Genomic DNA, 47,962 nt, shown 5'->3' on the forward strand with positions numbered 1-47,962 from the left:
CGAATAGAGCGCCGGCTCGCAGTAAGGCCGAAAAACGAGCTTACAGATGGGAAATGGGCGCGTGAAGCGAGCATTTCAAGGAGTTAAGGCTGTTTTTCGGCCCTAAAGCCGTCCGAAAAGGCCGCCCGCTCGCAGTAAGGCCGAAAAACGAGCTTACAGACGGGAAATGGCCCAGCGAAGAGGGCCTTGCAAGGATTTAGGGCTGTTTCGCGGCCCTAACTCCGCCCGAATAGGCCATCCGCTCGCTGTAAGGCCGAAAAACGAGCCTACAGATCGGCAATGGGCTCGTGAAGCGAGCATTTCAAGCACTTAAGGCTGTTTTTCGGCCTTAAAGCCGTCCGAATAGAGCGCCCGCTCGCAGTAAGGCCGAAAAACGAGCTTACAGATGGGCAATGGGCGCGTGAAGCGAGCATTTCAAGGAGTTAAGGCTGTTTTTCGGCCTTAAAGCTGTCCGAATAGAGCGCCCGCTCGCTAGCCCATACATGTGCGCCAAATTTATTTCTAAGTGTTATAGCAATATTAATTATATAATTTATCAATTTCGACATTTAAATACAAATATTGTCAATATTCGCTGTTGCAAAAAACTTGTAAAATAGTATTATTATTTATGTAAACTATTACATTTATTAACATTAATAGGAAAGGAGAGTAAATTCAACTAGAGCAATGCAATCTATTATTCGAACCAAACATGCTAGTCATTTAATTAAGAGAAGGAGAGAAATATAATGACAATGAGAAAAAAAGGATCTATTTCACTGCTTACCTCCATGCTGCTCGCAATGATAATCGTACCTACAGGCACAGCGCTGGGCAATCCAACTAATCCAACCAATCCACCTCAATTGAAGACGGTCCTGACAACAGGATGGGGTCATTCGTTATTTTTGAAGGCAGATGATACTTTATGGGCCTGGGGTGATGCAAACTTCGGACAATTCGGTACCGGTCCAGGTCAGAACAGCAGCGCTGTTGCCGTTCAAAATACACTTGTTCAAAATATTATTGATGTTTCGGCAGGAAATGAACACCACAATTTGGCATTACGTAGCGATGGCATCGTATTCGCGTGGGGAACTAACGGTGCTGGTCAACTGGGAGATGGCACGACATATATAAATCGTAACGACCCAGTTCAAGTGAATAATTTAACAGGTGTAATCGATGTCGAAGCTGGTTTCTACCATAGTTTAGCTTTAAAATCCGATGGAACGGTATGGGCTTGGGGGAGTAACAATTACGGTGAATTGGGAGATGGAACAACTACAAATCGGTCAACGCCTGTGCAGGTATCAGGACTCAGCAATATCGTGTCCATCTCAACGAAAAGCTATCATAGTTTTGCCATAAAGTCGGATGGAACCCTATGGGCTTGGGGTCATAACACGGATGGTCAACTGGGAGACGGAACAACAACAAATCGGTCAACTCCGGTGCAGGTGTCTGGTTTGAGTAATGTATCCTCCGTGTCGGCCGGCGACACTCACAGTCTTGCCATAAAGTCGGATGGAACGGTGTGGGCTTGGGGCAATAATACAAAGGGCCAATTCGGAGACGGCACTACGACGAGTCATACGACTCCGGTTCAGATTCCAGGTCTGAGCAACGTAAAAGTAGTCGAAGCGGATTATCAACATAGCTTGGCGATTAAAAATGACGGAACGCTATGGGCATGGGGTTACAACGATTTTGGCCAACTGGGAGACGGATCGACGGGTTCGACATATTTAAGCCCTGTTCAGGTAGCAGGCATAAGCGGGGTAACGGCCGTGTCTTCGAGTGCAGTTTTCACTGTGGCACAAAAATCAGACGGAACGGTATGGGCTTGGGGTCATAACTATTGGCGCGAACTTGGAGACGGCACAAGGATTAATCGTTATACGCCGGTTCAAGTCACAGGTCTGTAAATCTCAAGTTGCAAGGAACAGATGTTCCACGAGTTCTAAATGATAGGATCCCCTCATGGTTGACAACGATAAAAGGTCATCTGCCAAGATGAAAGTGACGTTGTTGTGCGGAGGGGATTTTTCTGTTTGCAACTTATTTTGCCCGCAATAAGGAGGTCAAAGAAGACGTAGCGCAAAAGAACGGCTATAATAAAGAAGATGACTTACACATAGGAGTTACTGATATGTATCAAAATTTAGAAGAATGCCTGATTGATTTGGAGAAACATGGTCATTTAGTTCGGATTGGGGAAGAAGTGGACCCTTATCTCGAGATGGCGGCTATCCATATGAAAGTGTATGAAGCAGGTGGTCCAGCCCTATTATTTGAAAATGTAAAAGGTTCGAAATTCAGGGCTGTTTCCAACTTGTTCGGGACTTTAGAGCGTAGTCAATTTATTTTCCGCAAAAACTGGGACGATGTCCAGAACGTTATTGCCCTCAGGCAAGACCCGATCAAGGCGTTAAAAAAACCGTTTGCCCATATTCGTAACGGATTAACGGCTTTCAAGGCGCTGCCTTTGAAGACATCTTCGAGTTTACCTGTGAGCGCGCGGGAAATTAATATTTCGGATTTGCCGCTCATCCAGCATTGGCTGAATGACGGAGGCGCATTTGTCACACTGCCTCAGGTCTATAGTGAAGATCCGGAAAATGCGGGAATTATGAACGCTAATCTGGGCATGTATCGGATTCAATTGAATGGCAATGACTATGAGTTGAATAAGGAAATTGGCGTCCATTACCAAATTCACCGCGGAATTGGCGTCCACCAAGACAAAGCGACGAAGAAAGGCGAGCCTTTGAAAGTTAGTATTTTCATTGGAGGACCGCCTGCTCACACGCTATCTGCTGTTATGCCGCTGCCGGAAGGATTAAGCGAACTTACTTTTGCTGGTATGCTGGCGGGGCGACGTTTTCGTTATAGCTATATAGATGGGTATTGTATTAGCAATGATGCTGATTTTGTAATTACAGGTGACATTTATCCCGGTGAAACCAAGCCAGAGGGGCCTTTCGGCGACCATTTGGGTTACTATAGCTTGACACATGAGTTTCCGTTAATGCGGGTGCACAAGGTTTATGCAAGGGACAACGCCATTTGGCCATTTACAGTGGTCGGGCGTCCTCCTCAAGAAGACACGTCATTCGGTGCTTTGATTCACGAGTTAACCGGAGATGCCATCAAGCAGGAGATTCCCGGTGTCAAAGAAGTGCATGCTGTAGACGCGGCTGGCGTGCATCCGCTGCTTTTTGCGATTGGCAGCGAGCGATATACGCCTTACCAGCAAGTCAAACGACCTGCGGAATTGTTGACCATCGCGAATCGCATTCTAGGAACCGGGCAACTTAGTTTGGCCAAGTATTTATTTATTACTGCTGAGGACAAGCAACCTTTGGATAGCCATAAGGAGTCTGAGTTTTTAGCTTATATGTTAGAGAGATTGGATCTGCATAGGGATATTCATTTTCAAACGCATACAACCATCGATACGCTGGATTATTCGGGCACTGGCTTGAACCAAGGGAGCAAAGTGGTTTTTGCTGCGAGCGGCGAGAAAATAAGAGACTTGTGCGCAGAAGTTCCCGAACAGCTGAAAGAATTGCCAACCTTCACGAATCCCCGTTTCATTATGCCAGGGATCGTTGCGATGCAAGGATCATCATTTTCAACGTACGACAATGCGCAGAAGGAAGCTCAGGAACTAAGCGCAAACCTGCAGCTGAAAGGTTCCATGCCATCCTGTCCGATGATTATCCTCTGTGATGACAGTGATTTCGTAAGTGAAACGATCAATAACTTCCTATGGGTGACATTCACGCGAAGCAATCCCTCCCATGATATTCATGGGGTAAACAGTTATTACGACAATAAGCATTGGGGCTGTGACAATCTGATCATCGATGCCCGTATCAAACCGCACCATGCACCGCCGCTTATTGCTGATCCTACGGTTGAAGCCAACATTCAACGTTTGTTTGTAAAAGGTGGCAGTTTAGCGGAAGTGAAGGTTAAATAAAACAAAGAAGAGGCTGCTTGCGGGTTTTTAACCTGCTGTGACAGCCTCTTCTTTCATAATCATGCATTAACGCAAAAAAAATGCATGAATATGAAAGAAATATGTATACGGATGCAAATATTTTATGCGCTGATATCTAGCTGACTTCAGGATAAGATAAGATTATGTAAATTTCCAATAAAATGAAAATAAGGAGGGAATTCAGTATGAAACACGAGCATTTTGAATGTATGTTTGATTCGGTGTTAACGGATGTTGTTAAACAAACCTATAGCAATCTTTCTTTGCCCTCTTCCGAACAAATTAAGCAGTCGATGAAGAAGATGATGGATATCATTGAAGCAGATGCCCGTTCAATATCCCCAAGCGAGAATTAATGAAGCCACTCGCGGGAAGGCGGGTGTACCTATACATGAGCAAACCGTGAATTTTCCGTCTGGGAAATAGGCGGTTTTTTTTATTGCGCCTGTCCGCTATAATAATTGTAAACGCTATCATGAAATGAGTGAAGGGAATGAAGTTTCGTTTGTTGGCAGTTGGTGCTGCCGTTTCGCTGCTGCTAACCGCCTGTCAAACGCAGCCAATGACATCTGTTCCGAAGAAACAGCCAAAGGAACAAACGCTGACGTGGATCCATCATTTTGACGAAGAGGGCGCACGCAAATGGCTGGAGGCTGGCACGCAGCTATTTACCCAGCGTCATCCGTCCTATACATTCACGTTGACAGGTGTAGATGGAGGGAACTATATGAGCTTGCTGCGTACGCGGGCAATCTCCAATAATATGCCGGACATGTATATGATAGATAATTTGGAATCCGCTCAGGACTTGATTCGGACGGGATATGCGCTCGATTTAACGAACCAGTCCTTTCTTGCCCAGATCGACGAGCGCTTTCTGAACGGCGTGCGGACAGCCAATGGGCATATTTGGGCGCTGCCTATTGATGTGAATGGGGCTGGGGTCATCTATAGCAAAGAGGCATTCGCCAAGGCTGGTATCCATAGTCCCCCTTCGACATGGGAGCAATTCTTAGCAGCATGCAAGGCGCTGCAAAATGTCGGGATCATTCCGATCGCCGCAGGCTATAAAGATAGCTGGACGGTTGTTTGGGACATCGCGGCCGACTTGTTGGCTAATCAACATGCGGAGAATCGTAATTGGATTGCCGAAATCGAAGCTGGAAGGACATCTTTTGCGGAAGATCAAATTCATTTCAAAGACATTTTAACACGATTTGGCGAACGTTTAAGCTATGTCAATATAAAGCCTTTTGAAACGGATTGGAACCAAGCCCAGTTGCTTCTTGCCGAAGGGAAAGCAGGTATGATTATTAACGGAACATGGACGGTGGATGGGGTGAAATCCAAAAATCCTGCGAGCAATCTGGGAATGTTCGCGTTCCCCTATTCCAACGATCCGCACGATGCCAAGTTTGGCTTGAAATCGACTGGTGGCATTGTGATCAACCCCCATTCACCCAATAAGGAAGCTGCACTTCAAACGTTAGCGCTGTTTGCTTCCAAGGAAATGGGCACTATTTTCCAAACGAATAAGAAAGCTTTATCTGTCATCAAGGGGTTGCCGAGTGATTTCGATCCTACGTATGTGGAGCTGGATGAAACGTATATTCAAACGGGCAGAACGTACGATTGGTCCAGCTTGCCGACTGATTTCGTAAACCAAGATCTTCAAAAGGTGTTCGTCAATGCGCTTACGAGATTCATTCTTGACCGCAATCACAATGTAGAGCAATGCATCCAAGAGCTGGATCAAGGGTTCGACCGGATTCGCAAGTCATCCAAATGACAGTCGGCAAGGAGCGTAGAGCAATGGCAGCTAATCCGTGGTATCGAAGCAGAATCAAAGATTTTCGCTTCCGCACCAAAATATTTTTATCTAATATGATTCTCATTCTGTTTATTTCAACAGCGATAGGCGGCGTTGCGATCTATGCCTCTACGAAGTTTATAGAATCGAACACAAGAGACCTCTCCATGCAAGTCATTCATCAGGTAGCGGATAATATTGAGAACAGAGCCAAAGAAGCGTTCACCTCATCGGTTTATGTGCTCAGTGACAGCAGCATCAGACAGATCGTTGCCGAACAAGGGGAGCAGGTGACGACTGAGAACTACCCAGCTTTCCGCAGTCGGATGGAATTTTTGCTTGCCCAGTATGGGAACGGCAATCCTTACATGAATGCCATTATGATCAAGACGGGAAGAGGGCAGTTGTATTGGTGGGAAAATAAGAAGGGGCTCGATCATACACTCAATCAGGAAGATGTCGCCGAAATGACCAAGGGCGCTGCTTCCTATTTAACGAACCATGGACGAACGATGGCATGGTCGCCTTCTTTGCGCAAGCGAAATGAGGTGTTTCTTGTGCGGGATTTCGTTGATGTGAGTCAAATTGATCAAAGTCTAGGCACGATTGTATTCAGCATGGATGCTGATTATTTTCTTTCTCTAGGGAGCGGAAGCTCGATTATTAAGCAAAATAATGTCGCCATTCTGAATGCTTTCAATGAATTGTTGGCTGGTGGCGGGAATTCGGATGCTGATAATTTGATCAAGAACAGCTCCAGTTATGTGCTAAATGAGCAGGATGCCTCGATGGCGACGGTCGAGCATTCAGCAGCGGGCGATCATTTATTCGTCCAAGAAAGAACCTCCACACTCGGCTGGCGCGTATTATGCTTCATTCCGATGTCATCGCTGCTCTCCGATACGCGGGTGCTGGTGCTGGTCATCGTGCTGGTTTCTCTGATCGCGGTGCTGATCTCAACGGGAATTGCTGTACTGCTTTCCAAATCTTCGACCCGTAATATCAAAATATTGGAGCAGACGATGCGGCGTGTGGAAGATGGCAATTTGGATGTGCGCATTGTACCGTTAGGCAAAGATGAAATCGGCAGTTTGTCAGTGCGGTTCAACTTCATGCTAGCTCGGATTAACGAGCTTATCAACACCGTATACAAAGAGCAAATCGCCAAGCAGCAGGCGGAATTCACGGTTCTGATGAGCCAAATTAATCCGCACTTTTTGTATAACACGTTAGGCACTGTCAAATGGTACGCTCGTATGAACCAACAATCCGAAATAGAGCGAATGGTCAGTTCAGTGATCGATTTGTTGAAGTCATCCGTGCGGCGGGTTGGCGAATTTCATAGTCTCGAGCAAGAAATAGCGCAATTGAACAACTATATTTATATCCAAAAGATCGGTTACGGAGAAGCGTTTCAGGTGGAATATAAGGTGGATGAGCAGTGGCTGGAAAGCGAAGTGCCGTATTTCATTCTGCAGCCGCTGGTCGAAAATGCGATTCTTCACGGTATCGAAATGTCTAAGGGAAGTGGTCGCATTGTTGTATCCGCGAGGGTAACGGGCAAAGAGCTTTTCGTTATAGTAGAGGACAACGGCGTTGGCATGGAAGAGGTGAAAGCGGCTAATCTATTGCATACAGCCACTAAGAAAGAAGCGGTCCCAGGCGTTACCAGCATCGGCATTCATAATGTAAATGAACGTATTCAATTGTATTATGGGCAAAATTATGGCCTTAGCTTTGAAAGCACGCCAGGGGCTGGTACGAAAGCGATTGTGCGTATTCCATATAGAACGCATCGCCAAAGGAGGAATGAGCATGCTGAACGCCATGATCGTTGAGGATAATGCGATCTACCGATATGCGATTAAATCAATCATTCGCTGGGAGGATTACGGCTTTCAAATTGTGAGCGAAGCGCTCAATGGTGTGCATGCGCTTGATTTGTTGCAGCATCAGCATGTGGATCTGATTGTAACGGACATCTCGATGCCGGAAATGAATGGCATTGATTTGATCCAGCAGGTCAAACAGCAGGATGCGTCAATTAAAATTGTTGCCCTCAGCTCTTTTGATGATTTCCGCTTCGTCAAGGAAGCCTTAAAGCTGGGGGCTGAAGACTATTTATTAAAGCATGATCTGGAGCCAGACACCTTGCAGCAGCTGCTGCAGCAGATGAACGTGAAGATCTTGCAAGATCATGAGCAAAGGAAGCAAGCGAATATTCGTGAAGCCAACTTGCAGGAGATGCGGTGCATATTGGGACGCAAGCTTCTGCTTGGCGAATTGAAGACGGCTCAGGAGATCGAGGATCAAGCCAGTGCTGTCCGTTTTCCAAAAGCAAGCGGGCCTACTGTCGTTATGATCATTGACGGTCTGTTTAATCCCATAGCGCCCATTCCGTCCTCGGAAATGCCGAACGAGCAAATAACGGTCACCATCCCGATATCGAATCAGAGAACGGTGATGGTGACTGCATTTCCGCATGAAAAGAGCGAGCGGAAATGCAGTGAGGAAGCATTCAGGCAGGTATCTGCTATGGTTAACCGATTTAAGGAAGAGGGCAGTCTAACCGTGGGAATCAGCTTGCTTGGCTATGGGCTGAAAGACTGGCCAACGTTGTATAAGCAGGCTGAAAGGGCATTGGAGCAGTCGATTTATGAAGGACTGGGGCAAATCTACACCTATGCGGCCAAGAATGCCCAAGGGGCAGAACCAGAGCGAGACAGCCTCTCGATTCAGAAATTGGCGGCCGCAATGCGAAGCGGATTCGTGGCGGATGCAGAAGCTCAAACGGAGCTGTTTTTTCAAAGTCTGAATCAAGGAAAACCGCCTCTGGCAGAATTAAAGCGACTTTTCGTGGAGCTGACAGGACTTATCACGACGATAGCACGGGAGAGAGGCACGCTTTCTGAGAAAGTTGAGCTTGCTTGCAGGCAGATCAATCACATGATCGAGACGCTTCCTTCGCTGCCTCTTATCAAACAAAAAATACTGGCCTTGAACAAGGAAGTGGTCAGCAGTCCTGTAGAAAATCCAATGCTGCGGAAGGAAATTCAAGCAGCGATTGCTTATATCGAACAACACTATGCCGAAGATATCACAGTAGCCCAATTGGCGGATGTGCTTCATCTTAGCAGCAATTACCTTTCCAATTTATTTAAAATGGAAACGGGCATGCGGTTCGTGGAATATGTGAATCGGTGCCGCATCCGCAAGGCGAAGCTCTTGCTTAGGGACGTTTCCTTGAAAGTATATGAGGTTGCAGAGAAAACGGGTTTTCAAGAAACGTCGTATTTCTGCAAGGTATTTAAAGAACTGGAAGGGAAGACCGTCAAAGAATATAGAAGCGACTGCTGATTATAGGGCTGCTGCCACCAATAGTTCTGTGAATACTATAAGAAATCAGTGAAATATAGAAGGAAAGAAGCTGTGAATTCGGATAGAATTCATGGCTTCTTTCTGTTTATAAGAGCGTTGATCTTCGTAGTTTTCTTATATATTTTGAAGTTTCATTCAATGTAAGCGCTTTTAATAAATCCTATACTTACAACAAAGGAACAATAGCTTGCCTAAGAAGCGAATGAAACGGGTTTCATAAAGAAAACAATGCCATTGATTAAAGGAGGTTAACCCTTGCATCCATCCAAAAACAAAGAAACAGTCATCCAATTATCGCCTGAAGGGTTGCGAATAAATGGGAATTCAGAAATCATTCTCTGCGCTTCTTTATTTTACTTTCGACTGCCACGGGGGCTATGGAAAGATCGGTTGCATAAAGTAAAAGCTTTTGGTTATAACGCGATTGATGTGTATTTTCCATGGAATCACCATGAAATGCAAGAGGGCGTATGGGATTTTCATGGAGAAAAAGACGCGGCACAGTTCTTGCAGGATGCTGCGGATGCTGGCTTATGGGTTATTGCGAGGCCAGGGCCTTACATTTGCTCCGAGTGGGATGGGGGAGCGCTGCCAGCTTACTTGTTCGTCAAAGACAATCTCCAGCTGAGGCAAAATGATCCGCTTTTCTTGCAGTATGTGTCCAAATGGTATGCTCAAATTCTTCCGATCATCAGGAAGTTTGAACAAGGACGAGGCGGCACAGTGATCGCTGTGCAGCTGGATAATGAGCTGGATTTCTATCCTTGCGCTGATCCCAAAGGCTACATCTCCGCATTGAGGGATCTGGCTGCCCAGCAAGGAATAACCGTGCCAATGATTGCCTGTGCCGGTCAAGGGGGATTATATGAAGCCTCTGGGTTCTCCGAAGACGTTGTGCCAACTTGCAATTTCTATCCGAATGACCGGGATCCGGTGTTTGAAGAGAAAGTGCTTTATTACAGGGAAGAATTAGCTCGTCGCGGCTATCCCTTGCTTGTGACCGAAACGAATCGCTCCCACTTTCTGCTGCGAAGACTGCTCTCGGCAGGGGCAAAGCTGCTGGGCCCTTACTTGCAAGCATCAGGGACGAATTATGGCTTTACGAATGCGGCCAATAATTGGGGCAACCCTCTCTCGTTCCTCACGTCCGATTATGATTTCCACGGCATGATTACACCGGAAGGACATATTCGGGAGGAAGCCTACGAAGGCAGATTGCTGCAACAAGTGATACAAACCTACGGTCGTTCATTAGCGGAAGCGTGTCCGCTGCAATGCCAATCAGGTCCGTATCGCTTATCGCTAAAGCAGGGCGGCGAGCTCGTATTCGTAGGCAATACCAACGAAAAAAATGAAGACGTTTACATAGCCGTACGTGATGAGACGGTCCCATGTTATTCCACCCTTGTTGCAGAAGCTGGATATTGTCCCATACTGCCGATACAGGTTCCCTTGCAGCTGTGGGGCATAAGCGATTCGGGACTGCTTGATTACTCGACCGCTGAATTGCTGCGAATAAAGCGGCTCCCCGGTCAAACACTGCTTGTGTTCCACACCGAAGGCGTTGGCGAGATCCGCTTCTCCTTTGGCGCGGAATTTCAGTTGGCAGCCAGTGGCATGCAAGTACCGGAAGAGACGGAGCGCCGTCTTACACTGGTTTATTCATCTGCTGAGGCTGAAGTCCGTGCTTCGATACAGCTCTCCGATGGTCATCTCATCGAGGTTATCGGGATGAGCCGCTCTCGTGCGCTGCTACTCGACGACATCGATGAGGCTGGCATGCTGCATGTGGGGGCAGCGCCGGAACGATCCACAGCAAGCCGTGATGTGAACATAACGTGGACACAAAGCAGGGTGAATCCAGTCATTCCGTTGGCTAATGCAGCAATCTCCATTGGGAATCGTGCGGATTATTTGGAAAAACACGCTACCTATCGAGGTTTCGCGTGGTATGCCGCACAGTTGCCGTCAGCAGATCAGAATAATCCTTATCAAGGCGTGATCGTGCAGCAGGCAAGTGATGTTGTTTCGGTCTATTCGGGTACAACCTATCTGGGGACCGCAACACCAGGCGGAGCAAGCCATTATTTGCCGATTTCCGCGGAAAAGTCTGTTGATTCTGCGCTTACTGCACGAGTAGAGATATGGGGACATACGAATTTCCATGATACGAATCTGCCAGGGCTGCATTTGAACAGTTTGAAAGGATTAACGGGTATGATAGGCGTTACTTCAACAACGGACTTGAACCCAAATTGGCGATTTAGGCTTATGCAGGCTGGCGAAAATAAAGATGATTTTGCGTTAACAGAAGTGGATGATCACTTGTGGCCTATCTTGAGCATAGGCGGTTGGTTGTCAGCAGAGCAGCCTGCTCATCAATGTTACCGCAAGCAGGTGAAGCTGACGGATCAAGCGGATACTTGGCTGCTGCATGTGTCTGGCAGCTTTACCTATGCCTACGCGTACGTGAATGGGCATGCCCTTGGACTGATCAATCCTTTGGACTCATTCCTCGATCTTACGCCCTATGTAAAAGCGGGGGAAACAGCAGCACTAACGCTGTATTTGGATAAAACGTATGGCTCACTAAGCGGGCAGCTCACGCTGTATGAAGGGATGTCATCTGCTGATTGGACACTGGCAGCTAGTGAGGAACAAGGCTTGCTGGAGCAGGCCGAGGCGTTGAAGTCGGCGGAGCAAGCTGCCGAAGGGCCGATATCGTTGGCAGCGGGGGCACTTTCTTGGCTTTACGGTCAGCTCCCTGACGATAATCATGGGTTAGGTTGGCGGGTTTATGTCCAAGGCAGCGATATGAAGCTGACCGTGTTTTTTAACGGGCACTTGGTAGGAAGGCTTTGGACGCAAGGCGGTGCGAACAGGCCGATCTTCCGGGGCGGGAGCGATGACTCCTTTTATTTGCCGGGCCCTTGGTTCCGTGATCAAGAAGCAGGCAATGATCTTGTGATTTTGTTGGAAAGTGTAGCCCGGGATGAGGCAGCTTTACTGGAGCCGCTCCGTTTCGTCCCTGTAGCTGCGATCTAATTGGAAAGGAGCGTACGCATGAAAACTGCCACCTCGTCAAGCAGCCTTGAGGCCACGCCGCTTGTTGTTACAAAGCGTGCATCTTCGCTGCGCCGATTCTGGACACATCGCACCTTGCTGCTCATGTGTGTGCCTGCCATTTTATTTTTCCTCATCATGTCTTATCTCCCGATGCCGGGGCTTTATCTCGCTTTTATCAACTATAACTATTCAGCCGGCATTTTCGGCAGCCAATTCGTTGGCTTTGACAATTTCAAGTTTCTAGTCACCTCAGGTGCGCTGTGGAAGCTAACTTTTAATACGATAGCTTACAATCTTGCTTTTATCATCATCGGAAATACGCTGCAGATCAGTATCGCGGTTTTGCTTAATGAGCTCCGCAAAAAGTGGTTCAAGAAAATCTCACAATCTTTGATGTTTCTGCCTTTTTTCATCTCCTTCGTGTTGGTAGGTTTGATTGCCTATAACATTCTTAGCTATGACTACGGTTTGATGAACGGAATTCTCAAATCCATCGGATGGGAGCCGGTGAAGACCTACTCCAATCCCGCAATATGGCCGTTCATCATTGTGCTTACGTATTTGTGGCAATCGACAGGCTACGGGTCTATCGTCTACTTCGCCGCAATTATGGGGCTGGATTCGGAGATTGTGGAGGCCGCAGAAATTGATGGTGCCAACGCTCTGCAGCGTATTCGCTACATTGTGCTGCCTTGGCTGAAGCCGACTTTCATTATTTTGCTGCTGTTCTCCTTGGGCGGCATCCTTCGAGGAAACTTCGGCTTGTTTTATAACTTAGTCGGGGCTAACAATACCGCATTATTTGATGCGACAGATATTATTGAGACGTTCGTCTTCCGTTCCTTGATGAACAACTTTAATTTCTCTTTAGGAAGTGCTGTCAGCTTGTATCAATCTGTGTTTGGTTTTTTCATTGTTATCACTGCAAATTGGCTGGTCAAAAAGGTCTCGCCTGAAAATACGCTGTTCTAAGTCAGAAGCGGCATATTTATCATGACAGATCGCTTAGGAGGGACATATTGTGGAGCAAGTCATCGCACGTCAAAGGGGAACTGATATATCCTCAGTGGCCATCCGGGCTTTTGGCTACTTATTTATCGGTCTATTCGCCTTATGCTGTTTATTGCCTTTTCTTCTTGTGCTAGGGACATCATTTACGGCTGAAAAGTCAATCACGCTGCACGGTTATAATTTGTGGCCCAAAGAGTTCAGCACGTTTGCTTACAAAATTGTGTTTGAAAATCCAGGCATCATCATTGGCTCTTATGGGGTAACACTCGGAATTACGTTGGTCGGAACAACGGTTGGGCTATTTATCGTGGCGATGACGGGGTATTCCTTGCAGCGTCCGGATTTCCCTTATCGGAATCGCATCTCATTTTTCATCTACTTTACGACGTTGTTCCAAGGCGGGGTTGTTCCTTTTTACCTGATTATGACGCAGTGGATGCACCTGAAGGATAATTATTTGGCGGTGCTTTTGCCAGGACTCATGAGCCCTTTTCTCATTATTATGATGAAAAGCTTCGTGACCTCGATCCCACATGCCATTACCGAATCAGCGAAGATGGATGGGGCGGGGGATTTTAAAATCTTCACCAAGCTGATCCTCCCGATGACAACACCAGCACTGGCAACCATCGGATTGTTTATTGCACTGGGCTATTGGAATGAATGGTATAACGCGATGCTGTTCCTTTCACCGGATTTAAAATACAGACCGCTGCAATTGTTTCTGTACAATGTCGTCACTAGCGCTGATTTCATCAAAAATTCTTCCGTTTCCTCAAACGTACAGCCAAGAGATATGCCGCTGGAATCGATGAAAATGGCGACTGCTGTTGTCGCAACAGGACCGGTTATTCTCTTTTATCCGATGGTCCAGAAATATTTTATCAAAGGGATTACCGTTGGTGCTGTCAAAGGCTGACGTCAAGATGATATCCAAATGATGATGGGGAGGCAAATTCGTATGATCAAGAGAAAAAAGAAAACACTTGGTGTCGCATTGGCAGCGACGCTTGCGGTAAGTTTAACAGCCTGCACAACGCCTAGCAGCACGGGCACAAGCTCGACAGACAAGGCTACAACGACAGCGGCTGCCACAACAGCAGTTGGGACTCCATCTTCCAACAAGATTGATACCTCGGAGTTTCAAACGATTTCGTACGTCATGCTTGGCGATAAACCGAAAAATGGTCAATTTGAGAAAGTCATGGAAAAGCTGAACGCCATCTTGAAGCAAAAAGTGAATGCCAAATTGGAAATTAAATGGGTCGAGTGGGCGGATTGGCAAACTAAGTACAACTTGCTGCTAGCCTCAGGGGAGCCGGTAGATTTGATCACCGTTGCGACGGATTGGCTGGATACTTGGCAAAATGCGCAAAAGGGCGCTTTCCAATCTTTAGATAAGCTTCTTCCTATCTATGCTCCGCTAACTTGGAAGGAAGTACCGCCTGAGAACTGGGCTGAGACCAAATATAAAAACCAGATTATGCTCATCCCTGAAGATCATTATACGCAATGGGTCAATCACGGCTTCCTCTACCGGGGCGATTGGGCGAAGGAATTCGGCATCACGGCGCCGATTAAAGATTGGGAAACGCTTGGCAAGTACTTCCAAGGTGTCAAAGACAAGAAACCGGGCGTCATGCCGTGGGATCCGAACGGTACCAGCGGCGACATTGCCGGCGGCTATATTAATTCGCATACAGATGCCATCGAGCTTCCGGTCAGCACAGGCATGTTCGGCTTAATTTACGGCAAATCCTATGATGCGAAGTATACGGCATATAGTCCCGTATTTGACGATACCTTCGTTAATTTCGCCAAGCAAATGAAAGAATGGGGCGACAAAGGCTTCTGGCGTGAGGATGTGCTGAACTATAAAGGAGATAACCGTTCCGAGCTGGAAGCCGGCAAATCTGCGGTTGATCAGCATCACACACAAACGTTCCTAGGCGAGCGGACCAAAATGGATAAACTGCAGCCGGGCTCAGATTTGCAATTCTTCCCTTTCTCATCGACGCGCAATAATCTCGTCTCGATGTCGATTACACATGGCGGAACTTCCATTGGTGCAAAAAGCAAACATCCAGAACGTGCTCTGATGGTGTATGAGCTGATTCGCCAAGACCCTGAAGTATACCGTTTGATGAACTACGGCCTTGAAGGCGTACAATATGTCGTAAAAGATGGCAAGCGCTATCGTCCAGACGGCTATGATGTGCAAAGAGACGACTTCTACACCGATTTCTGGGGTGGACGGGTAGACAAAAATGAGATTCCCGATGGCAACGATTGGGTAGGGAAAGGGGATTTGTATGCTTCCTATGACAAAATCAAGAAAGCATATCCATACGGCCGTTTTGTATTTGACAAATCCCCTGTAACGAATGAACTGACAGCGGTTACACAGATTGTTGGTCAAATGGGACCTGCCATCCTGTACGGAAAAGCTGGCGACCCGGTGAAAGCCGTGAATGACTTCCGCGCGAAGCTGAAAGCAGCTGGATTCGATAAGCTCCAAGCAGAGGTTCAGAAGCAATTGGACGCTTTTAAAACGACGATAGAAAGCAGTAAATAGAGGTAGGATATCGAAGGTCTGTTAGGGAACAGGTCTTCGATCTTTCGTTTTCCAATTCGACGTATCGGAGAGTGTGTGTTTCTGGAATCCATTACGGTCTACGATATTGCTAGGGAAGCGAATGTTTCCGTCGCGACGGTTTCCCGTGTCCTGAATGATACAGCACCTGTGCGAACATCCACCAGGCTTAAGATTATGGCTATCATTGAGAAGCATAAGTTTCAGCCAAATGCGCTAGCACGCAGTCTGGTGAATAAGAAAACAGGGATGATTGGTGTTTTATTTCCAGATAGCACCAACATGTTTTTCCCAGAGGTGTTCGGAGGGGCAGAGAGAGCTGCGCAAAAGCTGGGGTATACCTTGTTTCTGTGTAATACGTTCAGCAATTGCAGCAGAGAATCCGAATATTTAAATTCACTTTGTGAAAGGCAGGTGGAAGGACTTATTTTCATGGGCGGCCGAATTAATGCCCGGCATTGCCCGGATGCGCTAGTGCAGGAAGTCGTTGATATTCAGAAGAAAATTCCGATTGTGCTGATCAATGGCTCACTGCCGGGGCACCCGTGTTACCGTGTAAAAACGGACGAATACTTGGGTACCCAGCTCATCATGCAGCATTTGATTGATCGCGGACATCGCAGCATCGGCTTCTTGGGTGGAACCGCCGAAACGACAACAACACTTGAAAAGCTGCAAGCCTACAAACGAACATTAGGTGCGAATAATCTCTCTTATCGCAAGGAATGGGTGCGTTTGGGTGATTTCTCCATGTCTTGCGGCAGCACGTTGATGCAGCAGCTTCTAACTTTGCCGAATCGTCCAACGGCCGTTATATGCATCAACGACTACGTAGCCATTGGCGCTATGAAAGCAGCGATCTCGCAGGGGATGCATATTCCCGAGGATATCGCGATTGCTGGATTCGACGATACGCAGTTGGCTTCTGCGATGAACCCGGAGCTGACGACCGTTTCGCAGCATAGTGAACAGCTGGGTAGGCAGGCGGTGTCGATACTATCCAAATTGATTCAGAAAGAAAAGGTGAAGAAGCTGACGGTTCTAGAGCCTAAACTTATGGTTAGGCAAAGTACACAATGAGAAGGAGGTAATGAAATCATGAAATTCCATAGAAAAGCGAAAGCTGTCGTGACATCCATGATGCTCATCTTGTGTTTATGTGTGACGGTTTGCGTACCCCTGGCAAGCGCAGGGTCGTATACGGCAGCCGTTAACCCAAATGCTTCGTATCAGACTTGGGAAGGATGGGGCACCTCACTTGCTTGGTTTGCTAATCGAATCGGCGGTGCGCCGGATGCGGTAAGAAACAATTACGCCGATCAGTTCTTCAGCCCAAGCGGACTGAATATGAACATTGTTCGCTACAATATCGGAGGCGGAGAGAATCCCGCTTATCCGAACAATATGGAGCTCCGCGCCCGAGTTCCCGGTTTCCAGCCTACACAGGGAACCTATGATTGGACACAGGATGCGAACCAGCGCTGGTTCCTGCAGGCAGCCAAATCCAGAATTGCCTCCAGCGAGTTCCTGGCTGAGGCGTTCTCCAATTCTCCACCTTGGTGGATGACGCAAAGCGGGAGCGTGACAGGCAATTACGGCGCAGCGAACAATTTGAGAACAGATATGTACGATGCGTTTGCCGATTATTTGGTGACGGTGAATAAACATTTCAAAGACTACTGGGGCGTTACATTCCGAACGTTAACAGCACTTAATGAACCAATGGCAACTTGGTGGACGTATGGCAATCGCCAAGAGGGAAGTCATTTTGACCGACCGAATCAGGAGCAAATTATTCAAAAGGTAGCGGCAGCCCTTACTCTGCAGGGTTCTCCTACGACAGTTAGTGCTTCGGATGAAACGAGTATTGACGTTGGCCGAGATACGATTAACAGCTTCTCAGCGGCTACGAAATCCGTCGTATCCCAGTACAATGTGCACACGTACGGCGGGAATGATCGGGTTGGGTTTAATCAAGCGGCTGCCGGCAAGAAAATTTGGATGTCGGAGCATGGCGATGGAGATGCTTCCGGCATGCAGATGGCCAGATCTATTGTATATGACCTAAGATACATGAAAAATTCCGCCTGGGTGTATTGGCAGGCCGTTGACGGTGGCGGCTGGGGTATGCTCGATGTCAATGATCTGAATGATCCCAACTCCAATTTTACGGCTGTCCAAAATAAAAAATATTGGGCGATGGCGCAATGGAGCAAGTATATCCGACCGGGATATACCATCATTGATATTCAGGATGGAAATTCCATCGCCGCCTATGATCAGGTTTCCAAAAAAATCGTTATCGTCACCATTAACGACAGCAGTGCCGCTAACACGGTTACGTATGATCTTTCGGCGTTCAGCTCGATTACAGGCTCTGTAACGGGGACGCGAACGGTAACGAGCACAAGCGAGAATCTCGCTCCTATTGCCGGACTCAGCTTGAGCAATAAAACGTTCCAGCACACGCTTCCGGCAGGAGGCATTGCAACTTTCGTAATTTCGGGCGCGCAGTACACGCCAAGCACCGCACCGGCGATTGATACATCCGCTTACTACAAAATTATGGATCGCAACAGCGGGAAATTAATGGATGTGAGCGGCGCGTCTACAGCCAATGGCGGAGCTGTCATTCAATACACGGATAATGGAGGGACGAATCAGCAGTGGCAGTTCGTGGATGCAGGGGCTGGCTACTACAAGCTGAAAAATCGCAACAGCGGAAAAATATTGGACGTCACCAATGCCTCTCAAAATGATGGCATCGCAATCATTCAATATACCGACAACGGCGGAGCCAATCAACAATGGAGGCTGCTGGATGCAGGGGGCGGATATGTCAAATTCCAGAATCGGAACAGCAGCAAGCTGATGGATGTGAGTGCCGCATCTACAGCGAACGGAGCCGCTATCGTGCAGAATGCGGATAACAGCGCGACGAGCCAACAATGGCAGTTGGTTAAGCAATAAGGAAAGGACTGTCCGAGAGCAGATATGTCTGCTGGAGGGCAGTCCTTTTGAAATAAGTTCTCAGGAAAAGCAGGTATTCCCTGGTTTCTGTCGAAACCAATCGAATACTGTTGAATAAAAGGAGAATTTTGATGTTACTTGGCATTACATGGCTTAGAAAACGCTTGGTTGTTCGCATTGTTGCGGCCGTTATGATCGTTGTTTTGGCATTATCGGCGGGCTACATCCTGATGGAATTTCGAAATGCCAAACATGCTGGAGTGGAGACGATATCTAGCTATGGCATTCGATTAGCGGAAAGCTACAGCAAAGGGCTCGATATCCCTAAATTAGAGCAATTTCTTAAGGATCCGCAGGAAAATGATCTTTATTGGAACACAAGGCAGCAGTTAGATACTTATCGCACACAGATTGGTGCTCTTTATGTGTATTTAGTGCGAATTGATGAAAAACAACAACCCCTCATTATGATAGATGGACAACCCAAAGACTCAGATTCAGCATCTCCCATCAATGAGGTTACTGACATTTCAGCAGTTGCTGTGCAAAAGTTGTTACAGGGCGAATCCACGAGTTCGGATCTCATTGAAAACCCGAAATATGGAAAGTACATATCCACTTACACGCCAGTGAGAAATGCAGAGGGCAAAGTGATAGCCGTGCTTGGCATTGATACCGAGGCAGGTGTGACGGAGCGGATTTCCAAAAGCTTGATCAAAAGCAATATGGTTTTATATGCCCTCATGTTCGTCCTTACTTTACTGGGACTTGCCCTTGTGATGTTGTTTGTTTCTCGGGCTCTTCGTCCTCTGCAGTGGATCGGCGCCAGTGCGGATAGTATTGCCAAAGGGGATATCGTATTGGCACGGCAGCAATTAGAAGCGAATCCGGTCCGCTCCATTGACGAAGTAGGCACGGTGTATAAAGCGATGCTGAAGATGTCTAATGAAATTAACGATATGCTCAAAAATATTGTATCCAATGTGTCTACGACCTCTGACCAGTTCGTTCTGACAACACGGCACTTCAATAAGCAGGCTCATCATTTGCTGGATATGAATACCAAAGTGAACGCGTCGATCGAAGTGGTGGCTGAAGGGGCGAATACGGTGCAGATCAGCACGAATGACAGCGCCCGATCCATGGAGGAAATGGCTACAGCGATTCAGCGCATTTCCGAAGCTTCCTTCACCGTATCGGATGCTTCGACGACCGCGTTGAAAAGCGCGGAGTCCGGTCAAGCCATCGTTCATAATATGAATGGACAATTCCTGACGATCACTTCTGCGACAGAAGAAGCGCTCCATCGGGCGGCACTGCTGCGCGGGCACTCTCAGGAAATCGGCGTCGCTTTGTCGTCCATTTCGGAAATTGCCGAACAAACGAAACTGCTTGCCCTGAATGCTTCCATTGAAGCAGCCAGAGCCGGCGAGCATGGCGCCGGATTCGCGGTCGTAGCAGGGGAAGTGCGCAAGCTTGCCGACCATGCCGCAGGTTCAGCCAATCTGATAGCCTCCTTGCTGCAAAATATTCATAATGAGGTCCAGCGCATGGGAGATGCGATGGCCAACGGAATGAAAGAAGTGCAAACAGGGGCGACTTTATCCAAAAAAGCGGAAGCTTTCTTCACGCACATTGTGGAACAGTTCCGTTTCGTCACGGAACAGATTCAAGACATTTCCTCCGTAACGGAGCAAATGTCCGCGGGTGCTGAGGAAGTAACAGCTTCTGTCATTGATATTGCCCATATTGCCAAGACGTCCTCAGACGGCACTTCAAATATCCACAAACTGACGCATGATCAGCTTGTCATCGCCAAAGAAATTGCTGATTCTGCGGATGCGCTGAGTGGGCTTACCGATGAAATGAGAAAGTCTATTGAGCAAATCAACGTATAACAAAACGACTTCAAGCCGTCAGGTTGAAAAGTTTTCTTGACTACCTGATTAAATTCCCCTAGAATAAGGAACAATCTTATTGAATTTCCAATTTGATCCATACGAGTTGAGCAGCCATCTGTAGACACGACGCATCCGCATCGTGTCTATTTTGTTTCAATTAAGCCACTAGCCGAAGAAAGAAGGGATCATCTTGGATTTATTACAGTTGAAATATTTTCAAACCGTAGCCAGACGTGAGCATATTACGCAAGCGGCCAAAGAACTTAACATTGCTCAGCCTTCCTTAAGCCAGACCATTGCTCGCTTGGAAGAAGATCTCGGCGTAACCTTATTTTACAGGCATGGAAGGAACATTCGATTAAATGAATCCGGGAAAGTATTCCTGGAACATGTCGATCGGGTCTTTATGGAGCTGGAGAAAGGGAAGGAAGAAGCTCGCAAGCTGGCGGGAAAACAGCATGAAGTGCTCTCCATTGCGGCAATCCATCTCCCCTTCTTGCCGCAAGCGATTGCGAGCTTCGTGGCCAAACAGCCTGGTGTACATTTTCGCTTTCATCAAGGCTGCTATCTTTCTATGAAAAAATTGCTTGAGGCACGTGAAATCGACTTGTGCATTTCGGCTCCGCAAATTGATATTCCATCGGTTTCCAGCGTGGTTTTGCTGACAGAAGAAATTAGACTGCTCGTTCCCAAGGGCCATAGATTGGCGGGACGGGGCCAAGTTAGGCTGGCGGAAGTGGCAAACGAGCCGTTCATTAGTTTGAAAGAAGGTTTCGGCTTGCGAGAAGCTACGGACGAATTTTGCCAAAAAGCTGGGTTCTCGCCCAACATTATTTTCGAGGTCGAAGAACCGCGCTTGATGCAGACTTTAGTTCGCTCAGGGGTCGGCATCTCGTTCATTCCGGAATTGTTTGGCCTGCATGAAACAGATTCGGAAACTGAAAGCTTGACCATTTCAGATCCGGCATGCACGCGCACATTAAGTCTTTCTTGGCTGAATCGTACGGAGCAATCCCCAGCCTTTGAACGTTTTCGGCTATTTCTTATTCATTATTTCAACGATTTGCAGCAGCAGAAACTGGAGAAGTTGAAGTCACACAATTTGCCTAAAGTGATTCATAGGTTTAGAACGATATAAATAAGTAAGATTTTCATATTGGATATTAATCGGCTGCCCATCTATAATTTTTTTTGTACCTAATTCCTATAAAACTCATAAGAATAGTGAGAATATAGGCGGGGGCAATACAGAAATGAGAAGGAGATGTCCAGCAGATGATTAGTTCTAAGGGGTTTCAGTTTGGAAAGAGAGCAGGGTTCTTGCTTACGGTAGGCCTACTGGCGGTAAGCTTATCGGGGTGTGGCGAGAAATCCGTCGGAGCGGCAGGAGCAAGCAAAGTGCTGACCATCGGTTCGACAGGCGGATTTTATCCGTATGTGTTTCAAAATAGCGAGACGAATAAATTAGAAGGCTACGAAGTCGATGTATGGACGGAGATCGGCAAGAAAATCAAGTATGAGATTAAGTGGCAAACGTCAGAGTTCAGCGGCTTGTTTGGACTTCTGGATACTGGGAAAATTAATACGATTGCGAATTCAATCTCTGTAACGGATGAACGAAAGAAGAAATATTTATTCGATGAGCCATATGCCTATTCCGGTGCGCAATTAGTCGTTAAGAAAGGGAACGATGGCATACAATCTTTGGAAAATTTGAAAGGCAAGAAAGTAGCCATTCAATCCGGCACGAACTTTATTAATTTTGTGAAAGATTTTGATAAAAAAGGGGAAATCACTGTTGTCAATTATGAAACAGCAGAAGCCGGCTTCAATGATGTGGCTCTTAGCCGTGTCGATGCAACGTTCTCCACCAAAGCATCGGCGTTAGCGACAATTAAGAAAACGGGACTCCCTTTGCAATTGGCCGGTCAGCAGTTCAACGTTCTTCCGGCAGCTAATCCGTTTCTAACGAATGAGGAGAATAAGAAATTAATCGAGCAGGTCAATAAAGCTTTTCAAGAACTGCGCAAAGACGGCACATTAAGCAATTTGTCCAAAAAGTGGTTTACGGAAGATTTGACGAATCCATAAGGGCAGCATCCCTGAAGAGGAAGGGAGGTGAGCCGGATGCAGTTTGATTTGACGTATATGCTCTCGGCAATCCCGAGGCTGCTTCAGTACATGTATCTGACGATTAGTATTGCCGTTATTTCCATGTTTTTCGGACTTGTTTTGGGACTCATTCTTGAGCATGTGATCCGTAAAAATATCAAAGGATTGGCGCCAGCGGCCAAGGTGTATATTTCATTTTTTCGCGCTACGCCGCTGCTTGTTCAATTGTTTATTCTTTACTATGGTATCCCGCAAATTATTCCGTTGTTTAGTGCGATGAATGCATTTACGGCTACCATCATCGGCATCAGTTTAAATAGCGCCGCTTATTTGGCTGAAATTATTCGTGCGGCTGTCCGCTCCGTTGACCATGGCCAATGGGAAGCCGGTCTCTCCATCGGGATGTCCAGATGGCAGAGCATGAAGCGCATTATACTGCCGCAGGCATTTCGTATTGCGCTTCCATCCTTGGGCAATACCTTTGTCACCATACTGAAAGAAACCTCTCTCGGCTTTACGCTTGGATTAACGGAAATGCTGGCTAAAGCCAAGCTGCTGGCGGCAGATACCTACAAATTTCTGGAATGTTTTTTGGCTGCGGCTATTTTATATTGGTTGACGGCAATCATCTTCGGCTACATACAACTGCGGCTTGAGCGTAAAGTCAATCAGCCTTACGGCAGGGAAGTCGGTTTATGAATCAAATAGATTTCTGAAGGAGGAATAGCGGATGAGCGGGTTAGTTGAATACCTGGCACAGAAAAAGAAAGCATTACTTGCACGCAAAAATAGATTGGAGCAAGAGGAGCGGATTGCTTCTCAGCAACTGAAGGCGAAGGTACAGGTGGCAGGCAGAAGCGGAATACGAGAAATCCGGATTCGTGATTATCAAATCATCAGCGACAGCGGGGAGGACTTTGCCGGATTCAATCTCGGACCAGGTTCCCCAGAGCTGCAGTTGGGTGTGCTTGGCAGTTGTTTATCGCATATTACTCTCATACAAGCCGCAGAACGCGGTGTGGAGCTTCATGCGATAGAAGTGGAAGTAACCGGTGAGATGCACCCATTCGCAGGGCGGCCAGGTTACGAGCAAATCCCTGTTTATTTACATAACATTGGCTACACGCTGAAGCTTACATCACCTGCGACAAGCGAAGACATTGCAGCTCTTCACCAAGCGGTGGAGCTGGCTTGTCCAATTCTTAATTTGCTGCAGCATCCGCAGGTTGTGAATAGTCGCGTCATTCACAATAACGAGTAAGAGAGTCATGTTAGACGTGCTGAAGTGAAACAGAGAAAAGAGGTTGTCCCCCAAAGGTAAATGAACCTTGGCGGCAGCCTCTTTTCATCACAAGGGCCAGTGGAAGAACTTAACGCGCTGTGCGAGCCAGCTCACGATCTATCGCATCCAGGAATTGATGCTTGAAAGCCATTCCGCGGATGACGGTTTCGCCAATTACGAACGTGGGTGCCGAGGTGATATTGGCTTCATAGTTGGCGTGATGAAGGGCCTTGCCATGCTTTTCTTTGTAAGTCCGCAGTTCCAGAGCTTGCCGATAGGCGGCAGGATCAAGCCCAAGCTCAGCGGCTAGTTCCGTTAATACATCAATGTTGCCGATGTCCTTGCTTTCCAAGAAAAAGGCTTGATAAATTCGAGAATTGTAAGCTTTGCCTTGACCGTGCTCAATCGCAAATTGGTAGCCCTCAAAGGCTAAATGCGTGTAGGGCTGAGGCGAGAAAGGCGGCTTCACGATGGGGATTCCCAGCTCTGCGGCAATCGGAAAAACACGTTCCCGCCAGTCTTTCGTTATATAGTCACCTTCAGGACGCAAGGTCGGTGTTGGATAGGGACGAAGCTCGAAGGGCAAGTAGGCCACTTCAACCCCTCTTTCCGCCGCTGCGGCTTCAAGCTCGCCCTCGGCAAGAATACAGTAAGGACATACGTAATCGGAATAAACGTTAATGGTTAATGACATTGGTTTTCTCCTCTTCTCGAATATGATTTGTTTAGGAGCAGCCGTCCGCGCTGCAGCTTAATCCGTCAGTCCAGCGTTCCAGCCGCTCCCGCTTGGCTAATTCCGTGTCAATGAGCTCCAAGAATTGATCTTTGAAAAGAAGCCATTTGGCGACAGTATCGCCGATGACAAAGGTTGGGGCAGCTGTTATGTTGGCTTCCTGATAAGCGTGTTGAAGCGCTTGGCGGTGATGCTCTTGATAAGTCCGCTGTTCCAAAGCAGAGCGGAAGCTTGCACCATCAAGGCCCAGCTCCTCGGCCAGCTGCGTCAAAACGTCGATATCGCCGATGTCCAAGCTGTCTTGGAAAAAAGCGGTGTACATCCGCGAATTGTAAGCTTTGCCTTTGCCGTGTTCTTTGGCGAATTGAAAGCCTTCAAAGGCCAAATGGGTGTAGGGCTGGGGAGAGAAGGGCATATAGTCAATGATGACATCGCGTTCGGCAGCCGCTTGCTCTAATTGGGCTTCAGCCAAGAGACAGAAAGGACAAACATAATCAGAGTACACTTTGATCGTTAATGCCATGTTGAGGGTTCCTTTCACGGGGTATTGTGCGCTGCTCTCTGCGCTCTTTCAGGAATAGGATGAACCTATCTTTCACACGAATGCCCTGCTCCAGAACGATCGAAGTGAGGACGCCAACAATGAGTCCATTATTCAAAATAGGCTTAATGACATCAGGCGTATGAGCCAGGCTGCCAGCAGGAATAAACATACTGCCTACGCCAGCGAAGAGGGAGACACCGATAATGAGCAATTTCTTTTCTTCTTTAAGAATGGTCTCGTACTCTCGAAGCCCTGCGGTTAACAAGTGGGTAAAGGAATAAAAAATAACAGCAAAAGCAACGGGAACGGGTATAGAGGCCAAAGCGACTGTAAAGAAAGGGAAAAAGCTTGTGCCGATAATAACCAAGCAGCCTAGGATGAAAGGCAGTCGTTTGGTCATTTGTGTGGAAGCAATGAATCCCGCAGTGTGCGAATTGGACACACAACCCACGGTGGAGAAAAGACCGGATAACAGCTGGTTAATCCCCATGACAAGACCAGCACGCCGGTACACATTCTGCGCTGCTCTTCCAGCAGCTTTTTCGACGATGACGATGGCGGCGATCATATTGATGAGCAGCGGAAGGACGATGACAAGGGTCGTGAGAAGGATGCCTGAGTTATAGGTCGGCAGTCCCCAAGCGAACCAGGTTGGCAGTGTGAAGATTTGCATTTGCACAGGGGAAGCCGGTATTAAATCCAGCAATCGAAAGGCAATGTAGCCAAAAATGACCCCCAGCAAGACCGAAAAATGACGGAAAAAGGCAATCTGTAGACGTCCGCAAATAAAGGTAAAGAGGAGTGTCGCGATAGCTGGAATGGCAATTTGCGCATGAATATAGGAGTCCGAGTAGCCCACGCCCAAAATGCCTTTCACAATCGAAGAGCTGAATTGGAAGATGAGCAAGAGCAGATAAGTGCCTGTGACGACAGGTGTAAAAAGCTTCTTCACATGTCCAATGATACGGAAGGCGCTTAACAACAGCATGATGATCCCGCTGATCAGCAATCCCATCTCCATTTGCCGCAAAAGCGTAAAGGAAGCAGGCCCTTCCGTAACGCTGCTGGCTAACAAAATAAATACGCCCCACCACACGCCGGCAGGTCCTTCCAAGATGGGCAGTTTATGCCCGAATACAACTTGCAATAAGGAAGATATGCCGATGACAGTCAAGGTTCGCTGGAGAAGTCCGACCGTTTCGGGGCCTGATAAATGGAAGGCGGCGGCGACCACAATCGGTGCGACCAAACCGCCGGTTAAGATAAAGAAAGCCCACTGGACGGAAGCGAGTGCAAGGCGAATACCCGCTTTTCCGCGCTTCAGCCGACTAGTGCTCATAGGGCTGCAATCAAGTCATGTACAAGGTAATTGAGCGATTTGACGCCATCTTCATCGGTGAAAATGCCGTTATCATCAATTTGATTCGGATCAGCAGCGAATTGGCCAGGCAGCACAGTCGCAGATACCCCACGCAAAACGAGTCGCAAGTTATTTAGCGCATTAATGCCATTCTTGCCTCCGCCGGAAGCTGCTGCGATCGCCACAGGCTTGTTGTTGAAATGCTCGGAATTTAAGAAATCCAGCGCATTTTTAAGCGCACCGCTAATGCCGCTGTGGTATTCAGGTGTCACGATGAAGAAGCCGCCTGCTTCGGCTGCCAGCTGTCGCAGCTGTTGAACGGAAGGCAGCTGACTTTGGGCGGGGTCGCCATTGAAAATAGGCAGCTCATGCAAATGCAGGTCGATAAGCTGCGCATGTCCGCGTTGATCTCTGAGCAGTCTGTACACAACATTGGTTACAGCTCTGCTTCTTGAACTTGCTCGGGGGCTGCCACTGATAAAAAGAACCGTTTTACTCATGTTTGCTCACTCCATTTTTTGTATTTTGTTGAGAGAGGGAGGATGCGTCCCCAGCTATTTCTTATCATTCGTATAGGTTTCATAAGGATTATAAGTGAAGCCCCCTTTTGACTTCCAATATCAAATTCCATATAGGATTTATAGGGCACGGACTATACGTTGACAAAACCGTTTCCAATCATTAAGATGCCGTTACGAAACAGTATCCATCAATTAAATAGGGAAAGAGGGCTGTATATGACCAATATTTATGAAAGAATCACACATCAATATGTGAAAGGAGAGCGGATTTCTCCTTATTTGCAAAAGGAAGGTATTTATTATGAACGTTGGAGCGCACATCGCACTCCGGCATTTGTGCAGGAGAAGATCGCTTTTAGTGAGGAAGAGAAGGAGAAGTTATTAGCTGTGTATGAGGATGACGTTATTCGATTTGCCGAACAAAAAGGCTATACGAATTGGGATATTGCTGTGCTCTCCGTGGATACACCGGATATGCTCCAGAAGTTTGGAAGCCTGCACTATCATAGGGAAGACGAAGTCCGCGTGGTCGTTGGAGGCAAAGGTGTTTTTATTATCAAAAGCCAACAGGGTGACGGTTACTTTGAGTTGGAAGTGTCCATTGGGGATGTTGTTGTCGTACCGCAGCAGCGCTATCATGCATTCAAGCTAGCGGATGATCGCAAGTTTGCCGTAATTCGTTTGTTCACGGGCGAAGCAGGTTCCGTCACGTATCCAGCGGAGGATTTGTCATTTCATGTCAAATGATGACACTTCGATAGTCTGAGGATGATATAAACGATATTTGAACTGGTATTGGACGTGTTTTTAAAAGGCGTGGTACATTTGCAATAGTAAGTCGAGTAAATTTATATGAATACTTTGTTAAAGAAATATTTTGGTTTTTGAGAGAAGGAGGGAACTAAAAGAGCATCGTTAGTTGCCATCGGATAAGAGAAAGAGAAGGAGAGGAGTCCACCTGTATGTGCCGTATTTTTGGTTATCTTGGTTACGATTTTGTAGATGCAAAGCGGTTAAAAGCAGTATCTGATCTTCAATTCAAAGGCGGGCCTGATCAACAGTCTGTCTTATCGGAACGAAATTGGGCGATCGGCAATAATCGATTATCCATCGTTGGACTGGATGGAGGCGGCCAGCCGTATGTAGGCGGAGAGCATATCCGGATCGTATTTAACGGTGAAATTTATAACCATCATGTCCTTAGACAAAAGCTGGAGTTGAAGGGCTACAGCTTTGCTGATACGTGCGACGGCTCGATATTGCCGGCCTTATATGCGGAATACGGAACTGAGTTTGTCCGCTATTTGGATGGCATGTTCGCTATCGCCATTATTGATCTGCGCGAGACGGTAACATTAACGCTTGTCACGGACCCATCGGGAATGAAATCCCTTTATTATTATTGGGATGAGCTGAAGCAGTCCCTTTACTTCTCCTCCGAGCTTCCTTCTTTATTGGCTTTCGAACGCATTCCTAAGCAGCTTTGGCTATCTGGTGTTGATTTCTATTTAACAACGAAAGTTATCTTCGGGGAGCGGACGATGTTTGACGGTGTATATGCACTGCCACCTGCCTCGCTGCTGCATGCGCGTCTTGGAGAGCGCCCCCGGCTGCAGCGCTGGTCTACATATGTAACTTCCGATATACCAACGACGAATTTTGAAGAAACGGCTGCTCACCTGCGAAAGCAATTGGGAGAAGAGGTTAACTTTCTGCTGCTGGCGGATGTTCCTGTTAGCACAGTGAACAGCGGCGGGCTGGATTCCAGTTTGATTACAGCTTTGGCGAGCAGCAGCACGGAAGGCATTCATTCGTTTAATCTTTCTTATGTAGGTGATTGGCCGCTTGACGAGAAGGCTTATGCTCGAGAAGTTGCGCAGCGTTTCGGTACGACACACCATGAAGTGCTTATGGATCCGAGGAATTTCCAGCAGCTGCTGCCATCCGTTGTTGCCCACTTGGGGCAGCCGAACGCAGATCCGATTACACTCAGCAGTTATGCGCTTTTTGAGGCTATTCACCAAGCTGGCTTTAAAGTAACGATTTCCGGTGACGGCGCGGATGAAATGTTCGGCGGCTATGATCGTTTTGCGGAAGCCGTGCATACGTTAGGTGATTGGGTAAAGCCATACATTGGCTCGCTGGGGGTTGCCGACGCGCAGCAGCGCTGGGAGCTGTATAGCGACGATTACCGCAGCTTTGTACAGGAAAATGGGTCCATCGAAGACCATATTGAACACAGCCTCAGACAATCGAATCGTGGCCGATTGGATACGATCTTATCGTTTGAACGCGAATACCGGCTTCCTTCGTATCATCTGCGTCGGGTTGACCATCTAAGCATGGCGCATTCTGTGGAGGTCAGGGTTCCCTATTGCCAACCACGCATTCTCGATTTGGCGAATCGTCTGCCGGATAGCTGGAGAGTAGAAGGTGGCCGGGTGAAAAAGCTGCTCTACCACACTTCAGAAGGCCTTCTGCCAGCCTCTATTTTAACGCGCAAAAAACAACCCTTCACACTGCCGATTGATGCCATGATGCGCAAAGGACTGCCATTGTTCGCTGCCATCGAGCAAGCCTTAGACCGAGAAACAATCCGCAGGCAAAACGTATTTGATCCAAAAGCCATAGATAAGCTTCTCCAGCGGCAAGCGACGACGCCGAATGGCAAAACCGCATTGACCTTATGGTCCTTAGCCATCTTCCAGCTTTGGCTGGACCAATTCCAGGTTTCAATTTCGTCGTCTAAGCAATATCAATTTGAGGGGTGATGCACATGTTGACCTATTTGGCCCATGCAGAAGGCAGCGTATCTTCTTCCATCATTATCGATGGTTCCGAACTTGGTACGAATCCGATAGATGTCATTCCTGTGCTGCATCGGATTCATACTGATTTGGATGACAGTCAGCATCCGCATGGCTTGATTTCGAAGTTCGTCGTCATTCGACCTTCCACTCATCCGATGTATGATTTGAGCTACTGGTTTTTTCAGCTCGTTCCTGGCAATCCGGTTTCCTTTGACTATGAAGGAAGCTGCGGCCACTCGATTCTGGCAGCTATCCAAGTGGCTATGAAGTGGGGCTGGGTAGCTAGTGCAAGCCCTGGACTGCGGGTGCGCGTCTATATCGAAAATGTAGGAGACAGTCTCGTGTGCGAGGTTGATCATGCTGTTCGAGCGGGGATGACTTGCACCGCTCATTTTATCGAAAATCAAGGTACAAGCCTAGGCAGCTTGCTTCCTTCAGGCCAAGTGAGGAATGATTTGCAGACTTCTTTTGGTGAAATCGAAGTTTCCATTGTCTCGTCAGGGAATTCCTATGTTTTCGTGCATGCGGAGTCATTAGGTATCTACTCAGAGGAGGCGCTTTTCGAAGCGGGAGCGGATCTGCTTGCCCGGCTTCAGGAAATTCGCCAAGCGGCTGCGTTGAAGCTGGGATGGAAGCCTGATGGGGTTTTTCCCAAAATCGCAGCGGTTGCGAGCTACCAACCAGGCAGCTTATCGTTTAGAGCCATTTCAGTTCCTTCGTGGCATCCAACGATTGCCTTGACGGGTGCAGCCTGCGTGGGAGCCGCAGCTTCTATGAAAGGTTCTGTCGTATATGGAATCGTCCAAGCATCCAAGTCCTCCACGTACCGGCTTAATGTGAGAACCAAAGGGGGAAATACGATTATTTCCACTTCCACGACGGGCCCGGAGCTCGATGATTATTTGCTGTACAACAGCATTTCGGATAAAAACGTTCGATTAATCGGATCACTGCCATTAAAGAAAGGGGCGGCGCGTGAATGGGAGCTGCAGTCCAAAGTGTTCGCCTAGAATTAGCTGCGTTGCTTGAACAATTGGAACAATATGCGAGTGCGGCTGATGAGCACGGGGCGCCGCAGAAGGAGGCGCTTGCCGCACTGCGCCGATCGGGATTGCTAGGGAGCCTTGTTCCTAGCGAATATGGCGGCTTAGGCCAAAACGCTTTGTTCGCCAGTCGTTTCATAGAAGCGATTGCCGGTGTCGATCCGTCGATTGCAATCATTGCTTTTCAGCATTTATCTGTGGTTTCGCGGATTCTTGAATGGGGCAGTGCTGCACAGTGTCAGCAGTATTTGCCTAAACTAGCCGATGGCAGATGGCTTGCTGCGTCTGCTTGGTCGGAGACAGGGGCAGGAGCGAATAAGCAAAACCTATCAACCAAAGCCGTACAATTGGATGATGGGCAATGGTTGATCGAAGGAACCAAGTCATTCACGACAGGTGCGGGCTTAGCGGATTTATATTTGGTGCTCGTGCAAACAGGGACGAATGATGAACAATCCACGTATGGCAATTCTAGCCAGACCTTTTTCCTCATTGAGACGACACAAGGCATTACTGCTGATGCGGATACGAATTTGGCAGGCATGCGCGGATCATCGACCGGATTTATCCATTTGAATAAATGTCTTGTCTCATCCGAGCAGTTTATAGGCTCCCTTGGCGGCGCACCTACAGTAATTAATGGCATTCGCAGCTGCGGGTTGACGCTTGGCGCGGTTTCCCTCGGTATTAGCGAAGCCGCGTATGAGTTGGCCTTGGAGCATGTTCGCAGCAAAGGATTAAAGAACAGCCCGCTGCTGCAGTCCGCTCTTTCTGAGCTGCATTTATCGCTGGAAGCGGTTAGAGCTCTGGTTGATAAAGTTGCGTCCAAAGAAGGCGGCGAGCAGTTGGCCAAAATTGCGTATCAATCCAAAATTTTTGCTTCCGAGGCCAGTGAGAAAATATGCCGGGAGGCTCAGCAAATTATCGGTGGATCGAGTTATGTACGTGGTCGCAAGTTGGAAAGACTGCTGCGCGATGCGCGCGCCGTTTCGCTGATGGGGCCTGTGAACCGGCTAGCGAAGGAAATTATCGGAAAAGAGCTGGTATCATGAGCGGTTTATACGATCTCGTCATTTATAATGGTCGTCTTGTGTACAAGGATGCTGTCAGAGACGGAGGCATCGCCGTTCAGGATGGGAAAATAGCACTTGTTTTCGAAGCTTCGCAGCGCCCTCAAGGCAAGCAGGAATTGGATGCAGGCGGCAAATATGTCCTCCCAGGTCTCATCGACTCTCATGTGCATTTCCGTACCCCCGGGTATGAACACAAAGAGAACTGGGAATCCGCAAGCAAGGCGGCGGTCGCCGGAGGCATTACGACGGTGTTGGATATGCCTAACACAGATCCCTATACAGACACCATTGAACGAATCCGGCAAAAAGACAAGCTTATCCAAGGCCACTCATTGGTTGACTACGGTTTTCACATCGGCGTTGTGCCTGGCAAATTACATCCTTTGGATGGGCTTCAGCAGGAACATGCGGCAAGCATCAAATTGTTTCTAACCGGCCATCGCACAGCCCGGAATGTGATTGATCTTGATGCGGATCTTGAAACCATCTTCCGCATGCAGCGTCAAATCCCATTGACGCTGCATGCGGAAGATGATGCTGTCCTTCATCTGTATCGCCGGGTGCACCGAACACCAAACGATCTGGCTTCCTATGAGCTGATAGCCCCGCGAAGCGGCGCGATTGCAGCCGTGTCCCGGGTACTTCGCCTCGTACGCAAGTATGGTACCTCGATCCATGTCCTCCATGTCTCTTCGGAGGAAGAAGTGGATCTTCTGGAAACGGCTGCCCGTGCCGGTTATCCTGTGACCTTCGAGACGACGGCGCACCAATTGTGGTTTGATTTGGAAAGCGCTGCGGCTTTAGGGACTAAGACCAAGCTCAGTCCGGCCATTCGTGGAAAACGGGATCGGGCAAGGCTGTGGGATGCTGTCAGAAGCGGCGCGCTGACCTCCGTTGGGAGCGATCATGCACCGCATTCACTGAAAGAAAAAGCAGCGGACTTCGGCGAGGCTCCGCCAGGGCTGCCAGGCGTGCAAGAACTGCTGCCCGTGCTGCTGACAGGACTTGGGCGCCATCTTCCTGAGCTGAGTCGGGATGAGCAGCTTAGCAAGGTGGTAAGCCTGCTGGCGGATGGTCCGGCTAATCGGTTCCGTTTGAATCATTTGAAGGGAAGTTTACGCCCTGGACTGGATGCAGACATTGTCATAGTGGACGATGAACAAGTCTGGGAGGTTGGTGCTAAGGATTTATATTCGTTTTGCGGATGGTCGCCTTACGAGGGTTTGCCTTTAACGGGTGTTCCGCTGGTCACCATTCGAAGAGGTCAAATCGTGTTTGATCGAGGACAATTCGGTAAATTCGATGGCCGTTCACTGAGTTATGCGCCAGCCCCGTTCGCAACCTTTGAACAAGTGTCGGGAAGCCCTTTTCACTGAGATCGTTGAACTTGGAACAGGTGAAATTGTGAGTGATAACGAGTAGTTAATTGAACTTGAGCAATTAAAAATAGAGGAGGAATGGCCATGACAACAGCCGTTAAACCGCTGCAAGCTGGTGCGGTTATCAAAGTTTCGGAGCTAGTCTGGGAGGATCGCGGAACCTATCAGCTCGCCAAACCTGTTACAGAGGATCAAGGTGCCGTTCACGTTACAGGTTTAGTAGTTCGGCTGCTGCCCGGCGGTACATGGGCAAGCTGCGAAAAAGGCGCGGCGCAAGAAATTGTAGCGATTATTCATAGCGGTTCAGGAAGCGCACGTGTAGGAGCGGAAACGCAACAAGTGTCAGCAGCTTCTACCTTGTACGCACCTTCGGGCATTGATTATGCCGTATATGCGGACAAGGGAGAGACAGTAACGCTCTATATTTGGCAGAGTCCGCTGCCTGTAGGCGCTGCGAGAGCATCTCATCCCCGTTTGTTTAATCATTTGTATAACGAAGAAACGCAGCTGAAAGCTTACAAAGGGAACGATCCTTCGCAAAATGTCACAAACCCGGCGAATATGAACTTCCTCTTCTGGCCAGGAACGGGCAGTGCGCAGCTATCGCTGCATTGCGGCATTCAAGAGCCCGGGCAGAGCTTCGCTGTGCACCAGCATCCGTCCTCCAGCGAGTTGTTTATCGGCATCGAAGGAGCGGGCGAAGTTTATTTGAACGGAGAATGGAAAGCGTTCGAAGCCGGCGATCTCATCTACGTGCCGCAGGGAATCTTCCATGGTACCCGCAATTTGTACACAGGCGAAGGCGCGAAACGTTTTGTAACGTCCGGTGGACCGGTACCTTTTGATGAGAGTTTCTATCGATTTGCGGGATTATCGTCTGAGGTAAGGAATCCGGGTGCTCGGTGATTAAGCTGCTGCAACCTTTAAGTCCTAATAAATACGTGCAATTCGCTTAGCAGCGGCAGACATATACCGAAGTCATGGCTGAGACCGTCATTTAACGCGCAATGTTCATTGTTTCGCCATGCCTGTTGGCAGGCAAAACTAAAACCGAAAATTAGGAATCGAAAGTAGCAAAGCAAGACGCACAGATTGTTACGTACAGCTGTAAAAGTCTGCGAGTCGTGAAACGCTGCTGAAACCTCGAAGTACTAGACAAGCTGCTTTCGTGGTCGAAGGTGCTACCGCTCGCTTGCCGAGTATTTAAACAACAATAGCTATAGTTTATGACAGCCCTCAACATGACAGCATGGTGGGGGCTGTTTGACGCTTACACAATTAGAGTACTACAACGCTCGAACTTATTAGATCAGGAACAATCAATAACCGACAAGCAAGTCATGCGCTAATAGTGGTGGAATATCTCGTTATGAAGAAGACTTACGTTTCCCTCCTTGTGGATTTTTAAAGAATGCCTTGATAATTGATAACTTTTTTAATGTTTTTATTATGGATATTCGTCTTGATTTGATAGGTACTTACTTTGGATTTTGTTTTGATATCGTTACTTTCTTTTGGTTCAAGTGCACTTTTTCTCAATCAAATATTGCCTTTTTAATTTGTATTCCTTAAGGGAGCACCAACACTTTGACCGTTTATACGCTTAGCATTAGCGAGTCTAAATGCCACCGTCCGCTCTCATCTGACCTGTTCCTCAAACACTCTCAAGGTCTTGAATACTGAAAATATGTTAAGTTCAATTTCTACTGACAATCTTAGTTTCTCGTATTTGAGATTTATTTATTTCTAGAAGAGATCTTACAACCAATAATAAATGTAAGAATGGAAACGGAAATGCTCCCGAGAAGATAATATTCTTTAAAAATAAAGTAAGTGAAAATTTCAGACAAAAATATATAAGAGTTATCAATTTGATCAGTTTGTTCCCAAAAGTAAGAAAATGTTAGCGGAATTACTTTTTCGAAGATAATATTGATCAATATAAGATAGAGACCTAACTTATATATATTTTCATAATCATTTTTCCTGCTATTTAATTTCCATGCTATTAATCCAAATGGAACTATTGATACTAAAAATCCAATATAGAGCCCCGAAGAAACTTTATTATGATCTGGTTGCCCCCAAAACAAAAGATAAGAATAAAAGCCAAATAGAAAAACAAAAAAATATAATGATAGATAAACAAGTGAAATCTTCGCCAATAAGTTAATACGCTCCATGAAATCCTCCTATTTAAAAAAATGATAGAAAGATAAGGATAGGCATTTGCCTACCCTTATCTTTCCGAAATACAATAAACTATTTTGCATTTTCTAATTTCCAAGAGAGACCTTGTGGAACCGAGTCACTTGTTTGAATTTCCACGCTAAATATCTCAGAGTCTTCAAGATACTTAGCGATTTCAGATATTTTATCTTCACCTGAAATTTCAACAATACCAGCAAAGTTAAAGTTTTCAATGTTATCTTTTTTTATATCTTTAAAAACTTGTTCTGAAGTATCTTTTGTCCCGATTGTTATTATCTTCTCATCCTTATAACCCCTTCCAATAACTTCTTGGACATTAATTTTTTCAGTAAATTTTGAGAGCCTTTCTGCTCCAATCGGTTTTTTTAGAGTAATGATATACTTTGCACGAGCATCATTACTATTTTTATTTAAACTCAAGCTTTTTAGTTTCTCGTGTGCAGCGGTTTTAAAATTTTCTAAATCTTGCTTTGTTTTAATTCCATTATATTTTTCATTTATTTTAGATGTTGATATGGTTTGATTATTTGTTTCAGATTGTGAAGTGGTTTGATCTGAAGAGGTAGCGGCTGGGCTAAATAATCCACCGTAATAAGCGCCGCCTAGATACTCAGCAGAACCATAACCAGTATTATAATCACCGCCTGGAAATAAAGGTGCAATGCTATAGCTAGCATAAGCAACATTAGCAGGATTAACATTTGTATTTATAACATTCCAGCTAGTATTAACATTATAAAAAGTATTTGCTTGAATACTCCATTGATCTCTGGAAACGACCTCTAGTTCATCATTTTTACTGTCACTATTATCGTCTTCGTAATCGTATTTCGGGTCTGGAAGATCTGTCCAAATGTAATAACCACTATAACCAGCTTTTGATGAATCTCTGACATCAAAGGTTGGATAATAACTAATATAGCGCATCATTTCGGTTTTTTGAGTTTGGCTCCAATAAAAATTTAGATTTGCTCTAACGATGGGGTAAGTAAAATATCGCCAGTAAACACTATATTACCATTAATTCCACAATATGTATGTATATCAAATTTACCATTTATAGGATGAAACACTATAGAATACTAATGCTAATTGTAGGAAAATAGCGATTACTGATAACCTTTGTCGAACATATTGATATCAGGATGAAATTTGTTTATGAATTAAGTATATGAGTATATTCCCATTTTAATAGATTGAGATGGTGCGATTATGTATACACCTATACCAATATAGCAATAATTATTGGGTTTCTTTTAGTAGGAAACTGAACAGAAATGTCAGGCTTTTTAGCGATTTAGAGTATGATCATTTGGTTATTGTAGAAACAAATCCCTTGATAACTTCCTTTTGTGAACAACCATTACGAATCCATCAGCAAATGAATGAAGGAATTGTAGAAACGATCTTTGACATGTGGACATTGGATCGTGATGGAATAGAGACCTTTGTTGAAGTTAAGTATGCTCAAGAGCTCGATCCGCGAAATCCAAAATCCTTTCGTCAAGGGCAAGGTTAAAGAAGGTTAAAGACAAAGACTGACATAAGATCAATGTCATCTACAAGCCAAAGTAGAAGTAGAAGGGAAGTAGAAGTAGAAGTAGAAGTAGAAGTAGAAGTAGAAGTACAGGCACAAACACAAATATAAGAACAAAAAGGAGTTAGGTAGCTTTGGCTACCTAAACTCCTTCGCTATGATTTATACCTATACAAGCGCGTTGAATCACAGAATTCCTTCCGAAAGATGGAGGTATCAGCGAATTTAGCGACTGACTGTATTAGCTATAAACCTGCAATTATGCATAATCGCAGGCATTTCCTCTTTTTCATACGATTTCGTTGAAAAAACTGCATTTTTGCAGGTTTTCCACTCCATGAACGGTTCGCCTAACTCGGGGAAAGCCGTGGATCCCCAACTATGGGAATTCAGTCATACCTGTGAGACTACTCAGCCCCACAAACTATATTCAATCCCCCAACCGATGTCTAGTCACGGTGCCCAAGTCACTAAGGCGGGATCGACCGCTTTTAAATAGGAGGTTTGGATGAATTCCTTTAAGTCAGGTGTGGCTTTGATTTTTTCGTTTTTCAGCAGAAAGGTCGAGATGCTTGTTAAGGAATCAACAACTTGAGGTGTAATGTTCAGAGCATATTTGTTTAGCAGGAAGATACTTTTGATCGTTTCGATATCGGTTTCTAATGTCTTGCTAACGAAAGCTGCGGATTCGTCGGGATTGGATTTGATGAAGCTCGCCGCTTTGCGTAAAGCGCGGAGTGCGGCTTTGGTCGTTTCCGGGTTTTTGTCCAAGAAGTCTTTATGGCCGACGAGCAGGGAGTAGGAAGCGAATAAGGCTTGAGGTCCTTCAGCCCCGGGGACGTACGATTGTGTGGCGGTTAGCAGTTGAAAGCCGCCTGCTTCTTTGACGCCTTTAGCTGCAATTGGCTGCCAAATGACGAAGGCGTCGACATCTTTTTTCTGAAATGCAGGTAAAATTTCGGTCGGGCCAACTTTAAAAGATTGGATAGTGCCCAGATCAAGTCCGTATTTTTCAACAATTTTGAGGAAAAAGGCTTCTGAGGCAGTTCCTGAAACATAGGCGACTTTTTTTCCTTTTAAGTCTTCTGGTTTTTTGATTTTATCCGGATTGACGACAAGGGTCTGAACGCCGGATATATCGGAATGCTGTGCTATTGCTTGGAGAGGCAAACCTGAAGCTTTGGCAATTAGCGGGGGGATATCCCCTGTGGAACCCAATTGAATGCTTTTGGAAGCGATGGCCGAAACGACATCAGGCCCGGCCGCGAACAGTTTGATATCAACGGTTAAGCCTTCTTGTTGAAAAAATCCTTGCTCTTTGGCAATAATCAGGAGCGGAGAAAGCTGCGGATCGCGTCCGGAACCGATGGTGAGGGAAGTCGTTTCCAGCTTGGCGGCTGCCGACGGAGTGCTTGTGACAGCGGCCGCAGCCGGTTTATCTGAGGATTGAGCTGCAGAAGTTTGTGCGGCGGCTGGCGAAGCTGCAGGGGCTGACGCTTGCTGGGTTTGCCCGCATGCTGTCGCCAATAAAGCGATCAGCAAGAAGAGTGTGATGGTTAGAGTGCGAGTGGACTTAACGTTGAATACATGCATAAGGAATATGGCCTCCAGAATGAAATCGTTATTTCCAACGAATCAGATAAGTTCCTAAAGCGATCAGCAAACGGTTGATAGCTAAGCCCACAAGACCAATGGCAATCATACCGACAAATACTTGGTCTGTTTTGTATAAGGCTCTGCCCTCTTGAATGAGAAAGCCAAGTCCGGCATTAGCGGCGATAAGCTCTGAGCCAACAAGGCAAATAAAAGCCATGGAAATGCCGGACCGCATGCCGATGACAATGTTCGGAATGGCAGCACGCAACGTAACGAAGTAGAAAATATGGAAGCGACTGGCTCCCAGGGATTGCGCCGCTTTGATGTGCAAAGCTTCGGTTTGGCTGACACCGCCAATGACATTCAGCAGGAGCGGGAAGAAAGCGCCATAAACGATAATGAAGATTTTGGACATTTCACCGATGCCAAACCACAAAATAGCTAAAGGAATCATGGCAATGGGGGGGATCGGGCGAATGAGCTCGATGAGCGGATTGAGGGCATTTCGTAGAAATTCCCAAGTGCCCAAAGCAACACCAAGCGGAAGCGCGAGAATGAATGCAAGGAGAAAGCCAAGCAGTACACGTTGAAGACTCGCTTGTATATGTGTAATCAGTGATCCGTTGCGCAGCATGTTTGCTGCTGTGTCGGCAACTTCCAGAGGACTGGGAAGAAGGGCAGCCGGAAGCCACTTTAGCCAAGTGATGGCAAGCCAGATCGCGAGTACAACAACGATGCCTATGGAGCCCACCAGTGCTTTTCCGCCGTAAGTGAGCAAGGGGGATTTGGTAATTTTATCGATATGAGGCAAGGACGGGTTCCAAGATTTGGTTGCTGGGCTTGCTTTCTCCATGCGCAGGCGGCTCCTCTCTGAGTACAGAACGGATCAACTTCTGATAGCGGAAAAGACGATCATCATTCCGATCCCGGATGTGCGGCAAATCCAAAGTAAGGTCAAGGGCGACGCGGCCAGGTCTGGGCAAAAGGACAAGAATGCGATCAGCCAAATATACGGCCTCTGAGATGCTGTGTGTGATGAATAAACACGTGATTCCGCTTTTTCTTTTAATCTCCAGCAGCTCGCTCTGCATGGTTTCTCGGGTTTGTTCATCCAGTGCGGCAAAGGGTTCGTCCATCAGCAGGATGGAAGGCTCATTCGCTAGAGCTCGTGCCAGGCTGGCCCGTTGTTTCATCCCCCCGGATAAACGGTTCGGGTAATACGAGGCGAAGTTTTCCAGTCCTACCAAGCGCAAGCAGCGCTCTGTTAAAGAGGAGCGTTTGGCTTTAGGCAAACCGTTCATTTTGGGGCCTAACGCAACATTCTGCTCGACGGTAAACCAAGGGAATAAGGCATAATCCTGAAAAACAACACCCCGCTCCTTCCCAGGTTTGGTGATCCGTTGACCTTGCAGCGTGATCGTACCTTCATAGGTTTGGAAGCCGGCGATGCAGTTCAACAAGGTTGTTTTGCCGCACCCGCTTGGACCAAGCAAACAGATGAATTCTCCTTCATTGACTTGAAGGTTTAGTGGATTTAGTACGTGATGAAGCTGGCCTGGCAGCGGGCCGGGGTAGGTCACGCTCACATCTTTCAATTCCATGAATGCCTCTTCATAGGGCATTTGATCACCTCCTCCAACGATAAAACCAATAATTCCGCTGAGAATTATATGTATTGGTTTTTATTGTATCAGCCGTCCATTTTTGTATCCAATATGAAAATAGCTATGGATCTCATTGTTCAAATCCAATAAAGGGCACGTTAGCTGCGCGCTTGCAGGATCTGGATGACTTCGATAACACCAATTGATTAAGCGATATTTCAATGCTAAGCTGAATCCTTTACAATGTGATTAATTATGCATAAGGGGGCCGCTATGCCATTTTACCAACATATCCTTTCGCTGCATTGGTTTCGCAATCAACGCATTCGGTATAAAATCATTGTCATCTATTTTCCGCTTATTTTTGTCCCTCTGTTTGTATTGGGGTTCGTGTCCAATCATGTCTATACCGGTGCAATTGTCAAAAAGACGATAAAAAACGTCTCCGACAATTCCTCGTTAATTATTACGCGAATCACAGGCATGTTGACGAACGTGGAGAGCTGCGCCAATATGCTGACGATAAATCTCAACAAGGTCATTGTCGAGGACCCGCAAACACAGGGGGCTCCGGAAACAAGCTTGCAAATGTATACGCAAATTACGAACCAATTGAGCTTTGCCTTGCTCGTATTCCCGGATGTGCAGTCAGCTGCGTTCATTGATACGAGCAATCGTGTCTTTGGTTCAAACCTGCTGCTGGAGCGGAATCTGGAGCTTGTCCGCAGCAGTGAGATGTTGAAGCAGATTGACGGCTCCAGCGGCAACAATATTTGGTTCCCTATGCAGCGTCGCGACTATTTGACGCACGACTCGGAGGAAACCGTCATGACGCTGGGCAAGCGGATTGTCAATATTTATACGGGGCAGAAGCTTGGCATTCTCGTATTGAACATTAAGGAAAGCTCGCTGTCGGCGATTTATCAGAAAATCGGCTCTATCCAGGATGGCAGCTATTTTATTGTCAACGATACCGGGGTTGTTGTTTCTTCGCAGCAGCCGCAGGATGTGCTTCAAGAAGTCGCTGATCCGGCTATGAAGGAGTGGATCACGTCCGGCACGCATACGTCGGATCTGACTTCTTTCCAACATGAGAAAACGCTCGTTGTCAGCTCTGATGTTCCAAGCTTTGGTTGGAAGCTCATTTCGATGGCACCGCTGGAGTCGTTAACCGCGGATACGCGTAAGATTACACTGCTAATTGTGCTGATTGGCTTGGTTTGCTTATTTTTTGCCTTGCTGGGTGCTGGCATGCTTTCGCAATTAATCGCCAAGCCGATTATGGGGCTGACCAAGCATATGAAGAAAGTTAAGGAAGGCACATTGGATCATGAATTTCAGATTGATTCGGAAGATGAAATCGGACTATTGGCCTCGGGTTTCAATGCGATGATTCGGCGAATTCAAGAGCTGCTGACGAACATTAATTTTGAGCAAAAGAAGAAGCGGGAATATGAGCTTGCGCTCATTCAGGCGCAGATCAAGCCGCATTTTCTGTATAATACGCTGGACGTTATTTATACGTTATCCGAGATGGGTCGCGCCAGAGATGTGCAGCGAACGACCAAAGCGTTAGCTGACTTTTATCGGGTTGCCCTGAGCAAAGGGCGAGAAACGATTACGCTGGAGGAAGAGGTCCATAATGTGAAGGATTACTTATCCATTCAGCGTATCCGTTATTCCGATGTGTTTACATTTGAGTTCGACATGCACAATGAAGTGCTGGCGGGTCTTATTCCGAAATTAACCATTCAGCCGCTGGTTGAAAATGCGATTTATCATGGTCTGAAGACGAAGGGGAGTCTTGGACTGCTGAAAGTAACGGGAGAAATCGTCGAAGGGAAAATTCGGATCATCGTTAGTGATGATGGGGTCGGAATGCCGCCTGAACGGCTTGAAGCGCTGGTGTCCAAGCCGGAAACAGAGCAGGAAGCGGTCGGTTATGGGCTGCGCAATGTCAAGGATCGCATCCAGCTCTATTTTGGCGAAGAGTATGGGCTGCAAATTGAAAGTCAATTGGGGCAGGGAACCAAAGTGACCTTATGGCTCCCTTTTCAAAGTGAGGAAGGATAAGACATGCAGAAAATATTAATTGTGGACGATGAATCTATTTTTCGAGAATACTTGCGTACGGCCTTGGATTGGGAAGCTTATGGTTTTGAAATTTGCGCAGAAGCCAAAAATGGCCTTGAGGCGCTGGAGCAGGTCGAGATACATCAACCGGATATTGCTCTCGTGGACATCACGATGCCCTTTATGGACGGGCTCAGTTTGACGGAGCAGCTCAAAGAACGCTATCCCGTGACGAGTGTCGTGCTGATTACAGGTCATAACGAATTTGATTACGCACGCAAAGCGCTCAAATTAGGTGTAGAGGATTACATTCTGAAGCCATTTTCCAAAGATGAGCTTACGCTGACACTTCTCAAGCTGCAAAAGGAGCATCAGCGGGTGCAGGAAGAGAAATCTACACTGAAGGAAAACCAACAGCTCATGAAAGAGAGTTTTCTGAATCATTTGCTGAGCAGTGAATACAATCATTCCGATGAGGAAACACGTCAAAAGCTGGGACAATTCGGCGAATCCTTCGATTCCTCCTGCTTTGTCGTGGCCTGTATCGAGATTGATAATTTGGACCTCAAATGGAATAAAGTGAGTGAACGATTGCTCTGGAAATATGCGGTAACGAACATTCTCAATGAAGCATTGGAGGAAACGGAAAATCATTTAATCTTCAATGGACCAGAGGGGCGCATTATTTGCTTGGTGGAGCATCAAGGGAAGGGTGGCTTGGAAACACCGGCGTTGGGCGGATACGAGAAATTATGTTTCCTCATCAAGAAATATTTGAAATTTACGATTACGGTTGGTGTCGGTCGAAGTCAGTCCGGCTATAAAGGGATTCGTTCCTCCTATTTGGAGGCGCTTGAGGCGCTGCAAAACAAATTCGTGCTGGGACATGATCGGGTTATTGCCTATGGGTCAGGTGCGCTGGAGAGCGGTGGACAGGCGTTTTATCCGACTGAGGTGAACGAGGATTTACTCGTGCAATTACGCATGCAAAATGAGGAAAAGGTTGAAGCTAAGCTGGAAGAAATCTTTCAATCCATTCGTGAGCAGCGGCTGTCTCTGGAGTATACGTATGTCATCAGCATGGGCTTGATTTCGGTCTGCTTGTCTTATGTGACAGAAACGGGACATCCGATCGAGGACTGCTTTGGCGAAGCTTTTTTCCCATACAGTCAAATTAAGCGGTTGGCATCTATTGAAGCCACATCCGAGTGGATTAAGCAGTTGTTTCGTCAAGCCATTGTCTACACCGGCAAGCATCGGAAGACACGCTCATCGAAGATTGCCCAATCCGCCAAGGAGTATATTGAACTGCATTATGGCGACACTGAGCTGCAACTGGATCAAATTGCCCAGCAGGTATTTATTAATCCCAGCTATCTTCGGGCTGTCTTTAAGAAGGAAATCGGGATGACCGTAACGGATTATGTCACGCATGTCCGCATGCATAAAGCGAAGGATCTGCTCGGAAAAGGGAACATGCGCCTAGCGGATATCGCGGAACTAATTGGCTTTAGTGATCCTAGCTATTTCAGTAAAAGCTTTAAGAAGTTTTTTGGCTACTCTCCTAGTGAGTATGAAAATAATCGCTTGTAATGGCTATTCGCAAATGTGCGGATTTTACAAGAAGCCCGCAGTTATTCCATTATCACAAGGCTCATTTCCTTCTATACTGGGGTTGTAAAGAAGACAAATGCACATCATGCCTGGGAGGTCAACCAAATGAAAAAAATGGCAGTCACGCTTGTAAGCTTACTTGCTGCTACGAGTCTTGCCGCTTGCGGTTCCACGAATACAGCCAAAGAAGGAAGCGCCACAACGACGCCGGCGACTACGGCAGCAGCAACATCAGCAGCTGTGAAATCGGACGCCAAGCCGGTTAAGCTTAGAATTTATGCGCAGTATGCGGATGAAGATACGAAAACACCTTATGACTACGCTGTGGCGGAATTAAAGAAGGAAATGCCAAATGTAGAGCTGGAGCTTGATATTCAAGCGCAAGATGACGGTCAGAAGCTGAAAACCTATGCAGCTACAGGCAATTTGCCGGACATTTTCCAAGCAGGGCTGGACATTATTGATACATTTAAAAAATCGAACAATATTTTGGTTTTGGATGACTACGTAACGAAATTCGGTTTCAAGGATAAAATGCAGCCAAGTGCCATGAATACACTGATTACAGATGATGGACACTCGTATGCTTTCCCTTATGCTGGCAATGAAGTAGCGCTTCTTTACTACAACAAGGAATTGTTTGAGAAAAATGGCGTGAAAGTGCCAACAACCTACGATGAAATGATGGCAGCGGTCCAAACGTTCAATGGCAAAGGCATTACACCGTTATCTATTTTTGCCAAAGAAAAATGGCCGTGCGTAGCCCTTTATGACATGTTCGTTTCACGTGCAGAACCTGCAGGCGTGACGAAGCTGGATAAAGGTCTTGCCAAAGCAGAGGACGCAGCATACAAAACAGCTGCTGACAAAATCATTGAGCTCGTTAAAGCAGGGATGCTGCCTAAAGGCGCAACGAACTTGAACTACGATCAAGCGGCAGCGCTTTATCATGAAGGCAAAGCAGCTATGTTCATTAACGGACAATGGGAAATTGAAGCAGCAACCAAAGCGCTTGGAGATAAAGCCGGCTACATGTACCTTCCGGCTGCAGATGCAGCTGCCTACGAAAAAGGCAAAACAGCGTTCAGCGGCAGCGGCGGACCTGGCGGCTATGCCGTATCTGCCAACACCAAGGACAAAGAGCTTGCAGCCAAAGTCGCATCCTTCATTTCTTTGAAATACGCAGAGTACAAATACACGAACCGCGGCAACCCGATCGTAGCAACAAAAGTGGATAAGCCTATCGTGAAGCAATTCCCGCCGATGATGGAGCAGCTTTCCAAAGATATTCCGAAAATGACAAGCACGACGGCATTCTCATGGGGATTGTCCAATCCAAAATTCAAAGCAGCATTGGAAGATGCTACACAGAACCTGTTGACGGGTAATTACACGTCGGATCAATTCGTGAAAGATTTGAATAAAGCAGCTGTTACCGCGAAATAAACAAGGTTTCTATGGACAAGGAAACTCACACTGGAACGCAAGACCGGTGTGAGTTTTCTACTAAAAAAGGGAAGTGATGACATGCGCAAATTCATGGGAAATAAGGCAGCTATCATGATCTTCACACTGCCTGCACTCCTTTTGTATACAGTAATTGTGTTTTATCCGATCTTACAAACGTTTTATCGCAGCACATTCGAATGGGATGGACTAAGCGAAGGCACTTTTATTTATCTGGACAATTATATCCGCTTGTTTCAAGACAACATTTTCTATACTTCGCTTTATAATGGTCTTGTGTTTGCAGGTATCCTGGCCGTCGTTCAGATCGGAATCGGCAGCGTGCTTGCTTTTGCCGTGGCCGAAGGATTCAGAGGAAGCAAGTTTCTGCGTATTAGCTACTTTATTCCTGTGGTTCTTTCGATTACGGTTGTGTGTCAGCTTTGGCTGGCGATGTATAACAGTGAATACGGCTTGTTCAATAAATTGTTCGAGGCGCTTGGGATCTCCTACCGCCAAGATTGGTTGACAAGCAGCAAAACCGCGATTTTTGCCATTGCTTTCGTCAATGCCTGGCAGTACATGGGTTATCAATTCGCGCTCCTATTGGCAGCTGTGAAATCAGTTCCCGAGCAATATTTGGAAGCTGCGCGGATTGATGGCGCATCCAAGTGGCGAGCGCATTGGTCGATTACGATTCCGATGTTGGCTGAAACGTACAAATTTTGCTTAGTGCTGGCGATTACGGGTGGACTTAATGCTTTCGCAAACATGTTCATTATGACGGGCGGAGGCCCGGGGAATTCTACCTACACCTTGACGTACTTGATGTATCGCTCCGCTTTCCGCGTCGGTGAGTTCGGGTATGGCAGTGCTGCGGCAGCTTTCCTTGTGATTGAGTGCTTGATTGTAACATTGGCTATTAACCGTTTGATCGCTAGAGAACGAATTACCTTTTAAGGAGGATGACAGATGAACGGAATACTCAAATTGCGTAAAAAGAATCCGCTCCTGGGCATCTTCTTATGGGTGTATGCAGGGTTGTCGGTATATCCGCTGCTATGGATGGTCTTTTATTCGCTGAAAAATAACAATGAAATCTTCGTTACGAATCCATTTGGTCTCCCGACGCATCTGCGTTTCGAGAACTATGTGGATGCATGGTCCAGATTCAATGTCCCGGTATACTTCAGCAACAGCTTGCTGGTTGCCGCCGCTACTGTCGTAGGAACGATTGCCCTTGCGGTAACTTTCTCTTACGCAGTTGCGAGAATGCAATGGCGTCTGAAAGAAGCAGCCAGAATTTACGTTGTTATCGGGATGTTCATTCCCGTACAGGTTATTATGATTCCGCTAGCCATTCTCGTGCGTGACTTCCACTTGGCCAACACGTATTGGGCGCTCATTATTCCCTATATTGCCTTTAATATTTCCTTTTCGAGCATGGTTTTCTATGGTTTCTTCCGCAGCATTCCGGTTGAGCTCGAAGAATCAGCTTGTATGGACGGGGCAAGCATTTACCGGACTTTTTATGCCATTATTTTGCCTATTATTAAGCCGGCGATTGCGACAATGGTTATCTTCGTGTTCTTGTCAGCGTGGAACGAGTTCACCATGGCGCTGATCCTAATTACCAAAGAGTCGCTGAAAACACTGCCGCTTGGGCTGTTGTTCTTCCAAGGCCAGTTCACAACGAACTGGGGAGCCATGGGCGCGGCAATGACGATTGCCAGTGTGCCGACAGTACTTGTCTATGTGCTGTTCAGCGAGCAAGTCGAAAAAGCGTTAACCGTAGGATCAGCAGTAAAAGGCTGAGGTTTATTCTTGCTGTAAGCGCAGCGAAAGCAGAGAAGTGCAGAAGTGCAGAAGCACAGCGAAAGCAGAGAAGTACAGGAGCACAACGAAAGCAGAGAAGTACAGAAGCTCAGCGAAAGCAACGAAATGCAGAAGCGCAGAAGGAGCACAACGAAAGCAGAGAAGTACAGGAGCACAACGAAAGCAACGAAATGGGCTGGGCGCGCAAGGGGTGTCCTTAAGTAGGCAAGTTGATTAAGATCAGCCTCCTTGTGAACAAGCCCATCGTGCCCAATTGGCTAAATTCCTGCAAATATGCATCCTTTTTGGTCATGGAAGGGCCCGAATCAATAAATTCCTGCGATTATGCAGGCTTTTGAGGCTTTTTCTCAATAGCTTTGCATTGAAGCTTACATGTGCGAACTAGGCCCCATCCCTATCTCGAAGCAAATAGATCCAGAACCTAAAAGAGGTTGAATTGGATACTTTGCCTTGACTTCGATTATTAAA

The 47,962-nt window shown here is 46.9% G+C and carries 37 protein-coding genes; 28 read left to right on the forward strand and 9 right to left on the reverse strand.

Annotated elements, in window-relative coordinates; translation table 11 throughout:
* The first annotated feature begins 731 nt into the window (after nt 1–731).
* The 17 genes from HQN90_RS33610 (at nt 732) to HQN90_RS33690 (ending at nt 24,093) form a co-directional block, all read left to right on the forward strand.
* Nucleotides 732–1,910 (forward strand): RCC1 domain-containing protein, encoded by a 1,179-nt coding sequence (locus tag HQN90_RS33610; RefSeq protein ID WP_173227209.1) that lies wholly within the window; start codon nt 732–734, stop codon nt 1,908–1,910.
* 224 nt (nt 1,911–2,134) lie between these two features.
* Nucleotides 2,135–3,970, forward strand: a complete 1,836-nt coding sequence (locus HQN90_RS33615) for a UbiD family decarboxylase (RefSeq protein ID WP_173227211.1) — start codon at nt 2,135–2,137, stop codon at nt 3,968–3,970.
* 206 nt (nt 3,971–4,176) lie between these two features.
* On the forward strand, nt 4,177–4,347 hold the full coding sequence (locus tag HQN90_RS33620) for a hypothetical protein (RefSeq protein WP_158082038.1): 171 nt from the start codon (nt 4,177–4,179) through the stop codon (nt 4,345–4,347).
* 137 nt (nt 4,348–4,484) lie between these two features.
* Nucleotides 4,485–5,780 carry an ABC transporter substrate-binding protein gene (locus HQN90_RS33625; RefSeq protein WP_173227214.1) on the forward strand — a complete coding sequence of 432 codons (1,296 nt, stop codon included), beginning with the start codon at nt 4,485–4,487 and terminating at the stop codon, nt 5,778–5,780.
* Nucleotides 5,781–5,803: 23 nt separating this feature from the next.
* Nucleotides 5,804–7,639, forward strand: coding sequence for a sensor histidine kinase (locus HQN90_RS33630; RefSeq protein ID WP_173227216.1), 1,836 nt, complete (start codon nt 5,804–5,806; stop codon nt 7,637–7,639).
* On the forward strand, nt 7,617–9,158 hold the full coding sequence (locus HQN90_RS33635) for a response regulator transcription factor (protein ID WP_173227218.1): 1,542 nt from the start codon (nt 7,617–7,619) through the stop codon (nt 9,156–9,158). Before HQN90_RS33630 ends, HQN90_RS33635 begins: the two co-directional genes overlap by 23 nt.
* A 276-nt stretch (nt 9,159–9,434) precedes the next feature.
* Nucleotides 9,435–12,224 (forward strand): beta-galactosidase, encoded by a 2,790-nt coding sequence (locus tag HQN90_RS33640; protein WP_173227220.1) that lies wholly within the window; start codon nt 9,435–9,437, stop codon nt 12,222–12,224.
* Nucleotides 12,225–12,347: 123 nt separating this feature from the next.
* The gene (locus HQN90_RS33645) at nt 12,348–13,217 is read left to right on the forward strand and encodes an ABC transporter permease (protein ID WP_244208950.1); all 870 of its coding nucleotides are present in this window, start codon (nt 12,348–12,350) and stop codon (nt 13,215–13,217) included.
* A 49-nt stretch (nt 13,218–13,266) separates the two neighbouring features.
* Nucleotides 13,267–14,175, forward strand: a complete 909-nt coding sequence (locus HQN90_RS33650; RefSeq protein WP_079411225.1) for a carbohydrate ABC transporter permease — start codon at nt 13,267–13,269, stop codon at nt 14,173–14,175.
* A gap of 42 nt (nt 14,176–14,217) precedes the next feature.
* Nucleotides 14,218–15,831, forward strand: a complete 1,614-nt coding sequence (locus tag HQN90_RS33655; RefSeq protein WP_173227224.1) for a DUF3502 domain-containing protein — start codon at nt 14,218–14,220, stop codon at nt 15,829–15,831.
* Between the two features lie 75 nt (nt 15,832–15,906).
* A complete protein-coding gene (locus HQN90_RS33660; protein WP_338042420.1) occupies nt 15,907–16,929 on the forward strand; it encodes a LacI family DNA-binding transcriptional regulator in 1,023 nt (340 codons plus the stop codon).
* 18 nt (nt 16,930–16,947) lie between these two features.
* A complete protein-coding gene (locus HQN90_RS33665; RefSeq protein WP_173227226.1) occupies nt 16,948–18,819 on the forward strand; it encodes an RICIN domain-containing protein in 1,872 nt (623 codons plus the stop codon).
* 131 nt (nt 18,820–18,950) lie between these two features.
* A complete protein-coding gene (locus tag HQN90_RS33670; RefSeq protein ID WP_173227228.1) occupies nt 18,951–20,717 on the forward strand; it encodes a methyl-accepting chemotaxis protein in 1,767 nt (588 codons plus the stop codon).
* Nucleotides 20,718–20,910: 193 nt separating this feature from the next.
* Entirely contained in the window at nt 20,911–21,858 is a 948-nt protein-coding gene (locus HQN90_RS33675; RefSeq protein WP_173227230.1) for a LysR family transcriptional regulator, read from the forward strand.
* A gap of 137 nt (nt 21,859–21,995) precedes the next feature.
* Entirely contained in the window at nt 21,996–22,811 is an 816-nt protein-coding gene (locus HQN90_RS33680) for an amino acid ABC transporter substrate-binding protein (RefSeq protein WP_173227231.1), read from the forward strand.
* A gap of 36 nt (nt 22,812–22,847) precedes the next feature.
* A complete protein-coding gene (locus tag HQN90_RS33685; RefSeq protein WP_173227233.1) occupies nt 22,848–23,531 on the forward strand; it encodes an amino acid ABC transporter permease in 684 nt (227 codons plus the stop codon).
* Between the two features lie 31 nt (nt 23,532–23,562).
* Nucleotides 23,563–24,093 carry an OsmC family protein gene (locus HQN90_RS33690; RefSeq protein ID WP_173227235.1) on the forward strand — a complete coding sequence of 177 codons (531 nt, stop codon included), beginning with the start codon at nt 23,563–23,565 and terminating at the stop codon, nt 24,091–24,093.
* Nucleotides 24,094–24,202: 109 nt separating this feature from the next.
* Here the strand turns inward: HQN90_RS33690 and HQN90_RS33695 are convergent, their stop codons facing one another.
* The 4 genes from HQN90_RS33695 to HQN90_RS33710 are packed head-to-tail and all read right to left on the reverse strand — an operon-like array spanning nt 24,203 to nt 27,251.
* A complete protein-coding gene (locus HQN90_RS33695) occupies nt 24,203–24,808 on the reverse strand; it encodes a DsbA family oxidoreductase (protein WP_173227237.1) in 606 nt (201 codons plus the stop codon).
* Nucleotides 24,809–24,839: 31 nt separating this feature from the next.
* Nucleotides 24,840–25,370, reverse strand: coding sequence for a DsbA family oxidoreductase (locus HQN90_RS33700; RefSeq protein WP_173227239.1), 531 nt, complete (start codon nt 25,368–25,370; stop codon nt 24,840–24,842).
* Complete coding sequence (locus tag HQN90_RS33705) at nt 25,342–26,730, reverse strand: purine/pyrimidine permease (RefSeq protein ID WP_173227241.1); 1,389 nt, start codon at nt 26,728–26,730, stop codon at nt 25,342–25,344. Before HQN90_RS33705 ends, HQN90_RS33700 begins: the two co-directional genes overlap by 29 nt.
* Nucleotides 26,727–27,251, reverse strand: coding sequence for an NADPH-dependent FMN reductase (locus tag HQN90_RS33710; RefSeq protein WP_173227243.1), 525 nt, complete (start codon nt 27,249–27,251; stop codon nt 26,727–26,729). Before HQN90_RS33710 ends, HQN90_RS33705 begins: the two co-directional genes overlap by 4 nt.
* 237 nt (nt 27,252–27,488) lie before the next feature.
* Here HQN90_RS33710 and HQN90_RS33715 point away from each other — a divergent pair, with 237 nt between their 5' ends.
* The 6 genes from HQN90_RS33715 (at nt 27,489) to HQN90_RS33740 (ending at nt 34,483) form a co-directional block, all read left to right on the forward strand.
* Nucleotides 27,489–28,019, forward strand: coding sequence for a cupin domain-containing protein (locus HQN90_RS33715; RefSeq protein ID WP_173227245.1), 531 nt, complete (start codon nt 27,489–27,491; stop codon nt 28,017–28,019).
* A gap of 215 nt (nt 28,020–28,234) precedes the next feature.
* Complete coding sequence (asnB, locus tag HQN90_RS33720) at nt 28,235–30,043, forward strand: asparagine synthase (glutamine-hydrolyzing) (protein WP_173227247.1); 1,809 nt, start codon at nt 28,235–28,237, stop codon at nt 30,041–30,043.
* Between the two features lie 5 nt (nt 30,044–30,048).
* Entirely contained in the window at nt 30,049–31,092 is a 1,044-nt protein-coding gene (locus HQN90_RS33725) for a PrpF domain-containing protein (protein WP_173227249.1), read from the forward strand.
* A complete protein-coding gene (locus HQN90_RS33730; protein ID WP_173227251.1) occupies nt 31,062–32,177 on the forward strand; it encodes an acyl-CoA dehydrogenase family protein in 1,116 nt (371 codons plus the stop codon). Before HQN90_RS33725 ends, HQN90_RS33730 begins: the two co-directional genes overlap by 31 nt.
* Nucleotides 32,174–33,574: a dihydroorotase gene (locus HQN90_RS33735; RefSeq protein WP_173227253.1), complete on the forward strand. Its 1,401-nt coding sequence runs from the start codon at nt 32,174–32,176 to the stop codon at nt 33,572–33,574. Before HQN90_RS33730 ends, HQN90_RS33735 begins: the two co-directional genes overlap by 4 nt.
* 87 nt (nt 33,575–33,661) lie before the next feature.
* Nucleotides 33,662–34,483, forward strand: coding sequence for a cupin domain-containing protein (locus HQN90_RS33740; protein WP_173227255.1), 822 nt, complete (start codon nt 33,662–33,664; stop codon nt 34,481–34,483).
* Between the two features lie 830 nt (nt 34,484–35,313).
* Here HQN90_RS33740 and HQN90_RS33745 read toward each other — a convergent pair.
* The 5 genes from HQN90_RS33745 to HQN90_RS33765 all read right to left on the reverse strand — a co-directional run bounded on the left by HQN90_RS33745 (nt 35,314) and on the right by HQN90_RS33765 (nt 40,543).
* On the reverse strand, nt 35,314–35,760 hold the full coding sequence (locus HQN90_RS33745; protein ID WP_173227257.1) for a hypothetical protein: 447 nt from the start codon (nt 35,758–35,760) through the stop codon (nt 35,314–35,316).
* A gap of 79 nt (nt 35,761–35,839) precedes the next feature.
* Entirely contained in the window at nt 35,840–36,718 is an 879-nt protein-coding gene (locus HQN90_RS33750) for a hypothetical protein (protein ID WP_173227259.1), read from the reverse strand.
* A gap of 1,060 nt (nt 36,719–37,778) precedes the next feature.
* On the reverse strand, nt 37,779–38,918 hold the full coding sequence (locus tag HQN90_RS33755) for an ABC transporter substrate-binding protein (RefSeq protein ID WP_173227261.1): 1,140 nt from the start codon (nt 38,916–38,918) through the stop codon (nt 37,779–37,781).
* 28 nt (nt 38,919–38,946) lie between these two features.
* A complete protein-coding gene (locus tag HQN90_RS33760; RefSeq protein ID WP_173227263.1) occupies nt 38,947–39,774 on the reverse strand; it encodes an ABC transporter permease in 828 nt (275 codons plus the stop codon).
* Nucleotides 39,716–40,543: an ABC transporter ATP-binding protein gene (locus tag HQN90_RS33765; RefSeq protein WP_173227265.1), complete on the reverse strand. Its 828-nt coding sequence runs from the start codon at nt 40,541–40,543 to the stop codon at nt 39,716–39,718. The genes HQN90_RS33760 and HQN90_RS33765 overlap by 59 nt, the downstream gene beginning before the upstream one ends.
* 255 nt (nt 40,544–40,798) lie before the next feature.
* Between HQN90_RS33765 and HQN90_RS33770 the strand changes: the two genes are divergently transcribed.
* The 5 genes from HQN90_RS33770 (at nt 40,799) to HQN90_RS33790 (ending at nt 47,473) form a co-directional block, all read left to right on the forward strand.
* Nucleotides 40,799–42,598 (forward strand): sensor histidine kinase, encoded by a 1,800-nt coding sequence (locus HQN90_RS33770; protein ID WP_173227267.1) that lies wholly within the window; start codon nt 40,799–40,801, stop codon nt 42,596–42,598.
* A gap of 3 nt (nt 42,599–42,601) precedes the next feature.
* The gene (locus HQN90_RS33775) at nt 42,602–44,191 is read left to right on the forward strand and encodes a response regulator (RefSeq protein ID WP_173227269.1); all 1,590 of its coding nucleotides are present in this window, start codon (nt 42,602–42,604) and stop codon (nt 44,189–44,191) included.
* Between the two features lie 126 nt (nt 44,192–44,317).
* The gene (locus HQN90_RS33780; RefSeq protein ID WP_173227271.1) at nt 44,318–45,658 is read left to right on the forward strand and encodes an ABC transporter substrate-binding protein; all 1,341 of its coding nucleotides are present in this window, start codon (nt 44,318–44,320) and stop codon (nt 45,656–45,658) included.
* Nucleotides 45,659–45,739: 81 nt separating this feature from the next.
* Complete coding sequence (locus tag HQN90_RS33785; protein WP_173227273.1) at nt 45,740–46,618, forward strand: carbohydrate ABC transporter permease; 879 nt, start codon at nt 45,740–45,742, stop codon at nt 46,616–46,618.
* Between the two features lie 12 nt (nt 46,619–46,630).
* A complete protein-coding gene (locus HQN90_RS33790; RefSeq protein WP_079412001.1) occupies nt 46,631–47,473 on the forward strand; it encodes a carbohydrate ABC transporter permease in 843 nt (280 codons plus the stop codon).
* The last annotated feature ends 489 nt before the right edge of the window (nt 47,474–47,962 follow it).

Origin of the sequence: Paenibacillus alba (genome assembly GCF_013204855.1) — a bacterium.
Lineage (GTDB): Bacteria > Bacillota > Bacilli > Paenibacillales > NBRC-103111 > Paenibacillus_E > Paenibacillus_E alba.

Excerpts from the sequence above, each read along its gene's own strand:
- HQN90_RS33665 (WP_173227226.1), top strand. The coding sequence starts at position 16,948 with ATGAAATTCCATAGAAAAGCGAAAGCTGTCGTGACATCCATGATGCTC.
- HQN90_RS33630 (WP_173227216.1), top strand. The coding sequence starts at position 5,804 with ATGGCAGCTAATCCGTGGTATCGAAGCAGAATCAAAGATTTTCGCTTC.
- HQN90_RS33715 (WP_173227245.1), top strand. The coding sequence starts at position 27,489 with ATGACCAATATTTATGAAAGAATCACACATCAATATGTGAAAGGAGAG.
- HQN90_RS33760 (WP_173227263.1), bottom strand. The coding sequence starts at position 39,774 with ATGGAGAAAGCAAGCCCAGCAACCAAATCTTGGAACCCGTCCTTGCCT.
- HQN90_RS33690 (WP_173227235.1), top strand. The coding sequence starts at position 23,563 with ATGAGCGGGTTAGTTGAATACCTGGCACAGAAAAAGAAAGCATTACTT.
- HQN90_RS33700 (WP_173227239.1), bottom strand. The coding sequence starts at position 25,370 with ATGGCATTAACGATCAAAGTGTACTCTGATTATGTTTGTCCTTTCTGT.
- asnB (WP_173227247.1), top strand. The coding sequence starts at position 28,235 with ATGTGCCGTATTTTTGGTTATCTTGGTTACGATTTTGTAGATGCAAAG.
- HQN90_RS33750 (WP_173227259.1), bottom strand. The coding sequence starts at position 36,718 with ATGATGCGCTATATTAGTTATTATCCAACCTTTGATGTCAGAGATTCA.
- HQN90_RS33620 (WP_158082038.1), top strand. The coding sequence starts at position 4,177 with ATGAAACACGAGCATTTTGAATGTATGTTTGATTCGGTGTTAACGGAT.
- HQN90_RS33635 (WP_173227218.1), top strand. The coding sequence starts at position 7,617 with ATGCTGAACGCCATGATCGTTGAGGATAATGCGATCTACCGATATGCG.
- HQN90_RS33625 (WP_173227214.1), top strand. The coding sequence starts at position 4,485 with ATGAAGTTTCGTTTGTTGGCAGTTGGTGCTGCCGTTTCGCTGCTGCTA.
- HQN90_RS33645 (WP_244208950.1), top strand. The coding sequence starts at position 12,348 with ATGTGTGTGCCTGCCATTTTATTTTTCCTCATCATGTCTTATCTCCCG.
- HQN90_RS33755 (WP_173227261.1), bottom strand. The coding sequence starts at position 38,918 with ATGCATGTATTCAACGTTAAGTCCACTCGCACTCTAACCATCACACTC.
- HQN90_RS33680 (WP_173227231.1), top strand. The coding sequence starts at position 21,996 with ATGATTAGTTCTAAGGGGTTTCAGTTTGGAAAGAGAGCAGGGTTCTTG.
- HQN90_RS33790 (WP_079412001.1), top strand. The coding sequence starts at position 46,631 with ATGAACGGAATACTCAAATTGCGTAAAAAGAATCCGCTCCTGGGCATC.
- HQN90_RS33695 (WP_173227237.1), bottom strand. The coding sequence starts at position 24,808 with ATGTCATTAACCATTAACGTTTATTCCGATTACGTATGTCCTTACTGT.
- HQN90_RS33685 (WP_173227233.1), top strand. The coding sequence starts at position 22,848 with ATGCAGTTTGATTTGACGTATATGCTCTCGGCAATCCCGAGGCTGCTT.
- HQN90_RS33775 (WP_173227269.1), top strand. The coding sequence starts at position 42,602 with ATGCAGAAAATATTAATTGTGGACGATGAATCTATTTTTCGAGAATAC.
- HQN90_RS33770 (WP_173227267.1), top strand. The coding sequence starts at position 40,799 with ATGCCATTTTACCAACATATCCTTTCGCTGCATTGGTTTCGCAATCAA.
- HQN90_RS33610 (WP_173227209.1), top strand. The coding sequence starts at position 732 with ATGACAATGAGAAAAAAAGGATCTATTTCACTGCTTACCTCCATGCTG.
- HQN90_RS33705 (WP_173227241.1), bottom strand. The coding sequence starts at position 26,730 with ATGAGCACTAGTCGGCTGAAGCGCGGAAAAGCGGGTATTCGCCTTGCA.
- HQN90_RS33730 (WP_173227251.1), top strand. The coding sequence starts at position 31,062 with ATGGGAGCTGCAGTCCAAAGTGTTCGCCTAGAATTAGCTGCGTTGCTT.
- HQN90_RS33735 (WP_173227253.1), top strand. The coding sequence starts at position 32,174 with ATGAGCGGTTTATACGATCTCGTCATTTATAATGGTCGTCTTGTGTAC.
- HQN90_RS33740 (WP_173227255.1), top strand. The coding sequence starts at position 33,662 with ATGACAACAGCCGTTAAACCGCTGCAAGCTGGTGCGGTTATCAAAGTT.
- HQN90_RS33765 (WP_173227265.1), bottom strand. The coding sequence starts at position 40,543 with ATGCCCTATGAAGAGGCATTCATGGAATTGAAAGATGTGAGCGTGACC.
- HQN90_RS33785 (WP_173227273.1), top strand. The coding sequence starts at position 45,740 with ATGCGCAAATTCATGGGAAATAAGGCAGCTATCATGATCTTCACACTG.
- HQN90_RS33725 (WP_173227249.1), top strand. The coding sequence starts at position 30,049 with ATGTTGACCTATTTGGCCCATGCAGAAGGCAGCGTATCTTCTTCCATC.
- HQN90_RS33745 (WP_173227257.1), bottom strand. The coding sequence starts at position 35,760 with ATGGAGCGTATTAACTTATTGGCGAAGATTTCACTTGTTTATCTATCA.
- HQN90_RS33710 (WP_173227243.1), bottom strand. The coding sequence starts at position 27,251 with ATGAGTAAAACGGTTCTTTTTATCAGTGGCAGCCCCCGAGCAAGTTCA.
- HQN90_RS33670 (WP_173227228.1), top strand. The coding sequence starts at position 18,951 with ATGTTACTTGGCATTACATGGCTTAGAAAACGCTTGGTTGTTCGCATT.
- HQN90_RS33615 (WP_173227211.1), top strand. The coding sequence starts at position 2,135 with ATGTATCAAAATTTAGAAGAATGCCTGATTGATTTGGAGAAACATGGT.
- HQN90_RS33655 (WP_173227224.1), top strand. The coding sequence starts at position 14,218 with ATGATCAAGAGAAAAAAGAAAACACTTGGTGTCGCATTGGCAGCGACG.
- HQN90_RS33780 (WP_173227271.1), top strand. The coding sequence starts at position 44,318 with ATGAAAAAAATGGCAGTCACGCTTGTAAGCTTACTTGCTGCTACGAGT.